The following is a 57,671-nucleotide window of genomic DNA, read 5'->3' as shown; positions in this document are numbered from 1 at the left end:
GGTCCGTGCTGGAGCCGGCGTGGCGGGCGCTGCACCGACCGACGCGGTGCGGGCCACGGTCGCACGCAGGCCGAGCGGCAGGGGCTCGTCGAGCAGCGGGGCGAGGGCGAGCCGGGCCCGGCGACGATCGCCGACGGCCGTGGTGCCGTTGCGGGTGTCGAAGGCGGCGGCGAGGGGTTCGGCTTCGGCGCGCACATGCGTGAGGAGTTCGGCGGCGGTCCAGGCGCGGCCCGGCGGGCCGGCGACGGCGGTGTCGTCATGTCCGGCGTCGACGAGCCGGGCGAGGAACACCTCCGTGCCGGTGAGGAAGTGCAGGTGGTCGAGCGGAGCGCCCTTCGCTTCGAAGAGTGGCCGGTTCTCCGCCAAGATCTCCAGGCCGCGGCCCTCGTTGCGGGAGTGGGCACAGAACTCCAGGTGGTAGCCGACCTCGGCCTGCATGCCGGTTGCGCCACGCACCTTGCGGTAGCCGGTGAGGTGGTGGGAGCGCGCCTCGTCGGCGCGTCCCGCGCGCAGCAGCGGGAGCAGCGCCCGCGCCTGGCTCATCTGGGGTTCCTCGCTGCATCCCTGCTCGCGGTCGAGGACCGGCTGCCAGACGGCGAGGGCGGCGGTGTCGTCGCCCTCTGCCAGGTGGTGCCAGGCGTGGTGCCGGGTCTCACAGGCCTCGCAGTCGCTGAACTCGGCGCGGGATCGGGTGGCCCAGAGGTCGTAGGCGTCCGCGACGCCGGTGCCGGTGTGGTGCGCGAGGTGGTAGCTCATGGCCGCCACGGGCTGCACGGCGTGGTCAGCGGCCTCATAGCGGCTGCGCATCTGGTCGATCCAGCCGCCGATCGATGCCAGGGGTATCTCGGGCACCTGGAGGAGCGAGGTGGTCACCCACTTGAAGCGCCAGAAGACCTGGTGGGCCTCGTAAGGGCTGAAGGACTCGGGGGTGGTGTCCCACAGCTTGAGGATGCGGGCGAAGACGACGGGCGACTTCCGGTGCTCGCCGGTGAACTCGTAGGCCGTCATGAGTTCCAGGAGCGCGGTGATGAGCACATCGGGCTGCTCGAAGGCCTCTGCGGTCTCGACGAGTTCTTCGGCGGCGACGGTGCGCGCCAGTCCGTGGGGGCGCTCGTGGTTCTCGCGGAGCGCCTCGACGACGGCCTCGGGGGTGTCCAGCATCTACATTTCCTTCCGGGGCTCGGATCCGGGGGCCGCCTCGCCGCCCTGGTGCATGGCGTGGGTGAGCAGGCCGATGAAGGCCCGGTTGAGCAGGGCGCTCTCGCTGGCGCGCAGGGGGCGTCGGCTGAGCAGCAGCGCCTGGCCGTAGAGGGCTTCGGCGGTGGTGACCGCGAGTCCGCGTTCGGCGATGGTGAGGGCCTGGCGGACCAGCGGGTTGAGGTGGTTCAGGACGAGCTGGGCGCGCGGGATCTCCTCGCGGAGGGAGCCGAGGATGTCGGCCCACAGGCCGTCGCTGTCGGCGGCGAGGCTCGACCGGGTGCGTTCGTGCCGGGCGTCGCGGTTGTCGAGCAGCAGGGCTGGGGCGGTGACGGGCTGGAAGTCGCGCAGGACGACGTCGCAGTCGTGGACGCCGATGGTCTCGCGGGCGATCGCGAGGAAGGCGGCGGCCCGCAGTTCGGCGCCGGGGTCGACGGCGTCGAGGTGGGCGGTGACGGTGGTCGGGTCGAGGTCGGTCACCGTGGTGCCGGGCCTGATCTCTGGCAGGCGGTGGACAAGGTCGCGGTCGTAGGTGTAGCCGCCGTTGACGACCCCGAGTCCGGCGGCCGAGGCGATCGGCGCGACCTGACGGAACTCCTCGACACTTCGGGTCACGAGGAGCGTGGGGTGAGTCCGCGCGAACTCCTCCAGGGTGACGTTCCCGTCGGTGGTCTCGAACGGCAGCCAGGGCAGCACGATACGCAGCAGTTCGTCGTCGTGGCGGGCGAGCGCCTTGACCGCGAGGTGGTGGGTGTCGATGAAGCGGTGCAGGAGAGCGGGGTCACGGGCCGCGAGTCCGGTGAGCCACTCGCGGATCCGGTCGCCGAGGGCGTCCCGTACGGCGGACAGTGTGCCGTCCTCGTACAGCGACTCGCGGGAGGCGGTCGGCCGCAGGCTGGTGGTGTCGACGACGCAGCGGACGAAGAACGCCCATTCGGGAAGCAGTTCGGGAGCCTGGTCGGTGAGGAGCATGCCCTTGAGGTGGACCCGGTGCCCGGCGCGCTGGGCCGGGCTGACCGCCGTCGGCAGGACGTAGGCGACACCGCGTAGTCCGGCGGCCGGCAGGTCCAGCTCGATCGTGTCGAGCGGGGCGAAGTCGAAAAGCTCGCGGCAGTACGCGGTGTACGCCTCGCGCTTGGCGAGCGGGGAGCGGTGCGTCTGCTCCCACGGCGGCGCCGCGTTGATCCGGTGGCTCTCGCCGCGCGGGTCGATGACGGTGACGGAGTGGCGCAGGAGTCCGCCGTAGTGCCGGGCGAGGGAGACGACCTGCTGGGGGCTGGTCCATTCGGCGTTGTCTGCACGCGGGACGAGCTTCACGGTCGTGCCGGGCTCCGGGAGCGTCGCGGACGGCAGGGTGCGGATGGTGTACCGGCCGTCGGAGTGGCCGCGCCATTCGACGGTGGGCGCGGCCGGGTCGGCGGCGGAGCGGCTCAGCACGGTGATCTCGTCGGCGACGACGAAGCAGGCGAGCAGGCCGATGCCGAACTGGCCGATGAACTCGCCGCGGGCCGCGTCGAGGCCCGCGCCGTCGAGAGCGCCGTCGGTGGTCCGCTTGGAGCTGCGTCCGATGGTGGCGAGGAACCGGTGCACGTCGGCCTCGGACAGGCCGATGCCGGTGTCCGTGATGGTCAGCGTCTCTCCGGTGCGCACGGTGATCGCGCCGGCGGCACCGGGCGTGAGGGCCTGCCGGGCGGTGATGGCGTCGACGGCGTTCTGCAGCAACTCGCGCAGATAGACGCGGGGGCTGGAGTAGAGGTGGTGGGAGAGCAGGTCGACCAGGCCGCGCAGATCCACTTGGAAGGTGTGGTCGGTCGGGGAGGTCTCGGAAGTCTGGGACTGGGACACCTGGGGCGGTCCTTCGGTGCGTGCCCGCCCGCTCCTGGGAGTGGGTGGGAGGTGGGTCGTGATCGGGCATGTCGGAGGGGCGGCTTGAGGGGCGGGGTGGGCGCGGAGTGCGTGGGTGCGGACTCGGGCCGTGCTCGGGACTGGACTCGGCCGTGCTCGGGACTGGACTCGGCCCGTGCTCGGGACTGGACTCGGCCCGTGCTCGGGACTGGACTCGGCCCGTGGATGGAGCCGGACGCGACCGGTGCGCCGGGCGGGAGCATCGTCCCCGAACGGCGTGCGTAGCGAGGGTCCGTGGACGGGCCCCGGGCTTCCGGACAACGGGCCGTGGGCGGGCGGAGATCCGCCGCACCCGGCCTCTGTACCGGTCCGTGCCAGTCCTGAGGTCCGTGCCGGTCCGGGTCCGGTCAGCCTCCGGCGTAGGCGCGGTACTCCTTGTACGCCTTCGCCGGGTCGGAGCCGTTGAGGTAGTTCCAGGGGAACTCGGTGACCCGCCCCTCCGTGGCCCGGAAGCACTCTCGCGCGGAGGCGACGTCGCCTGCCAGCGCGAACGCCATGGCGAAGGTGTTGTAGACCTGGAGCCAGCCGCGTCCCCGTACGAAGTCCGGGTGGCGGATCGAGTGGTCTGCGGCCTCGCCGAGCGAGGCGACCACCTCGGGGCGCCCGATGTAGCGGGAGTCGGGGCCGGAGTCGAGGGCGAGCCAGTGCTCCAGGTGCGCGACCGCGATCAGCTGACCGAGGAGCGTCCCCCCGGGCGCGGCGAACGCCGACGCACGGGCGAACGCGTGCATCTCCTCGTGGGAGCCGCCCCACTTCTCGCAGACCTGTTGCAACCGCTGCTGGTGCGCGCCCAGGTGGCGGGGGTCACGGCGCACGGCCGCCTCGAAGCGACGCCGTGCCACGTCCCGCTCGACCTGGAGTCCTCGGCCGGTGACCTGGAGGGCATACCAGGGCGAGGTCCAGCCGGGTCTGCGCTCGGCGACCTCGTAGAGCCAGGTCTCGGCCGTGGCCAGCCGGTCGTGGAAGAGCTGGAACTGCTCGCGGGACACGTGCGAGGCACGGGCGCCGGTCCTGGCCTCCCACGCCCAGCTGATGTGGCGGACGGCCGCCACGAGTCGCGGCAACGGGGCCTGGGGCTCCGCCGCCACGACGTCGGCGATCCACCGTTCCGCGCCGGCGACGTCACCGACGGCCCACAGGAGGCCCGTACGGTCCTCGCTCTCGGGCCGCGCGTCGAGCACGTCCCGTACGGTCGCCCAGTCCCCGGCCTCGGCTGCCTCGCGGACACGCCGAGCGTCCGGATCACCGGAGTCCTTGTCGACGCGCGCGACGGGCCTGCCCGTCCATCGTCCCAGCGTGTTCCCCAAGTCCCGGAGCAACGCCATTTCCCCACCCCTTGCTGTAGCGCACGGGTGGTTGATGATCGTCCCGCCCGTGGGTGTAGTGACTATCACGCGCGGCCGACAATCGCACACCTGTTTTGGCGCTCCGAGGGGTGTGCTGAAGCCGTCATTCCGGACGTCCGCGAGGCGCGCCCCAGCTCGGGCTGCCGCCCTGGTGGCAGGCGGCGGAAGCGCGGGCCGCGGGCGGAGCGCGGGCCGTGGGAGGAGGGGAGCCCGGGCAGCGTGACGCGCTCGCACACGGTCACCGTGCGCTCGCCGGCCGGGGAGGGCGGTCGGCCGATCCGCCGCTGACCTCACCTTTCCGTTGGCCGGAAGTATTGCGGAGAGTGACCGGGTCGGGAATGATCTCACGCCGTGACACTTTTCCTCGGAGCCTTGCTCGCAGTGCTTCTCGTGGGGCTCTACCGCATCCAGATCGGCCCCCGCCGCGCGACCACCTGGGTCGCGGATCACTTCGTCGCCACCGATCACGGCCTTCCTCCGCGCGAGGCACTCGACTCCCGACGCCCCGGCCCTTCCCCGGCGGCGCACCGTCAGCGGGAGCGGCAGGCCGTGGTCGACGCCGCCCGGCAGGGGAACTGGGAGACCCCAGCGCGGTACGTCGGCGAAGCGGGCGAGGACTGGGACGAGCGCTGGACCAGGCTCGCTCTCCTCCAGCACGTCGCCGAGGAGGACGATGCCTGGCTCGACGCCTGGCGTACCGCCGAGCCGGACGACTGCGACGCCGCGACCCTCAACGCGAGCCTGATGGTCCACCGCGCGTGGGCGATCCGGGGCAGCGGGTACGCCCACGAGGTCATGACCTCGGACATGGAGCGCTTCAAGGCACTGCTCCCGGCCGCCATCGAGGAAGCCCGGAAGGCAGCGCTGCTCGACCCCGCGAACCCGGGCCCATGGGTCGTCATGATCACCGCGTCTCGAGGTGCGCAGTACCCTCGGGCTGCGTTCAGGCCACTCTGGGACGGGCTCGTCGCCCGCGCGCCGCACCACTACGAGGGACACTGGCAGGCGCTCCAGTACTGGTGCGCCAAGTGGTTCGGCAGCGACCGGCGCATGCTGCGGTTCGCGCGCCAGGCGGTGCGCAAGGCTCCGTCCGGCAGCCCGCTCGCCGGGATCTACCTGCACGCGCTCGACGAACTCACCAACCGGTCCACCTTCGGCACCGCTCCCGTCACCCCGCTGTCCAGGAACACGCTCAAGCGGGTCGCCGCCTCGTTCGAACAGGTCCCACCGGACGACGAGCGTCTGCCGCTCCTGCGGCACCTGCTGGCCCACCACATGCTGAGGTCGATGCTGTACGCGGGCGCCCTGGAGCAGTTCCGCCAGATCGGACCGTGGTGCGGCGCCCCGCCCTGGCGGAAGGACGGCAACCCGGTGGTGGCCTTCGAGAACGCCCGCGGGACCGCCGCGAGACTCTCCCGCGCCCGCCCCGCCTCGGTCCCCCAGACCCACGGCATCGCCCGCTGACACGACCAGGGCGGAAAGGGTACGGCGCGATTGCCGGCCGGGGGGCTCTTCGATGGTGCTGCAGCTCACCGCCGTCGCGTCACTGCCGGCCCGCAACCCGGACTGTCGCAGACGTCCGAGTTCAGCGCATCGTAGTCAGCACCGGGTCAGCACGGGAGCCAGCACCGCGCCACCAAGACATGCCCCGCGCAAGGCAACCCGGACAGCCCCTCCCAGGCCTTCCCCAGGCCTTCAGCGGGGTCGGACCAGCAGGCCATGGAGGCCGGGTGCACACGAGCGGGCCGAACTATGGTGTCCCACCACATCCGCCCCCGACCTGCGACTTCCTACGGTGTGGCGACACCGGAACGTCCCCGTTCCTGCCTGGAAGTGGTGCACATGGCCGCCGCGACACCCTCCCCGACGCCACCCAACTCCCTCAGGCAGCGGCGAGATCGTCGAGTCCATCGTGCAGCGCCGGAACGAGCGGCAGCTGACCCGGGGCCTTCCCGGTCGCCGCCGACCGGGCCGGCGGCTGACGTCTCCCGCACCGGGTAGGGCGTCAGGGGCCCTCCAGATTCCTGATCAGCGCGGCCGTCGCGGCCCTGCTCTCCCTGCTGGTGTGCGACAAGGACACCAAGGGCGACCAGATGGCCGCCTTCCTGCGACCGCGGGCAGCGAAGGCCTCCGCGACGACTGTCACCGGAGGCCTCGTTGTACCCGGGCAGGCGCCACGCGCGGGAATCCCGCTCCCAGCCCATCGAGCTCGCCCGGGACGAGGACACCCTCATCCGCGGCGACACGGGCCCCGCCCGCGGACCCCGGCCGGAAGGCGGGACGGGACGTCGACGCAGGACTCCCGACGTGCCTCGTGTCCGACGTGTGGGCTATGAGGCACGGTGGGACAGTGAACTCCGACGGCGGTCGGCCCGGGCGCGGCCGGACCTCCCCGACGCCCGGAACCGAACAGGAGCCCTGGATTGCGCTTCTACGCCCAGACACCCGCCCGCCGAAACCGTCAGGTGCTCGTGGACCTGATCGCCGTAGCGCTGATCGCCACCGCCGTCTGGGCGGCCTTCGCCGTCCGCGAGACGATCATGCTGCTGGCCGAACCGGGACGCAAGGTCGAAAGTGCCGGCAACAGCCTCTCCGAAGAACTCGGCAACGCGGGAGACGCGGCATCGGACGTGCCCTTCATCGGCGACATCCTGAAGAAGCCGCTCCAGTCCGCGGCCGGCGCCGGCTCCGGCTTCGCCGACGCGGGAGTGTCGTTCCAGGAGACCGTCGGCCAGGTCGCCAACGTGATCACGACGGCCCTCATCCTCATCCCGGTGCTCTTCGTCCTGCTGCTGTGGCTCCCGCCCCGTCTGCTCTGGATCCGGCGCAGCAGCACCCTGCGCCGCCTCGCGGGGACTCCCGGAGGCGCAGACCTGCTCGCCCTGCGCGCCCTCACCGGCCCTCCGGGCGCACTCGCCGAACTCCCGGCCCCACCAGGAGGATGGGCCGACGCGTGGCGGCAGGGGGACCGGCAAGCCATCACCGACCTGAGCACGATCACCCTCAACCGCATCGGACTACGCCCTTGACACAGGGCTTGCACTCCTTCGGTGCACGGGAGGCGGAACGGGTTTTGACACGGGGTTCCAGTCAGTGTGGCGACACCGGAACATCCCCATACCTGCCTGGAAGTGGTGCACGTGGCCGCCGCGACACCCTCCTGACCAGCACGGAAAACTGAGACGCGGTGAGTGATCCCCTGCAGGGGGCGTCGGTCCGCGGGCGGCGCGCAAGGCCTCCGGCCGAGGCAACCACCCGGGCCGGCGGGCGCCGGGTGGCCGAAGCGTCCGTCATCGGCACTTCGGCCTCAGAAACCCCCGGATCCCGTCTCCTCCCCCCAGCCACGAACTTCACCGGAACCCGGCACCGTGCCCGTCAGCCGGACCTGGCCGCCCGCGTTCGTACGGACGGCCAGGATCGGTCCGCGTACGGTGGCCGAGACGGGTCCCCGAGCGGTGACAGCGGTCAGCGCGCGGCTGCCCGCGGCGAGGAAGTAGCGCGCCCCGGAGGGCGCCGTCCAGTATGTCCCCGCCAGCAGGTGCTGGCCGAAACGACTGCACGCCGCCGTGTCCGCGGGCGCCCTGCCCGGCACCCGTACCTGCGCCGGCCGGGTGCTCCTACCCGGCCCCTCCCAAGCCACCGCCACGCGGGCGCGCCCGTCCCAGCCTTCCGCGCGGATGCACGTCCAGGTGGCGCGTCCGGCCCGCTCCGGCAGGGGCTGCTGGGCGAACTCCCACCGGTTCACGGCCTGTACGCCGGTTCCCCGCAGGGCCGGCAGCGTGCAGGCCGAACGGGCCCAGGCGGCGAGCCCCGCGGCCGACGTCGCCTCGCGCGGCTGGCGCGCGGGGGCTCCCGTCCCCGGTGCCGGGGACCACGTCAGGTGCGCGGGGCCGAGCTCGCCGAGGTCCACCAGCAGGAAGGAGTGGTCCTCGACGATCCGGGTGGACGACCGCACGTGCAGCGCGGGAACGCTGCGGCAGTCGCCCATCGCCTCGGGTACGGGGTCGGTGACGCCGTGCTCCGAGACGGCCAGCTGACGGGACGGCACGTCGGGCCTCAGGAGGTCGCGCACCGCGCTCTCGTCGATCCAGGGGGCCAGCAGGAACCGCGCGCCACCCGGTGACCTGCTCACCGCCACGGCAGCGCCGGTGGTCACGTCCGCGTCGTCGACCCGGGCAAGTTCGAGGAGCACCACGCCCCGGCCCGCAATCGGCTCGGTGTACCGGACGAGCCGGCCGCCGTCGTGGAGGAGGACGACGGCCGAGTCGTCGACCCTTCCGGCGAAGAGCAGTCGGGCAGGGGCGGCGGGTGGCGTCGTCGGCGTCCCCGGCGTGACGGTCACCCTAACCCCGGCCTGGGCACCCGTGCCCCGCGCCCAGGCGCCGAGGGCACGGGACAGCAGGGCCATGTCGCCGGTCCGCCCTCCACGGGCGGGCCACGCGGTGAAGTCGACGCGCGCGGTGTCGGCCCACAGTTCCCCGGGGGTACGGACCAGGAGCCCTGGGTCGGAAGCGCGGGCGGAGGCGGCGGCGAGGGCTGTGGCGGGCGGCACGGCTGCCGCCTGCTCGGGCCGCGGGGCGAGCACGGCGGCCGTGGACCCGGCGAGCAGTGCGGCAACGGCGGCGAGGGTGATCAGGCGCGTACGGCGCCGGCGGCGCAGCAGGTCCGTCGGCCGCGCCTGCACGGTGCACGGGTCGAACTCAGCGCCGTGCAGCAGCAGTTCGGCGTCGTCACCGAGGTCGGCGCGGAGGCGGTCGGCGGCGCGGACGGCCTCGTCCGAGGCGGGGGCGCCCGCGGCGGCGAGAAGGAGGGCGGCGGGTCGCGCGCCCAGTCCTTCGAGTACACGCAGGGCGAAGGCGGCCCGCACCTCCGGGGTCACGGCGGCCAGTGCGTATTCCAGCGCGACTTCGTCGTCGGCACCGGCCCGCGGGAAGAGCCTCAGGCCGAGGACCGCGGGGAGCGGGTGCCACCCGAGGGACCACGGGGGGCGGGCCGCCGCGCGCAGGGCGGCGGACACGACGCGTTGCCGTAGCCAGGCGAGGACCGGGCCCGGCTCTCCGCGCTGCTGGTGAACCGTCGGGACGGGGGTCGGGCCCCAGCGCGAGAGAGGCGCCGCCGAGAAGGACTTCTGCACGAGCGCGTGCGCGGTGAGCACACGGCGGTGCCTGCCGAGGGAAGGGGGGAGAATCAGGTGTGCCAGCCGGACGAGCTGCGGGTAGTGCTCGACGAGGGCGGCCTCGGCGTCGTTGAGGGTGGGGCGGGTGGGCGCGGCGGAGGATATACCGCTGCCCGCAATGGGTGCGTGCGACTGCATGCCCGTGTCAACGACGGCTCCGCGGAGCGGTTACCTCGTACGGGTGCTCTGAAGGGTCCTCCGGGGTGGTGACCCCGCACCCGCATCGCGTCGGGCCTGATGGCCTGTGACGTCATCGCCAGGGCGATCGGACCCGAGGGGTGCGTGCCCTGAGCCTTCACACGAGCCCTCGACACACGAGTCCTCGACCGGTTCAGCGTGGGCGCCCTTTCGGCATGCCTCTCCTGGCCGATCGGCATGTTCGCCGTGGTGACCCTTGAGGTCTCCGTCGGTCACGCCGTGGTGCGAGCGCCCCGTTCGACCCGTTCTCAGAGCTGTCCGCTCCCGACCGTCGGAATGGGGCGGCCGGACTTCCGCGTCGCGCCGAGCCGCTCGGTCCCGTCGAGAAGTTGCCATGACGACGACCCGACAGCCGGACCCGTTACCTCTGGAGGAGCCTGTCGGCTTGCATCACTGATCGTGTACAGGCATTGGATTGCCGCGGCAGCCGCCTTGCTCTTCCTCCCTCTGACGCCTCCTTGGTGTGCAGGGCGGCTTCGGCGGCGAGATCCGCCAGCGGAAGCGCTGGTACTGCTGGCGCTGCGCTCCGGGGGCCGGCGCGAGGGGCGGGTGGGCGAGGTGCGGCGAGCCGGTCAGGGTGTGGAAGATCCAGCGCTGGGCGTGCGCGACGTCGGGGGCGTGGGTCGGGCGCAGGCGGCGCTGTAGATCGCTCCAGCAGCGGAGATCGATGAAGCGGGCTTGTCTGGTGAACAGGGCACGGCGGCGCGTGCAGCCGATGGGGGCGCCGTGCGTACCGCGTTCGGGCAGGGACGCGAAACCGGCTCCGCCGTCCAGGCCGTTTGAGCCGTGCTCTCAGAAGCCGTATCTCTACCGATCGCAGTGGGCATGAGTTCGAGTGTGACTGCCCGGCCGGGTGATCTCTCGGCGGTCTGGGTATCAAGCTCGGGGTATCAAGCCAAGGGTGATCGGCGAGCGAGGGGGCGGACTTCGAATGGGGGCAGCGGACGAGCAGGACCTTGAGGACGGGGAAGGCTGGCTGACGAAGGCCGAAGTCCGGGAGATGTGGCCGCAGATCAGGCCGAGCAGTATCAGGGCCGTGGCGCGGGCCAACAGCGTACGTACCTCGGCTGCGCCCTCCCCGGACCTGACCCGCGAACCGACGTACCACGCGGCCGACGTGCGCCACGTGGCCGAGCGGATCGCCCGGGGTGAGGCAGAGGTCGCGCCCTGGCAGCGCGCCGACTCCGACACTGCACGCGACGACGCCACACCCGGCCCACCGATTCGGCAGCCCGTCGATTGGGGGCCCGAGAACGTGCCGGGGCTGATCCTGCTGGCGATCATCGTGGGGTTGATCCTCTGGGGCCTGACCTCTCCCGACAACCACGGCACGGTAACGTACTTCGTGCGCTGAGTGCGCCAACCAGCGTTTGATCTACCGACCTTGGCTATCGCGAGTTCGGGTCTGCCGACTCGGTCGGGCGATCTCCTGGTCGTCAGGGCATGAAGAGCTGGGTCGCCGGGACCTCCGGGGCGGGCAGGCGGTCGCCGTCGCAGCCCTTGACGTCGCCGAAGCGGCCGGTCGTCATCCAGGCCTCTCTCGCCTCCCGGTCTGTCGCAGATGCCGGAGTTCTACGCTGCGTGGTCGGCACCAAGTCAGCACGGGAGGGGCGGCACGGGTGCTGACATGGGCTTTCAGTCAGCGCCAAGTCAGCACGGGAGTCAGCACCGCTCGACCAGAACGTGCCCGATCAGCGCAACCCGAACAGCCCCTCTCCCGTCCCTCTGGGGCCGTCGCCGGGGTCGCACCAGGAGGCCATGGAGGCCGGGCGCACGCGGCACGCCACCGAAACGTCCCCGTACCTGCCTGGAAGTGGTGCACATGGCCGCCGCAACACCCTCCCCGACGCCACCCGACTCCCTCAAGAAGATCGTCGCCGCCAGTCTCGTCGGGACCACCATCGAGTGGTACGACAACTCATCGGGACACGACTACGACCTGCGCTTCCTCCCCCATGGCCCCCTGAGGTCAGCACCGAACCAGCACGGGAAAATCTCGTGCCGGCCGGGGCCCAGCGAGAAACCAGCCAGCCCAGACCATGGGTCGTTCAACGAAGCAGGGGACGATCACTGACGGTAGCGCACGCGACCGCCCCCGATCGCTTGCTGCTGAGCCTGCCAGGCAGACAAACGGAACGCGTGACCACGGCAGGTCGCAGAGGATTAGGGCGGTTCACCGCTTCTCAGCGCAGGTCCCGCAGTTCGCGCAGCCCGTAGTTGGGCGGCAGCCATCCCCGCTTTCTGTCGACTGGCAGTTCGTCCCGGGCATCACCGAGGGACCATCCCTGCGGGCGCGGGGAGCAGCGGAACGGCCGGAGCCAGCCGGGGGTCGAGCGGGGGCCATCCCCGCGGGGACGGCGGGCGGGACGCACGCGGAGCATGGTGGAGTCCCCCTCGGTACCGGCGTCGCCTTCCTCCGTCCTCTTCCCTCGCCTCGGCCCAGCGGCCTCCTCGGCGCGAGCCGTCGCTCATCCCAGGGCCGCACCGGGTGCCGTGTGAAAGCGCGACGCGTCGGGCAGGGGGCGGCGGTCGTGGGGTTCCAGCATGTCCCGGCGCTCGAACCAGTCGACGAGGCGTGCACGGGCCTGGGCGTCGCGCTCCCGGACACGGCTGTCCACCCCCTCCGCGGGCGATACCTCGCGGAGCAGGACCCGGATCGGGGACGCGTCGTCCTCCGCGATGTGCATGGCCAGGACCGCGAAGGCCGTGCCCGGTGGGAACACCACCTCCGGTTCGTCGTCCGTACCGAGGAAGACGGCCGTACGACGGCCGGTGGTGGACCAGATCCCGAACTCGACCGCGCCCTCCAGCTCCGCGTCGCAGGCCGGTACGGCCGCCACGGCGGCGGGCTCGACGATGACGGCGCCGGGCACGTACCGGTCCAGCGGCACCGTCTCGGCGGGGGCAGCGAGCATGACGGCCCCGTAGTGACCCGGCAGCCTGCGCAGGCCCGAGCTGAGGCAGCGCAGCAGCGGCGTGAAGGGGCCCGGTGCCGCTGCCCGAGCCGCCTCGGCGAGTCCCGCCCGGGACACCGGGTCGGGGGTGTCGGCCTGGTACACCGCGATGGCGACCATGTCCGGCTTAAGGTCGTCCTGGGCCGTGGAGCGCAGCGACGGCAGCCGGGAGGCCAGAAGTTCCGTCCTGCCCGCGAGGACGTGGTACCGCTCACCGAGGAGGTCCCGGAGGGCCGCACGGTCCCCGGGGCCACTGGGCGCGGCAGGTGCCGGCGCCGGCCGGGCGGGCTGGGGCGGGACCGGGGCCGCTCGCACCGGGGCGTCGGGGCCGGGCGGTGCGACCGGAGCGGTGGCGGGTTCGGGCTGCTGGTCCCGCTCGGACGGCGGTGTCGTCTCCGGCACGTGCGGGTCCGGCGCATGCGGATCCGGCTCCGGGGTACCGGCACCCGGCCCGAGCACCACCCGAGGCGCGGCGGGTCCGGGACGCGGCTCGGGCCCGCCTTCCGGCGCGCCTTCGGGGTCCGGTCCGGCCTCCGGCGACGACAAGGCCTCGGGCGCGGGCCAGGTCGTCCGGGGATCCAGCCAGTTCAGGTCCAGCGCCGTGGCTCGGGACCTGCCTTCCGCCTCCTCGGCCTCGCTCCCGTGGACCAGCAGTCCGTGCGGCTCTGTCGCGCCCAGGCCCGGCAGCATCGCCGACACCCCGGAAAGCGCCGCCCAGACCTCGGGTCCGATGCGTACGCACCCGTCGCCCACGACCAGGACGGGGCGCACGGGGTCGGGTCGCAGCGTCCGGGGGCGGAGGTCAGGTGCGGGTCCTGCCGGGCGCAGCCAGAGCCCCGCCGGTACGGACTCCAGTAGCCAGTCCTCCAGGTCCGTGCTCCGGTGCACGGCAGGGGCCGGTGTGTCCTGTCCGGGCAGTCGCAGCCACGCGGACGGGACCACGCGACGGTGCTCGGGCGAGGCGGCGAGTTCGAGCACCAGGGGCTGCCAGGTGGGTGCGGCCCGCTCGTCGAGGAGCGTGGTGGCGTGGTCGTCGGCCGTGCGTACGGGGAGGCCGATGGCCACGCGTACCGTGCGGCCGAGATGTTCCGCGAGGGCCACGGCCATGGCGATCAGGTCGGACGGAGCGGCCCACGGTGCGGCCAGCAGCAGGTCCGCCGCGTCCTTCGCCGCCTCCGGTACGCGGTCGAGGAGTTCGGCGGTGGGAAGCGACGGCCGCCGAGGTGAACCGACGCCCAGGAGGAAGGTGTCCGGGTGGACGCCGATCAGCTGCTCGGCCGCTTCGGGCAGGTCCCCCAGCCAGAACCCGCCCCGCACGGAACGGCTCTCGTCCTCCGCCGGTGCCGCGCCTATCACCGGTACCGCCCCTTCCACCGGCGCCGAACCGAACCCGTGCGCACCGGCCCGGGACTCCGCCACCATGGGGACCGGGGGCGCGGGCGGCGGGAGCGGATCCTCCGCCCGATCGGGATGCTCGTCCCGGTCGGGTTCCTCAATCCGGTCAGGGTGCTCTTCCTGGTCAGGTTCCTCAATCCCGTCGCGACGCTCTTCCTGGTCGGGATCCTCACTCGGGTCGGGGTTCCCGCCGTGGCCGAGGCCCTCGCCCTGGCCGGGGCCGGGCTCCGCGCGCTCGCTCTGCCCCGGAGCCTCGTCCCCAGCCGCCGGCGGCCAGTCGGCCGCCAGTCGGCGCGGCTGTTCCCCCGGCTCCGTGCTCCACCAGCTTCCCGGCTCCGCGATCCGCAGCGTGCCGTCCGGTTCGATGCTGACCACGCCGTCCGGGGCGATCACCGTGAAGTCCGCCGTCGCCGCGACAGCCTCGACCGGACGGCTGCCGTCGGGGCCCGTTGCGGCGAGGCCCGAGGCCGCCAGCACCAGGCTTGTCGCTCCGCGCTCCACGGCGAGGGCCACCAGGTCCGGAAGGCTCCGGCGGAGCACCGGGGCCGCGTCCGGTGCCGCGGCCAGGATCAGGAGCGCGCCGGGCAGTGGGGGAAGACCGCCGAGGGCTGCCGTCAGGGCCGGTGCCATCTCCTCGGACGTGATCACGAGGTGGGGGCCGACGGGACGCACCCTCGATCCGGTGGCGGGGGCGGACGTGGTCATCCGGAGTGTCCGTTCTGCGGGGTCGGGCCGTCGGGGGCGAGCAGCGGCGTTTGGAGCTGCACCGTGCGACGGCGGGTGATGTGCAGTGCGCGTCCGGTGGGCAGCACCTTGGGCTTCGTACCGCCGAAGAGGTAGCCCTCGGTGGGCGGGCAGGACAGCAGGACGGCCGGGGTGTTGACGTCCTGGAGCTTGCGCAGGAGCTGGTCGGACAGGCCTCGTCCGGCTCCGTTGGCGGAACGGGCGACGATGATGTGCAGGCCGATCTCCGCGCCCTGGGCGAGGTGGTCGAGGACGGCGGCGAACGGATGGGCCGACAGGGAGCCGTGGACCAGGTCGTAGTCGTCGACGAGTACGAAGAGTTCCGGGCCGCTCCACCAGTCGCGCAGCCGCAGCCGGTCCGGGGTGATGTCGGCGGACGGAACGCGGTTGGCGATCGCCTTGGCGGCGCCGGTGATCATCTGGCGCAGTGGGTCGGCCGAGACGGCGTAGCCGAGCCGGTACTCCTCGGGCACGGTCTCGTACATCTCGCGGCGGAAGTCGACCAGCATCAGGCGGCCCTGGTCGGGTGTGTAGGCGCGCATGATCTGGGTGGCGATGTGCTTGAGGAGATTCGTCTTGCCGGTCTCGCTGTCGCCGACGACGATCAGGTGCGGGTCCTGGGAGAAGTCGTGCCACAGCGGCAGGACGTCGTGTTCCTCCAGGCCGAGCGGGATCCGCAGGGAGCCGTGGGGTGCGGGGAGTTCCGCGGCGTCGAGGACGGACGGGAGCATGCGGACCTCGGGGGCGCGCGGCCCGGTCCAGTGGTCGGCCACGACGTCGACGAGGTCGGCGACGCCCTCGCTGAGGTCATGGGCGGTGCCGAGGCCGTCCATACGGGGCAGTGCGCACAGGAAGTGCGCCTGGTCGGCGGTGAGTCCGCGGCCGGGGATCTTGGGCACCTTGCCCGCCGCCCGCATGTTGACGACCGAGTCCACGGCGTCTCCCAGGCGCAGTTCGAACCGGGTCTGGAGCTGGTCGCGCAGGGCGCCGGTGATCTCGCCCCAGCGGGTGGTGCCGACGAGCAGGTGAACCCCGTAGTTGAGGCCCCGCTGCGAGATGAGGGTCAGCGGCTGGACCAGGTCCATGAACTCCTGGCGCAGCGTGTTCCAGCCGTCGATGACGAGGAACACGTCTCCGTGGGGGTCGTCGGGAAGCTCTCCGGCCGCCTTCTTGCGGCGGAAGGTGGCGATGGAGTCGATGCCGAGTTCGGCGAAGTACTTCTCGCGGCGGGTGATGACCGCGTTGACCTCGGCGATCGTACGGGTGACGCGGTCCGGGTCGTGGCGGCCGGTGACCCCGCCGACGTGGGGCAGGCCGCGCAGGCCCGACAGGGTTCCGCCACCGAAGTCCAGGCAGTAGAACTGCACTTCGGCGGGGGTGTGGGTGAGCGCGAGTGCCGTCATCATGGTGCGGATCAGGGTGGACTTGCCGGACTGCGGGGCTCCGGCGATGCCGATGTGTCCGTCGGCTCCGGCCAGGTCGGCCATGAGCAGGTCGCGGACCTGCTGGAAGGGCCGGTCGACGACGCCGACGGGAACCTTGAGGGTGCCGCTGGCCTCACCCTCGACGGTGAAGCCGCGCTCCGGGTGCGGTCCGATCGGGGGCAGCAGTTCGTCCAGTGTCGGCGGGACGTCCAGCGGCGGCAGCCACACCTGGTAGGCGGGGGGACCGACGTCGGTCAGTCGTTCGGCGGCGATGTCGAGGAGCGTGCCGGTCTCCTCGGCCTCGGGCTCCTCCTCCGTGTCGGGGGTGGAGGGCAGCACGCGGGGGGCCACGTAGTCGGTGCCGAAGGCCACGACCTGGCCCTCGATGACCGCGCGCTGGGCGGCCGGCCGGCGTTTGGGCTGGTAGGCCCCGGAGACGTAGGCGGCCTTGAAGCGGGTGAGGGTGGAGATGTCGCTGCGCAGATAGCCGTTGCCGGGCTGGGAGGGCAGCTGGTAGGCGTCGGGGACGCCCAGGACGCCCCGGGACTCCATGGCGGAGAAGGTGCGCAGGCCGATCCGGTACGACAGATGGGATTCCAGCTGGTGCACGCGTCCTTCGTCGAGGCGCTGGGAGGCGAGCAGCAGGTGGACGCCGAGGGAGCGGCCGAGTCGGCCGATCATGACGAAGAGGTCCATGAAGTCGCGGTGTGCGGCGAGCAGTTCGGAGAACTCGTCGACGACGACGAACAGCGTGGGCAGCGGGTCCAGCGGAGTGCCTGCGGCGCGGGCGGTCTCGTACTCCAGAAGGGAGGCGTAGTTGCCCGCCGCGCGGAGCAGTTCCTGGCGGCGGATCATCTCGCCGTGCAGCGCGTCGCGCATGCGGTCGACCAGGTCGGCCTCGTCGGCGAGGTTCGTGATGACGGCGGAGGTGTGGGGCAGACGGTCCAGGCCGAGGAAGGTGGCGCCGCCCTTGAAGTCGACGAGGACGAAGTTGAGGATCTCCGAGGAGTGGGTCAGGGCCAGGGCGAGGACGAGGGTGCGCAGGAGCTCCGACTTGCCGGAGCCGGTGGCGCCGATGAGCATGCCGTGCGGGCCCATGCCTCCCTGGGCGGACTCCTTGATGTCCAGGTCGATGGGTGTGCCGTCGGGGCCGAGGCCGAGCGGGACGCGCAGTTTGTTGGACTGGTTGCGCTGCGACCACTGCTGCTTGACGTCGAAGCGGTGCAGGTCGTGGATGCCGAGCAGGCTGGTCAGGTCGAAGTCGGTGGCCAGTGGCTCGCCCTGGTCGACGCTGTCGCCCAGCCGGTACGGGGCCATGGCCGCGGCCAGGCGGGTGGCCGCGGTGGGGGTCAGGCCGTCCGGGACTCCGAGCGTGGTGACCTGGTCCTTCCGATTGCGGTCGGCGCCGACCATCTCCAGGGTTCTGTCGGTGCCGTCGGGGGTCCCGGTGATCCGCAGGCGGAGGACGAGTCTGCTGTGCTTCCACTCCAGCGCGGAGCCGACGTCGAGGACGGTGGCGTTGCGGTAGCCGCCGAGCGCGGCCCGGTGGGGGGCGGTGAAGGTGGCCCCGTCGAGCACGATGACCGTGTAGGGCTCGTCACGGCTCGGGGTGGCGTCGGGCTCGTAGGGCGGCCGGGCGCCGAACTCCTCGCCGAGCAGCTGCTCCAGTTCGCCGATGGTTCCGGCGACGAGCCGGAGCGGCCCCGCGCCGTCGGTCTCCCCAGGGTGCAGGGCGTGCGGCAGCCACTTGGTCCACTCCCAGTGGGCACGCCGGTCGGGCGCGGCGACCACGGCGACGCGCAGTTCGTCGGGCGCGTGGAACGTGGCCAACTGGGCGAGCACGGCGCGGGCGAGGGCGCGGGGCCGGTCGTCGGTGCAGGCCGTCGCGCCGCCGTCGGGTGTCCCGCCTTCGGTCGTCCCGTTGCCGGGGCCGGCTTCGTCGGCGCCCCGGATCAGGACGTGGGCGAAGCCGCGCAGGTGGATGGCGACGGGCTGCTCGGCGATGGCGCCGTACGCGTGGATGAAGCGGCGCAGGGCGTGGGCGCTGAGCGGTTCGAGGTCGTCGACCGGCTTGGTGGCGAGCGGGGCGAGGCGCACCGCGAGACGCTGGGAGCCGCGCGCGATCCGTACGTCGCTGAAGTCCGGGTGTGAGGAGCGTCGTTCCCACAGCCGCGAGGTGCGTACCAGGGAGGGCAGCTCGGACGGGTCGGGGTGCCGCCATGCCAGGGCCTCCTGCTGGCGGAGGACCTCCTTGCGCACCTGGCGCCGCATCTGCGACAGGTAGCGCAGGTAGTCGCGGCGTTCGCCGGTGAGCTCCTGCTTGCGGTCGGCGTTGCCGCGCATGATCTGGGTGACGACCATGCCGATCGCGGACACGGCCATGGTGCCCATGGCGATGTACGTCATGAGGCCGCCGTTGGGCCGTAGGAAGATGAACACCATGGAGAGCGAGGACAGCGCCATAGGCACCATCGTGATGATGTTGCCCATGCCGTTCTGCTTCTCCGGGAGGCCCGGCGGCTCCTGGAGCTGGATCTCGCCGTCCGGCATCTCGGGGCCCGGCCGCCTCGGCGGGCGGTTGACTTGCACCACGCTCAACGAACAACGCTCCTTACACCTGGCGGCCGACTGTGTGCCGATTCCTCGTCAGTCGGGAACGGGCGGAAGGTGCCCGATGGTTCAACCCCGTGGCCCGCGCCCCGGATGAACCTCCACGGGCGGGGTACGCGTTGATCTCTCCGTCGGAACAGGGGCGGACGAACGGTGGGAGAGCGTGCGCGACTACGGACGACCGCCGGGCCGGGTGCCGGTGACGTCGGCGGGGTGGGCGAGGCGGTGCGTGCACGCCCTTCGTGGCGGTGTCTGCGGGAGAGCGGTGTACGAGGACGAGGCCGAGGACGCGACGGCGGACGAGGTGCGGGCGCTGCTGCGCGACTGGCTGCCGGACACCCGCCCTGAGGACCCGGACCCGCTCGCCGGGACCGCGACCGGGCTGGACGTGCCGGAGGCCACCGCGTCCGAGTTGACGCGGGTTCTGGCTCGGCTGCTCGGCCCGGTGTCCCCCGCCGTCCCGGCACCGCGGGAGACGCTGCTGATCGCCCGCGCGCTCGTGGTCGACGAGCATCCGTCGGCGGGCGCCTGGAGCGAGGGCGAACGGCGGGCCGTGACCCGTCTGGTCGCCGTGCTCCTCGTACGGCACGGCGAGGAGGGCGTCGAGTCGTTCGTACGGGCGCTGCGGGGGGACGACTGATCCGTTCGCCGTCGCCCGTACGAACGACTCGACGCCACGCCGGCCCCAGTCGCCAGGCCCGCCCTCTGTAGCCACACCGCCCCTCGTCGCCTGGCCTGCCCTCGTCGCGACGGCCGGCCCCGCAGCCCCTCCCCCGCCGTCGTGCCGGGGCCTGTGCCGGCCATCCGGTTCGCCGTGGTTGAACCCGGCACCGGGGCGCGTCCGTTCCACTGCCCGCCGAGGGCGTTCCGGCCTCGGCGGGACAGCAGGAAGGACACGCGGGCAGTGAGCGGTAGCGCGGTGGCGGGGCTGTGCCGGTTGAGGTTCCATGGGCCGCACAAGGTCGTCGAACTCTCCGTACCGGCCGACGTCCCCCTGGCAGACCTGTTGCCGACGATCATCGGCTACTCCGGGGACGGCCTCGACGAGGAGGCCGTCGAGGCGGGCGGCTGGGTGCTCCAGCGGCTCGGCGAGGAGCCCCTGGACGAGGAGCGGACGGCCGAGGCCCTGGGCCTGCGGGACGGCGAGCGTCTCTATCTGCGGCTGCGCCGCGAGTCCCTGCCGGAGGTCCATTTCGACGACATCATCGACGGTGTGGCGGCCGGGCTCGACCGGCGGGGCGACACGTGGCACCCCGCCCTCACCCATCACCTGACTCTCGGCCTGGCGCTGCTCGCGCTGGCGGGCGGCCTGGTCCTCCTGGCCCTCTCCGGGGACATCGGGCCACTGCGGGGGGTCTCGGCGGCGGTGACCGGAGTGCTCCTGCTCCTGGGCGCGGGGAGCGCCGCGCGGGCGGTCGGGGACGCGGGGGCCGGTACGGCGCTCGGCGCCGCGGCCGTTCCCTATGTGGCACTGGCCGGGGCGCTGCTGCCGTCCGGGGACAGCGACCTGACGGCCGCCCGGCTGCTCGCGGGCGGTTCGGCCGCCGCGAGCGCCTCGGTCCTCGCGCTCGCCGCCGTGGCCTGTTCGGCGCCTCTCTTCCTCGGGCTGCTCATCACCGCGGTGGCCACGGCGGTGGCGGGAGCGCTCGCCCTCGCGGGACTCACGGCCCCGCAGACGGCGGGGGCGCTGGCGGTGCTGGTGGTGGCGCTCGGGACGTTCCTGCCCGGGTTCGCCTTCCGGCTCTCGGGGCTGAGGCTGCCCGCGTTGCCGCGCACCGCCGAGGAGCTCCAGGAGGACATCGAGCCCTACCCGGCGCAGGACGTCGTGGACCGCAGTGCCGTGGCCGACGGCTATCTGACCGCCTTCCACGTAGTGATGGGCGCCCTGTGCGCCGCCTGTCTCACCCTGATGGCCCCCGCGCCCGGCTGGGCTCCCGTGGCTCTGAGCTGCGCGCTGTCGCTGCTGCTGATCCTGCACGCCCGTGAGCTGGGCTCCCGGTGGCAGCGGCTGGCCCTGGTCCTGCCCGGCGCGTACGGGCTCGCGCTGCTCACGACCGGGTGGGCTCTCTCGCTGGGCCCCACCGGTCGTCTGTACCTGCTGGCGGGGCTGACGGCGACCGCCGCGGCCCTCGCGATCGTCTCGTGGACGGTGCCGGGGCGGCGGATGCTGCCGTACTGGGGTCGGGCCGCCGACCTGCTGCACAGCCTGCTCGCGCTGAGCATGCTGCCGCTGGCCCTGACCGAGGCCGGGGTCTTCGCCTGGGTGCGCGGGCTCACCGGCTGAATTCCGCGACCCGGCCCCCGGGCCGGGACTCCGGCGCGGGGCCGGTGACCTCACCTCGTATCTCGCACCCCACCACACCTTTCCTCCGAGGAGTTCACATGCAGTCCAGGCGCGACCAGGTGCAGGCCCACCTGTTCGTGATGAGCAGGCTCGGGGCCGGGATGCTGCGGGGCGAGCCCGACTCCCTGGACCTTCCCACCCGGCGCACCGCTCGCGGGGTGCGCACCGGGCTGTTCATCGCTGTCCTGATAGCCCTGGTGATGGGCTTGTACGGGGCGATCAAACCGGGCGGTTCGACGGGCTGGGCCAAGCCGGGGACCCTGGTGGTGGTCAAGGAGACGGGCGCCCGGTACCTGTTCGTCGGCGGGGAGCTGCGGCCGGTGCTCAACCAGGCCAGCGCCCGGCTGGTGGCCGGGGAGAAGATGACCGTCACCCAGGTCGGCCTGAACTCGCTCAAGTCGGCGCCGCGCGGCGGACCGGTGGGCATCGTGGGCGCGCCGGACGGGCTGCCGGCCGCGTCCGCGCTGTCCCACGGCGACTGGCTGGTGTGCGGACTGGTGGTCGCCACGGCGTCGGGCAGGCCCGGAGCTGTGGTCTCGCTGGCCGTCGGCTCCGCCGGCCCGGGCCAGGCACTGGGTCCCGAGCAGGGACTGCTGGTGATCGCCACGGACGGCACTCGCCATGTGCTGTGGCAGGGGAAGCGGCTGCGGCTGGGCAAGGACGCGGGTACGGCGCTCGGCTACGGCACGGCCACGCCGTTCCCGGTGGCACTGTCCTACCTCAACTCCCTTCCCTCCGGGCCCGATCTGGCCGCGCCGGACCTCGCGGGCCGGGGCACGCCCGGTCCCGACCTGGCCGGGCGGCCGACCCGGGTCGGCCAGCTGTTCACGGGCCCGGCCGGTGAGCCGTACGTCCTGACCCGGAAGGGCCTGGCGCCGCTCGGCCGCACCCAGTTCGAGCTGCTGCGCGGTGACCCGCGCACCCAGAAGGAGGCGTACGCGGCGGCTCCGCCGCTCGCCGTCGTGGTGGGCGCCGCGGACCTGGCCGCCCACCCGGCGCCGGCCGGGATCCTGCCGGACACGGGACTTCCGACGACGCCGCCGGAGCTGGTGGCGCCGGGGACGGGTCAGGGCGTGTGCACGGCGGTACGGCCTTCGGCGGCGGGCGGGCCCCGCACCCTGGTGACCGTGGCCGACGCGTCGGCGGTCGCGGGACGGCCGGTGACGCCCCAGCCGGGTGTGACGGCGTCGTGCGGCGCGGCCGACCGGATCTCGGTACGGCCGGGGGGCGGCGCGCTGGTGCGGGCGCTGTCCGGGGCGGGCACGGCCGGGGCGACGTACCTGGTCGCGGACAACGGCGTGAAGTACCCGCTGCCGACACAGGAGGCGGCGAAGGTCCTCGGCTACGCGGGCGCGACGCCGGTGGGCGTGCCCTCGACGCTGCTGACCATGCTGCCCTCGGGCCTGGACCTCGACCCGGCGGCGCTCATGACGGCGGGGGTGGTCGACGCGCCCGCCGACCAGCCGGCCCCTCTGTGCCCCGGGAGCGTTTCGGGGAGCTGAGCACGGTGTCCGCGCCGCCGCCCGGGGCCGGTGCGATGGACCGGTGAACCCCCCACCGTGAACGGCCCGTTCCCCCTGCCGGGAAGCCCACCGACCGTACGACCAAGGAGATCAGGTGTCCGACGTTCCCAATGACAACCTCAAGATTTCATCAGCGGTACTGACCCAGACCCTCAACGAACTGGAGGCGCACCTCCAGACGATGGAGCGGGCCTACACGCAGTCCGAGGACATCGCGAACCAGGTCGCGCAGAGCATGCGGTCCGCGGCGGGCACCAAGTTCATCGCGAAGATCGAGAACTGGCAGCGCGGCTACCGCACGGTGATGGCCGAGTACAAGGACCTCCTGGACGCGGTCGGCACCACCAGCAAGGTCATGACGGACACCGCCGGTGAGGCGGACGCCAACATGGACCTGTGGAGCGGCGACGTCTACGACGTCCTCAGCAAGTGATCGCGTACGCCCTCTCCGTCTCTCCCTCCTCCCCTCTTACCTAAGGAACGCGCATGAGCGAAATGGACATGGACATCAAGCACGGCGCGCTCGAGGAAGCGAACGCCCAGATGAAGCAGGTCGCCGCGACCATGAGCTCGGCCGTGGAGACCGTCGTCCAGCGGCTCGACGCCATCCGGTCGGAGTTCACCGGTGAGGCGGCCAAGGAGTTCGCGGAGTTCAAGCAGGTCGTGAACTCCCTGGACTCCAACCTGTCGCAGCAGTTCAACAAGGGCGCGGACCTGCTGGCCGACGCCCACGGCATCATCCGGGGCGGGGACCGCAAGAGCGCGTTCCTGTTCCAGCGCTGAACCCGCGCCCCGCACCGGGACCCGGCACGCCGTCACCGTCGGCGTGCCGGGTTCCGGCCTTCCGGGGCCGGGGTGAACCTCCACGTGCGGGGGCTCCGTTCTCCGTGCCGGACAGTACGCGGCCCGGAACAGGAATGGAGAGGCCCCATGGCGGACGACAACGAGGGTGACGAGAGCGTCACTTCGATCACCGAAGACGTTCTGCTGGAGAAGGCGACGAAGTTCGAGGAACTGCTCCTGGAACTCACCTCGGACACGGTCCTGCTGGCGCTCCCCGACTGGTCGGCGGGAAAGCCCAACGGTGACTTCGGCCAGATCCTGCCGGGCAACCCCAAGCAGTTGAACAGCGCCGCCCGTGTGCAGGCGGGATTCGCCGCCGTGTGCACGCAGCTGGAGGGCGCTCTCGACAAACTCCAGGGCGTCACCAAGAGCGGCAGCATCAACCTGCGGAGCGTCAAGGAGATCCTCGGCGACGCGGCGGGCGACGCCGTCGACGTCACCGAGATGTGGGAGATCCTCGGCATGATCCAGCGGGACGCCCAACAGTCCAGCGGGTCCACCCCCTCTCCCGAGAAGTAGACCGTCACCCACCCGACAGGAGTTCGACGCGACCATGGCGGAAAAGAAGTGGACCTGGGAGGAAGGCCTCAAGGTCTTCATGGACACGACCGGGGCCTTGACGACCCGGGAGACGGTGGCCGGGCCGGGCTCGATGGACTGGTCCGACTTCGGCACCTTCCGCATCGAGAAGAACGTCGCCTTCAGCAAGGACTACAGCAAGATCTTCGACTTCTACTGGACGTTCGACACCAGCTACGGCGGCCAGTCGGCACGGTTCGTGGTCGGCTTCAGCGCCAACTGGAAGGGCTACTTCGACGACGTCAAGTCCCCGTACAACCTGTTCCTGAACGAGCCCTACAAAGCGCTGCTGCCCCTGGTGAACGGGACCTCGTCCGCGAAGACGGACATCGTCAACTCCTTCTCGTTCGGCAACGCGAAGGACCAGCTGGACGGGGTGGTCACGTGGCTCGACGAATGGCTCCCGCTCATCAAGGGCTGGGGGAACGACATGGACTCCGAGGGGAGCGAATGGCGGGGCAGCGCGGCCGGCGCGTTCAAGAAGTTCGTCGACGTGATCCACATGGAGATGAACAAGGTCAAGCTGGACATCAAGACCCCGCAGGACATCTCGAAGTTGCTGGGTGAGTCCAAGACGCAGCTCGAGACGTCCTCCTGGGGGATGTACAGGGCATTCGAAGCGTGGAGGGCCAAGAAGGTGCCCCCCGATTCGGAGACCGGGTACTCGGCCATGAACGGGGTGGCGCTGCTCCGGGCGGAGTTCAACCGTCTCATGACGGGCTCGACACTCACCGTCACCTGGCGGACGACGGGCACTCCGAGCTACGGGAACGGCTACACGTCCACGACCACTCCGGACTTCGGCCAGATCCTCGACGGCTTCAAGAACGACGTCAGTTCCCCCGACTGGGTCAGGACGGTCGAACGGAACGCGAAGAACGAGTGGCTCAAGACGATCGCCGACCTCGACACCGCCGCGTCGACCCACGTCCTCGCCCTGGACAACAGCTACCTGAAGCTCGCGGCCGCCCTGGAGGAAGGCGTCTACCAGCCGAGCTTCACCCTGCCGGGCGGGGGCGGTCCCACCGGGCCCGGCGGCGCCGGCGGCGGCGGGGGCCCGGGCACCGAGGACCTGCCGGGCGGCGGAAGCGGCGGTCCGGGCGGGATCGGGGGCGGCGGGGGCGGCAGCGGCCTTCCCGATCTGAAGGGCGGCAAGGGAGGAGGCTCCGGCAACCCCGGTGACAAGAAGCCGACGGGCCTGCCCGACGGCCCCAGGATCCCGCCGGTCTCCGTGCCCACCACCACGCCCGGTTCGCCGGGAGGGGGGCCGGGTACGGGTACGGGCGGCGGTGGCAAGGTCCCGCTGCTCGACAAGAACGGCAAGCCCGTCATGGGCAGCGACGGCAATCCCGTCCTGGTACCTCCGGGCTCCCGCATCGGCAAGGACGGCAAGGTCTACGACGCCAACGGCAAGCCGGTCCTCGGTACGGGCGGCAAGCAGATCGTCGCGCCCCCCGGCGGCAAGGTGGGCACGCCGCCCGTCAAGGACGAGACCCAGACGGGCGGACTCCCGGGCTCCAACTACGACCGCATCCGGCTTCCCGAAGGCGCGAAAGTCCTCGCGGACGGCACCGTGGTCGACGCCAAGGGCAAGCAGCTGCTCGACTCCAACGGCAACCCCTACGCCCTCCCCAAGGGAGCCACCCTCAAGGACGGCATCGTCGTCGACGCGAACGGCAACCCGATCAGCCGCATGCACCAGCTGCTCACCAACGCCGAACACGCCGTCGACTCGCCCCCCGTACGGAAGATCACCACCGGCGGTGGCGGCTCGGGCGGAGACAACAAGCTGATCCTCGACGGATACGGCTCGCGCGGCGGCGGCAACAGGTTCACCCTCGACGGCGGCGGTTCGGGCGGCAGCGGCGACGGTCCCCGGCTGAAGGGCGGCTCCTCGGTCGTCACCGGCACCGGGGGGCTTGGCGAGCGGGCCGCGCGCATGCTCGGCATCCCTCCGGAAGGTCCGCCGCTCACCGCCACCGCGACCCCCGACGGCCGGCAGTCGGGCGGCGGCACCGGAAGCGGAGGGACAGGAGGTGGCGGCACCGGAAGCGGCGGCGCACAGATGCCGCAGTCCCCGATGATGCCCCCGATGAGTCCCGGCGCCGGAGCGGGCGCGGGCGGACCCAACCAGGGCAACGACCGGCAGCGCACCACCTGGCTGACCGAGGACGAGGAGACCTGGGGCACCGACACCGGCTCCGTCAGCGGAGTCATCGGACGCTGACGTCCACCCGTCACCGACACCACCCATCCCAGCAGCACGAAAGGCGGACCATGGCCATCGACTTCGACGGCATCCTCAAGGACGCGATGTCGGCCCTGCACGATCAGCGGGACAGGATGCTCGCGGCCAAGCGCGAACTGGACGCGGCGACCGCGTCCGTCACCTCCAAGGACCGCATGGTGTCGGTCACGGTCGGCCCCCAGGGCCAGGTGGTCTCGATGACCTTCCACACCAAGGCCTACCAGTCGATGGCACCGGCCGAACTGGGCGCGGCCCTGACCGCCGTTCTCAACGAGGCGCGGGCCAAGATGGGCAGCCACGTCATCGAGCACATCAAGGGCTTCCAGGACTTCGGCGGACACCTGCGCAGCGTGACCGGCCTCGCCGGCACGCCCGACGACATGGACGAACTCCTCAAGCCGCTGCGGGCGATGGCCCCGTCCTTCGGCCTGGAGGAGGCCCAGGAGGAGGCGAAGGCGGCCCGGCAGCAGGAGTTCGCCGCCGAGGAGGAGGCAGCCGCCCGCCGCGCCTCCGAACAGGCCGCCAAGCAGGAGGAGTTCGTCACGCAGGCCGAGAGCCGTATCCCCACCGGGAAGCAGGAGGAGTTCAGTGGCTGACGACCTGAGGGTACTGAGCGACCTCAAGAGCAAGTTCGCCCACTACGACGACTACCAGCGCTGTCTCACCGACCTCGGCAAGGCGATCCTGGAGATCAACCGGATCAACAAGGAGTCCGCGGGCAAGGACGAGATCGGCACGACGTACCACGATCAGGTCGACAAGCCCACCGAGAACCTCACCGAGACGCTCTCCTACGTCACCAAGCGGCTGGGCACGGTCGTCGAAGCCGGCAACGACACCTCCGACATCATGGACAGGTCGGACGAGGAGGCCGGGTCCCAGGCGGACGCCTTCTGAGCCCGGGCCGCCGAGCGCCGTCCACCCGGCGCCACGTGCGGGGGACGTCCTCCCTCTGAACCGCGCGGACGGCTGCCCCCGTTCCACCGGGCACAGCCGTCCGCACGATCAGAGGACCCTCACGCCATGGCCATCAACCCGCCGGAAGGGATCGCCGACTTCCTCGCCTTCGTGTCGGGCATGGAATGGCCCGAGGCCGACGAGGACCTCATGCGGCGGGTGTCGGAGCACTACGGTGCCATCGCGACGGACCTGGAGACCCTGTCCGGGTACGTCACGGAGCTCATCCCGATCGTCAAGAACGACTTCGACGGCGAGGCGGCCGACTCCTTCCTCGTGGCCATGAACGACCTCACGGGCGCGACCGCCGGCGCGAACCAGCTGACGCAGACGGCGGAGCTGTCGCGCCAGCTGTCCGAGGTGGCGCTGAAGGTCGCCAACCAGGTCGAGTACACGAAGATCATGGCGATCCTCCAGCTCGTGCAGCTGCTGGCCGAGATCCTGTTCGCCACGCTCTTCTCGGCCTTCACCTTCGGCGCGGTGTGGGGCCCGGTGTCGGCGATGTTCGCCGCGACCAGGGAGGGCCTCCACCATCTCTTCCGGTGGCTGCTCCAGACCATCATCAGCCAGACGTTCATCGGCATCACCGGCGGCATCTTCCAGGACACGGTGATCCAGCTCTACCAGCTCAACGCGGGCCACACCACGAGCTGGAACACGGAGTCGCTCATCGACTCCATCAAGCAGGGCGCCCTGACCGGTCTGGTCGGCGGCCCGCTGGAGGTCGTCTTCCACTACGGCGGCAAGATGCTCGGCAGGCTCCTGGGCGGCAGGACCCCGGGCTCGATCATCAGCAAGCGGATCGACGACGTGCTGAACAAGGCCGACAACAAGCTCGGAGACGTCCCGAAGAACAAGAAGCCCGACGTCCCGCAGGGCTCGGCCGGCCCCAAGTCGAAGCTGAACGACGTCGCGTCGAAGACCGACAAGGAACTGCCGCCGACTCCGGTCAACAAGGCGAAGAACGACGCGACGCCTCCCCCGGTCCCTCCGAAGACGCCCACCGAAGGCAGCGTGCCCGCGCCCGCCGCCCGCCCGAAGCCGGACACCGCCGCCCCTGCTCCGGTCACGACCAAGCCGGACACCCCGGGCGGCGCCACGGCCAAGGACAAGCCGAACGCGCCGGTCACGGGTGCCAAGGACGCCCCGGCCCCGGGTGCGAAGGACACGCCCGCCCCGGGCACCAAGGACGCTCCCGCACCGGGCAGGACGGAGTCGGGCGCCGGTGCGACGGCGCCGGGGGCGGGCAAGTCCGCCGCCGGGGACGCACCGACGACGGGCGCGCCCGCCAAGTCCTCCGATGCCCCGGGGACGGGTGGGGCCGCGGGCCACGGCGCGAACCCGCTGGACGAACTGCTGGCCACCAAGGAGGCGCGCTCGGCGTTCGCGAAGGACGTCGGCGAACTCCTCGGCGGTGTCAACCGCCAGTTGGAGACCGGTTTCATGCGGTTCGGCGAGGGGACCATCGCGGAGGCCTTCGCCGACAAGATGGGCGACATCTTCGCCAAGCACCTCAAGCACGAGGGCGCGGACGAGGTGGCGGAGGCCGCGGCGAAGCAGGCGGCGAGGGAAGCGGGCAAGGAGTTCGGCGACGTCCTGGCCCACCAGTGGGTCCGCCTCGGCGCGGACCATGCCGACCTCCCCGAGCTCCTGACCAAGGCGATGGGCGACCTGGGCAACCTGGCGCCGCTCAGGAACCTCGCCGACGCGATGCCGGACCTCTTCGCCCGCTCCGAACACAGCAACGCCCTCGCGCGCATCTTCAAGCAGGAGAACCCCCTGCAGGGCAGCCCGATGTACCAGCTGGGCGGGGCCGTCGCGTCCCTCCTCAGCGAGGGCACGCACGAGATGCTGAGCGAGGGCTTCTACAACCTCATCTTCGGAGACGGCACGTTCAAGATCACGGCGGGTCCGTTCGCCTCCGGCGTGGCCATGGGCGCGCTGAGCCACGGCCTGAACCGGATGTTCGAGCCGGTCATGGTCAAGTACCAGAACTGGGTCCTCAGCCACCAGTACGCTGAGAACCCGAACGACAGCAAGTACTTCGGGCTGCTGCACCCCATCAACATCGCCTCGTTCGTGGCCAACATGACGGGCAACCCGGCACCGTGGCCGGTGCCCCGCCCCACATCGGACACGACGGACCCGAGCTTCACGCGCGACATGAAGGACATGGTGAAGTGGGTCTTCTCCAACCCCTTCACCGGCACACCCTTCTTCTCCGACACGCCCGGTGGCCCGGACGTCACGGTCCAGAGCGACGGCGGCAGCGCCTTCACGCCGCTCGACGTGGACCTGGGGCCGTCGTTCGCCGACGACATCGCCAAGGACCCGCTGTTCCAGGTCGAATCCGACGGCGACACGTCCACGGACGGCGGCGGGGACAAGGACTCCGACACGAAGGACGACGGGCCCGGCGCCGCCCGTCCGACCACCTCGTCGGACCTCTCCTCCCTGCTGGGCGACGACACGGAGAACCGGGGCCCGAACCGGACGGAGGAGGACCGGCTCACGTCGCGCACCGTGACCCAGAGCGGGGGCGACCAGTTCGCCGCCCCCGTACCGAAGGCCACCGAGCAGTCGGCGGAGGCGCCCGCCGGCACGGCGTCCGGCGTCAAGCCCCACCCGCTCCAGGCCGAAGCGGACCGGGCCGCCGCCGAAGGACTCGGCTACCTCCTCGTCGACGTCGACGACACCGACACACCCTCCGGCGACGCCCCCGCGCACCGGACGGACCCCGACGACGAAAGCCCCAAGGCCCCCGCCGGCGACAACGACGACCCCAAGATCCCGACGGACTTGGGCGACGACGGCCCGGAAGCCCCGGTCGACGGCGACGGCCACAGCCTCACTCCGTCCGGCGGTCCGGTACGGGACATCCCCTCGGGCATCGCCGTCGGCGCCCTCAGCCCCGCCCAGAACAATGCCCTCCAGGCGATCCCCAAGCAGCCCGGTGTCTTCGTCGTCGGCATGCACACCGACCCCGACACCCCCCACGACCCCGCGACCGTCCTCAAGGCCCTCACCGACGCCCACGACGACGGCCGGCTCGACGGCATCACCCGGATCCAGTTCACCGCCTGCAACCTCGCCTCCCCCGTCCACGAAGCCACCGTCAAGACGGTCATGAGCGGCCTGTGGAAGCACCGCGCCGCGAACAAGGACGTCTCCGAGGGGGACTCCGCCTCCGACGGCAGGACCGCTCCCGACCCGCTCACGGCCCGCGCCGCCGACGCCCCCGTCTGGTACGTCCCCACCACGAGCGGGGACACGACGGCCGTTCACCTGCTCACCGCCCAGCACATCGGACTCACCCCGGACGGGAAGATCGCCGTCGTCGACGAGGGGTCCTGGCACGAGTACGGCGACGGCGGCGCACCGGACCACGCCCCCGCCCGCACGACCCCCGACACCGCCGAACTCCCCGACGAGATGGTCCGCTTCCGCTTCCGTACGCCCGCGGTCGACGCGGAGCACCCCGACGCCGTCAAGTTCGGTGCGTCCTCTCCGCCGCGCGTGGACAACGGCGAAGGCTCCAGCTCCCACGCGGGTTCCGGTTCCGGCGACGCGCCGAACCACGAGCCGACGGCCGGCGACGCGCTCGCCTCCGCCCCGGACGCCCGCATCGAGGACCTGGTCCTGATCCGCTACAGGGAGGAGTCGGAGGCGTACGAAAGGCGCCTCGCCGAGTACCTGCTCAGGCTGCCCCCCGTACAGGACGTCGCACAGCTCCTGGCGCGGACGGTGCTGGAGAAGCTCCGTGACACGCCGTTCTACTCCCGGCTGGGCAACAACAGTGTCGGCACGCCCGGCGCCGTGGGCCTGGATCGACGGGAATGGGAGCGGGTCGGGGAGAGCGGCAACATTCGGGAGCGCATGACGCTGTTCTTCAACTCCCTCTCGTCGAAGGCTCTCACGGACAGGCTGGGCGTCCCTCCCGGCTACCCGCCGTCCATCCAGGCGGAGCGCGGGCAGCGGGTCCCCAATCCCGACCTCTCGCAACTGTCCGACCTGAGAAAGCAGCTCGGAAAGCTGGACCACGCGGGACAGCGGAACTCGCCGGAGTACGCCAAGGCCAACGCGAGGTGGCAGGCGCTGGACTCGGTCCTGCGACCCTTCAGGGCGGAGCAGGTCAAGCCCGAACTGAGCACCACCGAACGGAACATGGCCGTCGACAGCAAGGGGAAGATGCGCTGGATCCCCGGCGGAAGCAGTTTCACGATCTCGATGGACCAGCCGTTCCAGCGCGGTGCCGAGCAGGCAGGCCGGCTGGTCAGGTCGGGCACCTCGGGCTCGGCCTACTACTTCCACCGGTACGCCCAGGTGATGGCGGACCGGTGGGGCATCCAGGTCGACCACAGGGCGCTGCGGCTCGCGATCATCGCCACGTTCGTCGGCCAGGGCCACCACTCCCTGCCCGAGGTACTGGCGGGCTCGGCCGCCTTCACCGAGAACCACGGTGACCAGTACCCCCTGCGGAGGGACATCCAGGCCCTGCGCATCCCGGTCCGCGAGCCCGCTCCGGACTGGGACCACTACCGTTCCCTCGTCCCCCTGCCCGAATCGCAGCTGCGCCGCGACGTCGCGCGCAACGGCCTGTTCCCCCACGAGATCGCCGAGGAGTACCGGCGCCGGCTGATCCTGGCCCGCCGGACCGGGGGCATCGCGGACGACCTCGGCGCCATGGACCTGGACGGCGGGTCGTCGGCCATGGACCTGGACGGCGGAACGTCCGCGTCGGACCCGAACCCGACCAGGGGCTCCAAGCGGTCCCGCCCCGGCGGCGACGACCGGGACCCCAAGCGCGAACGCCAGGGCGGCAGCCCCGGTGTCCCCGAGGACTCCCCGAACTCGCGGCCGGGGCAGCTCCGGCCCGAGCACGTGTCCCCGGCGGACCGGCCGGTCACTGCGGACCGGTGGTCGGCGTGGACGTGGACCCCGGGCCGCGACGACGTCCCGCCGCCCGCCCGGGTCCGTACCGAGCGCTTCGACCCGGCGGCGGACCCTGACGTCACCGGCCCTTTCCCCGGCACGGCGGACCGACGGAACGAGGACGGTACGCTCGCGGGCCGGCGCACTCTGATCAGCGCCGACGTCCAGCGCTTCCACGTTCCCGACGCGGCAGGCACCCCGGGCGGAACGGTCCGCCTGGTCCAGCTCACCCTTCCCGTGGCCGTCGACGACTCGTACACCGCCGCCGACACCGCCGCCCTCCAGGACCGGCTCCAGGGCCTCCTCGACGCTCATGTGAACCTGGGCTTCCAGCTTCCCCGCACCCGGGACCAGCTCCACATCGAGGTACGCCTCACCCCCGAGCCCCTCCCTCGGGGCGGCGAGGGAGGCGACGACCGGATCAGGGTGAGCCGCGACGCCGGACGCGGCGACAGATCCGATCAGCTCCATTTCCGGCTGCACGCCGACGACGCCGATCCGGACGCCGAGAGCCGCGACGACGCCACGCTCCTGCACGAACTGCTCCACTACGCGGGTCTTCCCGACCGCTACCACGACGCCGAGACACTGTTCCGCCACACACCTGAGCAGGCCGACGCGTCCGGCGTCATGGCCACCACAGTCTTGCCCGACGGCACCCTGCCCCACCGATACCTCGAAGCCATCGAGGACGTCACCGGCTCCGGCCCCGTACTCCACGACAACAACGGCCCCGGCACCTGGATCACACACCCCAGCCCGGTACGGGACATCCCCTCGGGCATCGCCGTCGGCGCCCTCAGCCCCGCCCAGAACAATGCCCTCCAGGCGATCCCCAAGCAGCCCGGTGTCTTCGTCGTCGGCATGCACACCGACCCCGACACCCCCCACGACCCCGCGACCGTCCTCAAGGCCCTCACCGACGCCCACGACGACGGCCGGCTCGACGGCATCACCCGGATCCAGTTCACCGCCTGCAACCTCGCCTCCCCCGTCCACGAAGCCACCGTCAAGACGGTCATGAGCGGCCTGTGGAAGCACCGCGCCAACGATGTGCCGCCGCCCGGCCCCGTCAAGGCCCTCGCCGCCGACGCCCCCGTCTGGTACGTCCCCGGCGGGCGTCTCGTCACCGCCGCGGACGTCTCCGTCACCTCCGACGGCAGGCTCTCCGTCCGGCGCGACGACGCCGCCTGGCACGAGTACGCCGACACGGGCGCCCCCGACCACACCCCCGATGTCACCGCCCCCCGCTCCGACGACCTGCCCGACCTGCCCGACCGGCTCGGCCCGGTCGACGGGGGGGTCGTGAAGTTCGGTCCCGGAGGGGCGGCTCCGGGGCCTCTGTCCCGGCACCTCACCCGGGAACACTGGGGACTCCTGCTGACCGATCCTTCCGGGGTCGACCTGCTCGCGGAGGTCGCGGACGGTGCGCGGGACGCCGACGGCGCGTGGAGGACGCTCGACGCGGACGCGTACCGGAGGCTGCTGACCCTGACCCTGGCGCCGGACCACACCCGCCCGTCCGCCGACGACGTGGCGGAAGCCTTCACCGCCTATGCGGAGGAGGCCGAGGCCGCCGCCTCCGTCGGCGACGGCTGGGGCGGCCTGGAGGCCGTCGCCAACCTGGTCAGGGCGCTCCACGTCGACGCGTCGGACCGCTCGCTCGGGCAGGACGTCGAGATCCTGGTCCAGCGTGTCCTCCTCGACCAGGGCTTCCCCCCGGTGCGGTTGTCACCCGAGGCCCGCACCACCGCCTTCTGGCGGGACTCCACGCCCCTCGTCCTCTCGGCCGAGCTGGCCCTCGGCATGTCCGGCCTCGCCCAGGCCGCGACCCGCCCCTCGCCCCTTCCGGGTACGGCCTCGGCCACTCCTTCTCCGGCACCGCTGCCGCCCGAGAACGCTCTGCGGGACCTGCTGCGGGAACCCGACGAGGCCAGGACGGCTCTGCTCCGTGACCTCCTGAACGGGGCACACACCAAGGAAGGCGTCTGGCGCACGCTGGACACCGACGCGTATCTCGCTCTGCGCGCCGGGATCGAGGGTGGAGAACAGAATGCGCTCGCGGAGGACGTGCGGGGCGCGCTCGACGGTGTCTTCGCCAAGCACCGGCAGGACCTGGCCGGGGTGACCGGGCTCGTGGGGCAGCTCAAGGTCGTCGCCGACACGGTTCTGACGCTCCATCAGGTCACGGGTGTCTCGGCGTCCCCGAGCGGCGCGCTCACCGCCGACGCCGAATTCGTGGTCCCGCGCATGCTCCTGGACCTCGGTGTCACCCCGGTGAAGCTGCCGGCGAAGTACCACACGGAGGCCACCTGGAAGAAGCCCAAGATGCCCGCCATGAAGGCCACGAGGCTTCAGACCTTCGCGATCGACGTGGCCAGGGCCGTCGTGTCGTCGCACCGGTGGCCCTCCACGCCCACGCCCACGCCCACGTCCACGTCCACGTCCACCTCCACGGACAGCGGGAGCCCGGCCGGCGGCCCGAGCGCGGCCACGGGGCGGCCCGCCGGGGACGGCGCCCGGCCGGCCGGTGACCACACGTCCACGCCCGTCGGCGGACCCGCCCTCGCGCAAGCCCGCGAGACGGGGGACGGACAACCGGCGCGCGGCCGGGACGACGACGCGGCCGGTCCGGAGGACTGGCGGGCGGCTCTGAACGCCCTCGGCGCGCGTACGCCCGAGGACACCACCGCCCATCTGGTGCTGAACGACGCCCCGGTCCGGCTGGTGGGCCGCTCCGACAGCACTTTGCGCACCGACGGCAAGCCGTACACGACGCTCACCAAGGACCTCCCTCAGGACGCGACCCACTGGCTGACGGTACGGATCCCCGCGGGGCGCGCCGTCGACTCGGGTGACGGGCGGCTGCTGCTCGGCAAGGACGACCTGGCCGCGGTGACCGTCATCGGTCCCGACAGCGAACTGACCACGATCCAGAAGTTCCAGCGGAGCTTGCGCGAGCCCGGCGCCGCACCGGACACACGGCCGCTGCCGCTGTCCGTCCTGACGCCCGTCGGACAGGTGTTGCACGCCCATCCCGGTATGGACGGCGACCATCCGATGGTGCGGGCCGCCCGGCGCGTCATGTACGCCGAGGCGTCCCGGGAGGCCGAACTGCGGCTGGGCACGGCGCTCGCCGCGCGGGAGGACGTCCAGCGGGAGGTGCGGCAGCTGGTCCGGCAGATCTGGAACAGGATCGAGAAGGAGCCCGTCGCCAGGACCCGTACCGGTGAAGAGGTCGACCGCATCGCGCTGCTGGGGTCCCCGGAGGCGTCGGCGAGCGGCTCCGTGGGCAACGATCCCGGCACGCTCAAGGCCGTCGTCACCGACGGGAACGTGCGTGAGCAGATGCACCTGCTCGGTAATGTCGTGCACAGCAACGCGGTGTACGGCAACGTCACCAAGCCCCTCCTGAAGTTCACGAAGCCCAAGCCGCCGATCCTCAGCGGCGACTGGGCGAACCAGCAGCGGGCCGCCGCGCTCATCGAAGACCTCGAGGCCCTGCCGAAGTCCCCGGCGCGTGACGAGCGCATCGCCGAGATCGAACGCGGGCTGCGGACCGGTCTGCGTCCGGACGAGGTGAATCCGCCTCTGAGCGATCGCGAGCGCAGGCACGCGCTGCGGGACGACCAGCTGCTGTGGGAGCCCGGTGAGCGGCGCACCGGGATCAAGATGATCGCCGAGAGTCAGGTGACCGCGGACAGCACCGGCGGGCTGATGAGCGCGGGTACGTCCAACACGACGTACTTCACGCTCGCCCTCGTCCACGCGATGAGCAAGCAGTGGAAGATCCCGGTCGACTACCAGCTGGTGCGCCTCGCGCTGCTGGTCGACATGCTGCCCGTCGGCCACCACACCTTTCACGAGATCATGCGGGCCGCCGACGCGTTCGAGCGGGACGTGCTGGCGAGGGAACCCGGCCACACCCCCGGCACCCTGGAGTACGGCGACGACTGGGGCAGGTTCCGGTCTCTTCCGCCGCTGACCGAGAGCGAGCTGCGCGCCGCCATGCCCGGCGGAAGGTTCCCGGACGAGGTCGCGCTGGGTCTCGAGCCCGGTGAGACGACACCGGTGGTCTCGCCGGACCCGGCCCATGTCCCGATCACCGTCGCCCCCCGCGACGCGCGGGCGCCTCGCGGGGACGAGTGGTCCGTTCTGCTGGACCGTCTTCCCGGCGACAGGAACCGGCTGGAGCCGCTGCTCAGGGAACTCCTGGGCGGGACGCCGGGCGAGACCCGTGACTGGCGGCGTGTCCACGCCGATTCCTATCAGGAGCTGCGGAGCCGTCTCATCGGGGACGTCGAGCCGGACGCCCAGACCGGCGTACGCGACGAAGTCACCTCGATCATGGAGCGGCTGATCCCGCAGCCGGAGGACACCACCGCGGTGGACCCCGAGGAGCCGGCGCACCCCGGCGGGGCCGACCCGCACGCGGAACTCGACGGCATCTTCGATCAGTACTACTCCGCCATGGCGGCGGCCGGCACGGACCGCACCCGTCTGGCGGCCGTCGCGGATGTCATCGGGGAACTCCAGACGTACCAGGCGCGGCATGAGCCGGGCGCGACGGTCCCTCCGCCGCCGGACTCCGTGGTGCCGGCCGACACCCTCGTCCTGGTGCAGCACCTGCTGGTCGCCCAGGGGTACACCCCGGCCCTGCTGGGAGAGGAGAGCGGCACGGCGGGGTTCTGGCAGCGGCCCGCGGACCAGGTGGCGGCCGACCTGATCGCCGGCATGGGCGAGTTCGCCCGGTCACAGCCCGTACGCACCATCCCCGCCGGCATCGCCGTCGGCCCCCTCAGCCCCGGCCAGAGCAGAGCCCTCAGCTCCGTGCCGCGGCAGCCCGGACGTTTCGTCGTGGGCTGGCACACCGACCCCGCGAGCCCGCCCGACACGGACGCCGTTCTCAGGACACTCGTCGACGCCCACGACAGCGGCGGGCTGGACGGCGTCACCGAGATCCGTTTCACCGCGTGCAACCTCGCCGGGTCCGTCGACGAGGCCACGGTCAGGACCGTGATGAGCGGTCTGTGGAAGCACCGCGCCAACGGCGCGACACCTCCCGGCCACCTCAAGGCCGTGGCCTCCGGCGCACCGGTCTGGTTCGTGCCCGGCGCACGTCCGGACACCTCCGCCGGCGCTTCGACCGGCTCCGACGCCCACCCGCGTCCCGGGCGTCTCATCACCGCCGAGGTCGTCGGCGAGGGCGACAGTCTCAGGGTCGCTCCGGTGGCCGTCGGCTGGCACGAGTACAGCGACGGCGGTGCCCCCGACCACACCCCGCGGCGCACCGAGGGATCTCCCGACGTCTTCCTCGGCGACATCGATCTCAACCGCCCGGGCACGGAGCGGTTCGGCACCGGCGAGCGGGTGGCGGTCCCTCTGTCCGCGGTGCTGGACAGAGACGAGTGGGGAGCTCTGCTGCCCGGAGTCGATCTCACGGACGACCTGGGGGAGGTGCTCGCGGAGCAGCTCGACTGGCGCGGCGACCCCGACGAGCGGCCGCGCCTCGACGCCGACGGCTATCTGGCCCTGCGTGTCCGGGTGGGCGATTCCAGGCTGCTCGAACCGGGGAACGAGACGGACGACCTACGGAGGGACATCTCCGAGGCCCTGGACCACTACTACGCCGAGGTATCCCGGGCCTCGACCGATGCGAAGCGACTCGAAACGGTCGCCGAGCTGATCAGGAGCCTCCGGACCCTCGAGCACCCCGACGCGGAGCCCGACGCGGGAACCACGACCGACATACGGATCCTGGCCCAGCGATTCCTGCTGGAACAGGGCTACTCTCCGGCGCTGTTGGCGGAGAGGAACATCACCCCGGACTTCTGGGGGGCCAACGAGCCTCACCAGCTGGCGGCCGAACTGGCTCTGGGCATGGCGTCCTTCGTCCGCACCCGGACCCCGCACGGCCGACGTCCCGACCTGTCCCCCGCCCCTGTGGCACAGATCGTCGAGGTGGATTCCGCGCGGGCCCGTGCGGCCTCCCCGGACGCCGGGGTCCACGAGCGGGGCACGAGGCTGCTCGGCGACCTCCTGTCGTCGGCGTCGAGCGACCGGCCGCCACTCGACGCCGACGCCTATCTGACGCTGCGCGCGGAAGTCGAGGGGCGCGAGCTGCCCCCGGAGTACGCGGGCTCCCTGCGCGACACGATCAGCACCGTGCTGGCGGCGTACGCGAAGACGGTGACCAGGGTCAAACCCCCGCTCACGGATCAGGCACGTCTCAAGGCCGTCGGCGAGGTCATCACGAAGCTGCAGAAGCTCGACGAACCGCACCCCGCGACGGCGGACGGAAAGATCACGACGAACGTCCGGATTCTGGCCCAGCGCCTCCTGCTCGACCAGGGATACCGCCCGACGCGGCTGACCGCCGATCAGCACACGGCGGACTACTGGCTCAGTGCGCGCCCGTCCCGGATCACCGACGACCTCGTCCTGGGCATGGCCGAGGCCACCCGTGCGATCTCCCAGCCGACCCCCTCGGCCGGCCCGGAGACGACGGCCGCCGGTGACGGCGGGGCGAACACGCCGCCACTCGGCACGGACGTACCGGTGCGCACAGACGTACCGGCGAACGAGGACACCCACCTCACGCGCGATGTCGCCGCCGACCTCCACGCGGAGGTGGTTCAGGTGCTCGGCACGGTCACGGACGAGCCGGACGCCCCGCTCGACCGGCGGTCGGAACTGGACGCCCTCGGCACGCGTACGGACACCGAGACCGAGGCCTATCTGCGGCTCCCCGTCACCCCGGACCTCATCCTCCGGCGCTCCGACGCGTTCCTGCGTACCGGCGACCGGCCCCACGCCACGCTGACCACGACCCCGCCGGACACGGGCGAGGGGACGCTCCTGCGCGTGACCGTGCCCGCCGCGACAGCCGTCCGCACGGCCGACGGCCGCCTGCTCGTCGACAAGGACGACCTGGCCCGGAGCACCATCACCGCGGTCTCCGTCCCGAACGACGCCGCCGACGGATGGCGCCCCCTCACCTCGGGCACCGATCTGCCGGGGCGCCCGCTGTCGGCCCTCACCCGGCTCGGTCGGGCATCGCACGCCACCCCGCACGAAGGAGTCGACGACCCCCTGGTGCGGCTGGCCACGCGCATCGCGTACACGGACGCCTCCCTGGCGGCGGAACGACCGCTCGGCCATCTCCTCGCCCAGCTCCCCACGGTCCACGGCGAGGTGAAGAAGCTGGTACGGGCCGTCTGGGACGGCATCGAGGCCACGGTCGCGAAGGACAGGAAGTTCTCCGGTGCCGAGGAGAAGGCGAAGGAGACGGAACGGCTCCGATCCCTGCTCGGCAGCGCCGCGGCGACAGGCAGCGGGTCCGTGGGCGACGACCTCGCCACCCTGCGGGAGGTCGTCGAGCACGGCAACATCCGCGAGCAGATGCATCTGCTCGGGGCGGCCGTGCATGCGGTCCTGCCCCAGCTCGGCTTCGCCAAGACCACGCCGATGGTCCTCAGTCAGGAGCACACGCACCAGCGGACACCCGACGTCAACCGGCTCGCGCCGACCGACCTCCGGCCGGATGACGTGGTGCCCCCGCTCAGCCCCCGCGAGCTCCGCCACGCCGTGGACAAGGACGGCCGGCTGACCTGGACCCCCGGGGAGAACCACCGCTCGATCAAGATGCAGAGCATGGGCCAGGTGGAAGCGCAGAGCACCGGTGGCCTCCTGAACGCCGGTACGTCCAATACGGCGTACTTCACGCTCGCGGCGGTCCACTCCCTGAGCGGGCGATGGGGTGTCCCGGTCGACTACCCGCTGCTGCGCCTGGCCCTGCTGGCCGACATGCTGCCGGTCCGCCACCACTCGTTCCACGAAGTCATGCGGGCGGCGGAGGAGTTCGGGCGGAAGGTGCTGCTGAAGGACACCCGGCTCGGTTTCACCGAGAACCCCCTCGACTACGCCGACAACTGGAGCAGGTACCACGCGCTGGCTCCCCTGGAGGAGAAGCACCTCCGCAAGGTCATGCCGGGCGGAAGGTTCCCCGACGAGGTGGCGCTCGGTCTGGAGCCCGGCGAACGAGCGCCGGGTTCAGCACCCCACGTCCAGGGTCCCGGCCCGCGCAGGCTGCGGCTCTCGGACGTCCTGCCCGAGAACTCCTGGTCCTCGCTCCTGGGCGACGGCACCGCTCCCGACCCCGACGGACGGGTCACCGCCCTGTTCCGTGAGGTCCTGGACCTGCGACCGAACGGCAACCGGGACTGGCGCGTCCTACACGCCGACTCCTACCTCGAACTGCGGCGCCGCGTCGCATACGGAGTCGAGCCGCGCCCCGAGCCGGAGGGAACCCGGCCGTGGCTGGCGGACGACGACCCGGAAGCGCCCCCCGCACGGCCCGACATCGACGCGATCTTCGACGGCTACTACGCCGCGGTGGCACAGGCCGGAGACACCCCCGCCCCGGGCCGACAGCGGCTGACCGCCCTCGCCGAGGCCGTCACGAAGCTCCAGCGGCTCGACGCCGTGGAGCCTCCGGAGACCGCGCTCACCGCGGACGTGCGAATCGTGGCCCACCGCTTCCTGCTCGACCAGGGCCACTCACCCGACCTGCTGCCCGCGGACGCGTACACCCCGGAGTTCTGGCGCGGGTCCGTGGCCCGGATCACCGAGGTGCTGGTCGCGGGCACGGCACGCCCCATCCCCGCCGGAGTGGCTGTGGGCGCCATGACACCGGCCCGGAACAAGTCCCTCGACGACCTGCCGCCCCGCCCGGGGGTCTTCGTCGTCGGCATGCACATCGGCGCGGACGGGCCGCCCCCCGCCGACCTCGTCCTCAAGGCACTGACCGACGCCCACGACAGCGGCAGGCTGGACGGCGTCACCGAGATCCAGTTCACCGGCTGCGACCTGGCCACACCCCTCCACGAAACCACCGTCCGAACGGTCATGAGCGGCCTGTGGGCGCACCGCTCCCAGGGGGGCACGAATCGCGACCCCCTCACCGCGCTGGCGGCCGACGCCCCGGTCTGGTCCGTGCCGGGCTCCCCTCTCTTCACGGCCCGTCACGTCGGGATCACCGCCGACGGCAGGATCACCGTGCTCGGCGACCCCCCGGCGCGCTGGCACCGCTACACCGACACCGGCACGTCCGACCACACCCCGGACAAGACGGTCACCGACCGGGACGGAGCTCCCGCCGACGCGGTCCGTGACGCCGGCACCGACCTGCCCGACCACCCCGGAGCGGTGCGGTTCGGCGACGAGGACGAGGCGTCACTGACCGTGGTGTTCGGGCCCGGTGGGGAACCCTCCACACCGCGGCAGGTGACCGTACGGTTCCCGGAGAAGGGAAAGAGCCTCAGCGAGGACCAGCGAGCGGAGCTCGACGCGTTCGCGCGTGACCTGCGGCCCGAGCTGGAGCGCCGGCGGCGGGACGGCGAGCCGAAGCTCGAGGTCACCGTCACCGCGGGGGGCAACAACCGCTTCCCCGGGCAGGCGAAGCAGGCTGCCGACGCGCGCGTCACTGCCCTCGTCGCCGCGCTGTCCGACAGCCTCGAAAGGATGGCACCGGAGTCGGATCGGACGCTGATCGACCACATCACGTTCGACCGTCGGCCGCAGGGCCTCTCGCTTCTCGACAGCCTCACGCCGACCGGTCCTTCGACGGCGGAGTCCCGGCGCGAGAGCACCGTCTCCGGCGGCGTACGGACGCTGACCCCCTACACCGAGGAGGCCCGGGCGTTGCTCCGGCAGCTGCCCGACGCGGGAATCGACCTCACGCAGCTGTCCCTGGCCATCGGCCATGCCAGGGGTGACGAGTCCCTGCGCGGCCTGGCAGGTGACCCCGACGGCGCTGTGGCGAAGTCGATCGCCGAGATCCACCGGACGATCAGGCCCTACCGGCACCCGGTACAGACGGGCGCCTCGATCTCGCCCGAACTGCTGACGCGGCTCCGCGAGCCGGCGGACGACCGGACGACGTACTCCCTGGACGAGCTGGTGTCCGCCACCCCCGTCTGGTCGACCCGGCAAGGACACGAGGCCGGCGCGGCCGACAACGCGATCGTCGAGGTCCACCCCTCGGTCACCTGGTCCGTGCCCCAGGCGCTCGGCGAGAACCGGGTCGTGTTCACCCCCGGCTCGCACTACGAGGTGACGTCGGTGACGCGTGCGACCGGCGGCCGGTCCCTGGTGAAGCTGCGCGAGGTGGATCCGCGGGCTCCCGAGGGCTCCGAACGGGGCCCGTCCCGACGGACCGCCCCCGGCGGCCCGGTCATCGGTGTCCCCGGCATGAGCTACCCGGGGCCGAGCCGTCCCACCGGTGACGGTCTCACCTGGAAGAACAAGCGCTACGGGTACGCGACGAAGGAGTACGTCCACCGCGGCGAGGCGGAGGTCGAGGTGGTCGACGGAACGCCGTACGTGCGCTTCTACACCGCCGTGGTCGAGGAGGTCCCCCTCACCATCACTCCCGGTGTTCCCGGCCGGGCCACCTCGGCCGACAACCGCAAGGACGTCCAGCAGGACCCGCGGACGGGGCAGGTGCTGCTCTGCACCGGCTCGGGCGACGCCACCATGTGGACGAGCATCGGAACTCCCGCACGCTCCGTCGCCTGGCTCATGAAGTACCAGGCGGAGCACGGCGACGCCAAGAAGCCGCTCATCCGTTCCTACCTCGTTCCCCAGGACGTCTACCACCGCATCTCCGAGGGCGCCCGGCACCTCGACACTCCGGATGTCGCCAGTGAGAAACCGTCGCTCAACGTCGACCACTCGGGCGACCGCAACCAGTTCGGAATCCGCGGAGACGACCTGACGCTGCTCCGCGAGAGCATCCGTCCGAACTCCCTCATCACCTACTTCGCCGCCACGAAGGACCATCTGAGCGAGGACGCCGACGACCCCGGCCACACGTTCCCGAAGCACGGTGAACACCTCCATGTGAACGAGCTCCGGGACCGGATCGGCATGCCGGACTCCGAGGCCCCCGACCTGAACACCGAGTACAACCCGTGGATCTCGGGGGCCTCGCACCAGAACAACGAGACCACTCTCGGCTGGATATCCCGGAAGCTGCGCCAGCACCACGTCACGTGGAAGCAGTACCTCCAGGAGCCCGTCGACCGCGTCCAGGAACCCCTCCTGGAGGACCCGATCCCGTACGCCGCCAGGGAGAAGGAGCTCTGGAAGTTCCTCAAGGATCACCTGCGGTTCCTCGACGACACCGACACCCCGAGCACCGACTGGCCGGACCGGTACAACAGGTCCGTCGACCGCCTCATGCACGGGACGGTGGCCACCTGGGCCACCCACGCGGCGCTCGCTCATGAACTCGCCCGCCAGGACAAGGAGGTCTCCGCCGACTTCCACGTCCCCCGGGAGCCCGCGCGGCAGGACTTCGCCGCCCTGCGCGAGTCACGGGCCGCCGAGATCGCCCTGCAGATCGAGACCGGTGAGCGACTGACCCGACTCAGGGAGGACGGAGCGCCGGTGTTCCGGATGCTCGACCTCCTCGGCGAGACGTTCCCCGGACTCGACGACCGCTACGGCATGATCTGCGCGGCGAGTGAGGAGTACACCTTCTACGAGCACGCGCAGATGGTGGCCGGCCAGTACATCAGACTCGTCGACGCCACCGGCGACGAGGGCACCCGCCTGATTCCGGTGGACGCCGTCGTCAAGGCCATCCTCTTCCACGACATCGAGAAGCTGAACTCGAAGGCGATGTACGGCGCCGGAAAGGACGCGCACGACAACGAGCCGGAGCACCGCGGCGCCGTCGATCTCATGAGGCGCTACCGGAACCTGTGGGGCGACATGACCCGGGATCAGGTCAGCTTCGCCTTCCGGGCCTCACTCCTGCTCGTCGACTCCGACCCGATGGGCTTCTACTTCCGGGGGAAGGAGAGCGCCGACAACACCTTCCAGTGGATCGCCGAGGCCGCCCTCCGGCTCACGGATACGCCCATGGAGACGACGGAGGGCACACGGCGTCGTCTCGTGGACCTCGACAGCGAGCGGCTGAAGACCATCCGCAGGCTCTTCCACGAGTTTCACCAGTACTACCAGGCGGACCTCTCCTCGTACACGAGCTACAGCCGTTACCGCGACCGCCGGGGAGAGAACGCCTGGCATTCCGGAAAGGCCACGTTCGACAAGTACTTCGAGGCCCCCGCGGCCGGACCTCTCAGCACCGGAGACCCCACGTCGGGAACCGGCCCCGAGCTGGCTGAGGCCGAGGTGCCCGTCGCCGGGACGGACAAGGACTTCCCGCGTTATCGCAGATTCGCGCTCGTCGACAGGACCGAGGGACCGGAAAGGTTCGCCTACGAGACGCAGTACCGCAATCTGGCCGCGATGTTCGCCGACGACGACACCGTGAAGGGGCACTTCGAACGGATCGGAGCGGCGCGCCTCCGCGCCGCGGCCGGCAAGCTGGGCGACACGGCCAACGCACGGCCGGAGACACCGCCTGCCTCATCGGTCCATTCCGAGGACGACGACGACTACGGCTTCGGCTTCGGGCTCCCGGGCGAGGGCGAGGACCAGTTCGTCTCCTTCGGGAGCGGCGAAACCCCGGCCCCCGCACCCGCTTCCGCTCCCACCACGCTGCGTGACTCCGCCGACCGGGTCGACGAGCTCGTCCTGGCCATCACCCGCTCCCACCAGGACAACGGCACCCACCACTTCATCGACCCCGACACCGCCCCGGGCGAGGCGGAGCGGCTTCGCGACGCCGTCGGGCGGTTCCCCCGTGACGAGCGGTTCTTCTCGCTGGCCGGTCACATCACCGGGACCGACGGCGCGCCCACCTGGCGCGGGCAGCGGGTCACCGCCCGGGAGCTGGCCACCGTGCTGTCCCGGCTCGCCGACACGGGAGTGTGGGACACCGCCAAGCCCCTGCAGTTCGCCGCCTGCGGTCTGGGCGGGGGCCTGGAGCGGTCGTACGCCGCCGACACGCTGCGCGCGCTCCGGGAGCTGCGGCCCGGTCTGTCGCTCACCGCGTACGCACCCCGGTCCACGCTGTGGTTCGTGCCGTCGGTGACGGGTCCGTTCGGCACCGACACCACCGGCCCCGGCCACACGGCCGTGGCCCAGAAGGTCGTCTGGGGTGCCGACGGCACGCCCCGGCTCGTCCCCGACCACTGGGTCGAACTGTCCCTCCCGGTGGGCGAGGGCGCCGGGGTCGAGGCCACGGTGCTCGGCGCGCACATGCCGCCCGACGGTGAACTTCCCGCCGACGCGCTGCCGTTGACGACATCGGCACCTCAGGGCTACCTCACCGCCGAGCGCGAGGGATCCGGGGACCTCTCCGAAGCCGTCCCCTTCGGGACCGGCGACAACGGCGAGGGCACCTCGTCGCAGCAGCCCGTCACCCCACCCGTACCACCCGCGTCGGACGCCTCCGCTCCCCCGCCCCCGCAGGTGCCGTGGTACGTCGCCCACAAGGCGCTCGGTGACGGGCGGGTCACGTCCGTGCTCGGCTCGGAACGCGTGGCCGAGGACCGGAAGGTCGCCAGGACCGAGCTGGAGCACGCCGGTGTGGACGCCCGGACGGCCGTCAAGGTCGTGGGGCGTCTGGCCACGGTGCTCTCCAGCGGCGACACCCGCACCTGGGACGCGTTCCTGCGCGACGGGCTGGTCTTCCGCGCCAACGGCAGGGTCGTGGTGGTGACCGCCTGGCCGGCCGGCCTCGCGCACCACGCGACGCAGGCGCGGGACGAGTCGGCCCCGTACGCCTCGCGCAACCAGGCCGTCACCAACCGCGCGGTGACCTCCGGCGGCAACGCCTCGGTCGCCGCCGGGGTGGACGCCGTGCTGAAGCTGGCGGGCGTGGGGGACCTGACCGGGGTGGCCCCTTCCGTCAAGGTGCAGGCAGGCACCACGTACGCCACGGCCCGTACCTCCACGACGGACACTCAGGGCGCCGGCCGGACCGTGGTCAAGGAGACGCACGAGTTCGACGGCGACGTGCGCGTCCAGGTGCGCGTCCTCGACAAGGACCCGGGGCGCGAACGCACCGTGGAGCTCGGCACCTCGACGCGGCTCCGGATCGCCTTCCCCCAGGGGGTGGCGCCCTCGGGCGACGGCGCCACCTGGAAGGTCACGGATTCCGGCGCGCTCAAGTCGGTGCTCTCCACGGTCAACGCGGTCGCGCCGGGACAGCTCCTCGCCGATCTCGCCTCGACCCTGCACAGGGCCGGGTTCGCCCCGGACGTCACCGCGGCGTTCGTCTCCGAGGTCACCCGGGAGTTCTTCAACGAGAAGGCGTTCAAGGACGGCAACCAGTGGTGGAGCACCGGGAGTCTGTCCTCCAGGGTGTTCACGGCGGGCGGTTTCACGCGGAAGTCGCTCGCGGGGCACTTCCTGGTGGGCGCCGAACTGACCGGACTCCAGCACATGGGCGAGACCGGCGGCCCCCTGCGGGTGCGGGAGGACTTCTCCGACGCGTTCGGCGTGAAGTCGAGCAGCAAGTTCGGCGACAAGACGGGCCTCACCGCGGGCGCGGCAGCGCCGTCGACCGTCAGCAGGTACGTGCTCGTTCCCAGCGTGGAACTGGCCGTCAACGCGGCGCGTTCGCACAACTTCGACGTGGGCGGTGCGGACAAGAGCAAGGCGAAGCTCAAGCACGCCGAGGAGGCCCAGGCCGAGTACCGCGCGGTGGCGCGGTTCCACGTGGAGTTCGTGTCGTCGTCGAAGCGGCCGCCCCTGTCGTTCGACTCGACGCTGGAGATGGCCGTGGGCGTCCCCGCCTCGCGAGCCGCCGACTTCGAAGCGCGGCTGCTCGGTCCGGACCGGGAGCGGTTCACGCCGGAGCCGCCGCGCCGGGGCGACACCGCGCCCCGGCCCTCCGCACGCGTCCGGACCGTGGGCACGGCCGTGCGCGAGCTGCTGCGGTTGGCCCGCCAGGAGCCCGCGGCGAACAAGGACGTCGGTGCGGCCCGGCCGTTCCCGAGCGGCGGGCTGCCGGATGCGGCGGGACTGCTGAAGATCGCCCGGAGGCATCCGATCGAGATCGCCACCCCGGACGGCACCCTCCCCGCCGGAGCCCCGTGGACGAGCCTGCGCGACCGTCCAGGCGTGTCGGTCGTCCCCGAGCGGCAGGCCTACGCGCTCGTGGACACGGCCCTCGACGGGCCCGCCTTCCGCTACCACGTGGACGCGGCAGGGCAGGTCACCGCGGCCCAGCGCCTCGGCACCTCCACCTTCACCGAGCTGTTCGGCCCGCTGGAGCGAGGAGAGGGCGGCGTCGCGCAGCTCACCGCGCTGAGCGCCGCCCGGCCCTGGCTCGGGTTCTCGGTGCACGACGGCTCGGAGGCCCCGCCGCACCTCGTCGGAGCCTCCCGCCCGGACGACGTACGGCTGGTCGTCCACCGGGACGCCGACGGAACGCTCGATGTCCGGGGCATCCTGCGCCACCCGGTCGAACAGGCCGTGCGCAACCTCGCCGCCGACGGCGGAGCCGCGGCACGGCCGACGCGGGTGTACGCCGACGTCGCCGCCGAGCTGGAGGACTTCGCCGCGCTCCGCGGCCCGGTGGAGGTACGGATCGACACGCGGTACGCACACGCCGACGAACTGGCCCACCGCATCGAAGGGAGCCCCCACCTGCGCATCCGTCAGGGCGACGACCCTCGCCGGCCGGTCGCGTACCTGATGGAGGTGACCGAGAGCGGCGCCCTGCTCGGGCCCTTCCGCCAGCGGGACTTCGGAATCGATCCCGTGGAGCCGCCGGCCCTCGCCTCGCGCACCGGACTCGGACCCGGCGTGGTCGGTGAACTCCCCGGCGCGCAGAAGGTGCTGGAGGCCGCACGGGGCTGGCTCGACACCCATCTGGAGCGGACCGGCCTGAAGCGGAGGCTGAGCGAGGACGAGTACGCGCAGTTCCACCGGGAACTCACGGCTGCCTTCGGCACGCCCGGCATGCGGGCCCGCTTCGCCAAGCTCCTCGGCTCCGGCGTCCCGGTCGTCCTGAAGGCGGGCGGCCAGGAGATCCGCCTGCACCTGCGCACCGAACTGCGCGACCTGCGGGGCACGGTCGGGGAAAGCGGCCTGTCGTTGACCCGTTCGGCGACGCACACCGCCAACCAGGCCGTCGGCGTCGGCGACCAGGTGTCCTTCTCGGTCACCGGCGGCGGGACGCTGCGGATCGGCACCGGGGAGAAGTCCCGGATCGAGGTGCCCGGAGTCAAGATGGGCGGCGGCGCCACGCTGTCGAACGTCAAGGACTCCGTGACCGCCACCGTCAAGGCGTCCCGCGAGCAGGAGACCACCGGGGAGCACACCGCGTTCACCTACGCGGCCGTCCACCATCTGACCGCCACGGTCCACGACGGCAGGGGCGACCTGGTCTCCGGCTCGTCGCTGCGCGTCGAGGGAGACGACGTGGCCGCCGTGGTGCGTGTCGCCGACGAGCACCTGTCGGACACCACGACCACCCATCGTGCCTCCACGGGCACCGTGACGGTGTTCCCGCAGGCCGACGCCCCGGGCTGGATCGACGACTCCGCCGTCCCGGAGTTCACCCTCCCGCGGGGCGGTCTCGGCGGCGTTCATCCCGAGTTCCTCGGCACCCGCCGGCTCACCGCGTCCGCGAGCGAACTCGTCGCCGAGCACGGTGGCGGAACCCCGCCGAAGGCCCGGGACGACGAGTTCGGACGGCACTCCGGAGACACGGTGGGCACCCTGCGCCGGGGCCTGACGCCGGAGATCGAGGACGCGCTCACCCCGAACTTCCTCCAGTCCCGGTTCGAGCGGCTGACCGGCCCCGACGGCGCGGTGTTCCCCCTGCCGCCGGACGCCGACGGCCGCGCGCAGGCGCTCGTGGTCCGGCTGAGGCTCGGAACACCGGTGCACGAAGGGACCGGTACGGGCACCAGCCTGGCGTACGGCGCGGAGACCGGCACCAAGTCCGCCACGGCCGACACCGGTTCGTACAACGTAGGCGTCGGGCTCGGTCTCGGCGGCTACGCCTCACTCGACGGCGCGACGGTCGTCGCGAGCGGGTCGGTGGACGCCACCCGGACGCGCACGGACGTACGGACCGTCTCCACGGCGAGCACCGCGACCTCGACGCTGACGTACAAGGGCACGACCCACCGCTACCGCGCCGACGCCTACTACGAGATCAGCCACCACACCTGGAAGCCCGACGGGCGCCTCTCGACCGGCCCGTCGTCCCATTCCGCGCGGACGCTGCTCGTGAAGGTGGACGGCGGCGTGGAGCTGACGGTGCCCGACCACCGGGCCCGTGCCCTGGACATGACCGTCCCCGGACCGCCGCGGACCGCCGAGACCCCCCAGACCCGCTCGTACGTCAACGCCGATCTGGCCAAGGCCGTCTCGCACGTCGAGAAGCTCGACGCGGACGCCGTACTGCCCGAGGTCAAGAGGCTGCTCAGGACACTGAAGGGGCTCCCGGACGGCCTGGACGACGGTATTCCCACGGACTTCTCGCGCGGTCTGGCCTCGGTGTTCTCCCCGGAGTCGCTGCGCGCCGGCTTCACCGCGCTCAACACGACGTCGGTGCGTCAGCTCGTCAAGCTCCGGCAGCTCGGAGGCGGCACGCGGCTGATCGGCGTCCGGGTCACGGCCACGGTCGGGGACCCGGTCTACGTGGGGCCCCGGGACCAGGTCACGTTGGCCGTGGCCGACACCGCCACACGGTCGACGGCGTCCGCGTCCGGAGCGTCGGACAAGGCGGGCGGGCAGGTCACCGTCACCGTCAAGGGGACGGACGCGACGGGGCTGGCGCGCGGCGGGATCAAGGCCGGCGGCGGGGCGGACACGTCCGTCGGCCGTACGGTGACCGACACCGTCTCGGAGCGTGACCAGCACAGTCTGGAAGTCACGGGTACCGCTCAGGAGTTCCGCCACCCGGTCACGTACACCGTGGACGTCTTCGACTCCTCCGAGCCGCACCAGACGGTACGGATGGCGGGGGCCGCCCTCAACGCCCCGGCGCAGTGGGTCGACCGGGCCACGGACGGCCGTGCCGGGCGGTGGTTCGCCGCGCAGTGGGGCGGCCAGTGGGAGAAGCTGTTCCCCTCGGGGCACGCGCCGACGGCAACCGGCACGCTCCTCGGCGGCGAGGCCCGGCTGCTGGTGCCCGATCACCTGACGCGGCCGGGTCCGGGCCTCCCCGCCGAAGCCGTGCAGGTGTCCGGCCACGTCCGCCCGAACGGCCCCACGGCCGTGCCCCGGCAGGTCGAGGACCTCAACGGGGACCTGGCCCCCGCGCTGCAGGCCCTCTCCCTGCCCGGTCTTGACCGGGTTCTCCGGTGGCTGCCCGCCGCCGCGTCCCTGCCGCACCGGGTCGCGGAGGGTGACACCGGCGCACCCGCTCGCAGGGACCTTGCCCCGGCGACCCTGGAGGGTCTGCGGACCGACGTGCTGACGACCGAACAGAACCTGCGCGCCAACGTCAGGCGGCTGCTCGACGGCGGCTATACGGTGCCGGTCGCGGGCGGCGAGGAGATCACCGTGCGCATGGTCGTCCACCGGACCCGGCACCTCGCCTCCGGGGAGTTCGACTCGAACGTCGAGACGGGGGTGCGGGAGCGGGAGACGGAGCGGGAACGGGAGAGGACCACCCTCGGCTGGTCCGGCTCGCTCACTCCCGACGGCCGGGTGCACAGCACGGACACCGGTACGCCGGAGGGCCCGGGTGTCTCCCACGTCACGACGAACCTGGGCGTGCCCCTGGGCGTCGGAGGCGAGCGCGGGCACAGCTTCAGCACCACCCGCGGCGAGACGGTCGACGAGCGCGACAAGAAGAAGGGGACCCAGCACTACTACGAGGCCGACGTCACCTGGATCCTCACCGGCAGCCGGAGGACCACGGTCGAGGTCGTGGTCGACGGCGGCCTGATCGGACTGCTGCACGACGACGCGGTGGACGGAATGCTGCGGAAGCACGCGGATCTGTTCGGGCAGAAGCCGGGGCCGGTGGCGCAGATGGAAGGAGCGGGCCAGGGCGCCTCCGAGGGCCGGACCGCGGACCGGAGGCGGAGCGTGGAGGAGGACCGGAAGCAGGAGCAGGACGCGGCAAAGGACCAGGCTCCGCCGAAGGAGCAGGCTCGGGGCGACGATCAGGCCGGGCCGATCCCCGAAGTGAAGACCGGGCAGGAGCGGGAGATCCGGCCGAAGGTGGTCGGGCCGCCCGTCATCATCGTCACCCCGCCCATCGACGCCCCGGCACCGCCCGGCACCGCTCCGGCGGCGCCGGCGCCCGGTAGTCTGGCTCCGTCGGCGACGCCCCGGGGACCCGTCCCGACGATCACCGTCACCCCGCCCAGCGGCGCTGACGCCGAGAGCACCCCGGGCGCCGTCCCGGCCCCCTCGGATCCGGCCCGCCTGGCTCCGCCGGCCACACCCCCCGGGCCCGTTCCCGCCGTGACCGTCACCCCGCCCGCCGACCCGGCCGCCCTGCCGGCTCCCCCGGCCTCACCGCCCGCCCCCGCCTACCGGCTCACCGACTACGAGACGGCGGGGACGACGTCGCACACCCGCCGCGTCGGCGAGACGCGCGTGGTGGCGTTCGCGGACGGGGAGGACCCGATCGCGTTCGCTCTGAACGGCCCGTCCAGGGACGCCGCGTCCTTCCCGGCGTTCCGGCCAGTCCGCCCGGTCGAGGCGGTGGAGCGGCCCGCCCTCCGGGTGTCCGCCGACCACCGGCTGGCGGTGCCGGACCACGACGGTGTCCGCGCGTTCTACGCGACCGCGGACGTCGTCGAGGAGGCACGGGCCCGTCTGGCCCCCGCCGCCGCGGTACGGCTGGACGTCGACCCGGAGGCGTACGTCCGCTTCACCCGGGACGGTGTGGAGCACACCCTGCTGCGGGTCACGGTGCGGGGCGCCGGCGCCTCCGGCTCCGCGCCCCTGGTGCTCGCGGGTGACCCCGAGGGACCTCACATCGCGCTCCGGGACGACGCGCGGCCCGCCCGGCGGGACGCCGACATGCGACGCGCCGTGGACGCCAACCTGGTCCACTACGGTCCGGCGCTGGAACGGATCGCCGAAGAGTCGGAGCGGTCCGATCCCGGGCTCTCGGACCCCCGGACGGTGCTGGCGCGTGCTCTGGCCGATCTGCACCGCGTACGGGACGGGGGCGATCCCGCCGCCCTGGCGCGGGCCGAGGCCGAGGCGGCGCGGGCGTTCGCGGCCGCGGCGGGGGACGCGTACGGGTCCCCGGGGGACGACTGGCACGTACGCCTCGGTCAGGGGCACGCCGCCGTCACGCTGCCGACCGTGGACTGGTCGTTCTGAGCCGGCCGCGCCCGGTCTGAACCGTGCCCGGCGTTCCGTACGTTCTCCCGGGAGCGTACGGCCGCCGGGCCGCCCCGATCCAAGGACAGGACCTCGCCATGACCGACCCGGAGTTCCGACTCGCCTCCGTCTTCGACCACGCGGGACCGGAGACGGGCCCGGGGTTCGGCCTCGACCACCCGGTGGTCGAGGACCCGGACCTGCGCGCCTTGCTGGTGGAGCGGCTGAACGCCGGCACGCCCGTCCTGATGACGCCGGTCCTCATGGACGACGTGCTGGACCCCTCCCGGGTGGCGGAGGTGCCGCTGAACTTCCGCACGGACGGGCGGTGGGTATGGACCGACACCGTCACGTACTACCTGGAGCAGTACGCGCTCGCTCCCGAGGCCGAGCTGCTCGCGCACCTCGACAGGCCCGGCTACACCGCCCCGGGCCCCCTCGGCCAGGACGTCGTCGAGCGCGCCGCCGCCTTCGTGCTGACCCCCGCGCCGGAAGGGACGGAAGTCCACCCGCTGAGTTGACCGGTCCGGTGAACCACGGGACACCGCCGGTCCGTTCGTACGTGTCGCGGGGGGTCCGCGACGACCGAGGGGAATCACGGTGGACAACAACGAAGCACGGGCCGGGGGCACCGCCGCGCAGGCCGCGTCGGCGATCAGCCTGCCGACGGTCGCCTGGCAGGCGGCGGACGACGATCCGGACGGGGCCGGCGAGGCGCCCGAGCCGCGTACCGGCGCCGCGCGGGCAGCGAACGGATCCGGACCGGGGACGGACCCGGCCGGCGCCGGGTCGGAGCAGGTCGCCGACCCGGAGACGAGCGCCGGAACCGCGGCCGCGCCGGTCGGCACCGTCGCTGCGGCCGGCCCCGACACCCCGGGGACCACAGCCCCCGAGGGCGAGGCCGAGACCGCCGGGGAGGGCGCGCCGGACGGCGAACGGGAGGGCGAACGACAGGCCGCCCCCGACGCGGACAGCCTCGCCGCGGCCGCCACCGTCGCGCCGGTCCCCCGCGCCGTCTCCCGCCCCGGCAAGCGGCTCTCCAAGCCGATGATCGCGGCGGCGGCCACCTCGGGCGTGGTCCTGATGGGCGTACCCCTGCTGTTCTCTCAGCTCGGCGGCGGCTCCGGCCCGAATCCCGTGCCCCCTCGCCCCACCGGGTACAACCAGGCCGGCGGAGGCTCCGACGGCTACGTGCCGGGGGTCGACGCCCCGGAGAAGGGTTCCGCCCTGCCGGGAACCGGCGCCCCGGGGGCGGCCCCCGGCTCGCGGGACGGCGGTCCGGGCCCCGCGAACAACCCCCTGGCCAAGTCCGCCGCCGGTCTCGGCGCGGGAGCCGGGGTGGGCAGCCTCGGCGGCGGCCCCGGGCCGACGGCCACGAAGAGCCCTGGCACCGGCACCGGCTCAGGCGGCTCCCGGCCCACCACCGGTCCGACCTCCGGCGGGTCCAGGTCCACCTCCGACCCGACGCCCACCACCCGGCCCGGCCCGACTCCCACCGAGACCCGGGGGACCGTGACCGCGCCGCAGCAGACGCCGGCTCCCCCGGCGAAGGCGCAGTACTCGGCCGTGGCGGGCCCGGGCTGCGCGGGCTCGGGCGCCACCTTCACGTACAGCGGCTGGTACACGGACGGCAAGGAGGGCTGGCAGCGGTACGGCACCGGCGGCTACGGCAGCTCCGGCTGCAACGGCGACTTCTACTCCCTGCCGATGTCCGGACACCAGGGCAGCGACGCCGGGAACGCGCTGCGCTGGACGTTCCGTACCGGCGACGTCACCTCCGGCACCTGCCAGGTCTCGGTGCACATTCCCAACAACAGCGACATCAAGGCGGTGGGCGGCAAGCCGTCGTACTACACCGTGCACGCCGGTGCGACGGGCAACGACCCGATCCTCAAGTCCTTCACCGTCGACCAGGCCTCCCGGCGGGGGCAGTGGATCAGCGCCGGCGGCGTCAACGTCACCCGTGGCCTGCTGACGGTGAAGCTCCACGACCGGGGTCTCGACTGGTCGGGTTCGACGCGGACCTACGCCCATCACGCGGGCGACGCCGCCCGTGTCCAGTGCACCGCCTCCTGAAGCGGTCCGGCCCACCGAGGCCACCGGCCCACCACGAAGGGAACAACCACGCATGTCGCGCCATGTGCTGACCGTGAGCGCCGAGGCGCAGACCGACCGGCCGTCCGGCTCCGGCGGCCAGTTCCGCACGATCGGCGCTGCCTTGGAGGCGGCGCGCAACGGCGCGGTGATCTCGGTGCGGCCGGGGCGGTACGAGGAGAACCTGGTCATCACCAAGATGGTGACCATCACCGCCGAGGACCGGCGCGGAAGCGTGCGGATCGTGCCGCCCCGGGGGACGGTGGTCCAGGTGGTGGCCGAAGCGGTGCAGCTGACGGGGCTGGTGCTGCAGGGGCTGGACGACGAGCTGCCCGCGGTGGACGTGCCGCGCGGTCAGGCGGCGCTCCAGGACTGCGAGGTGGTGGGCAACGCCTGGGCCGCCGTACTCACCCGCCAGCAGGGTTCGCTGGCGATGCGCGGCTGCCGGGTGACCAACCCCGGTGGCGCGGGAATCGTGGAGACGTCCACCGGCACCAGTGTGATCGACGACTGCGTCGTGGAGCATCTGGGCACCTCGGCGGTGGTCATCGGCGAGCGGGCCAATCCGACGTTCCGCAACTGCGTGCTGCGTGACGCCCGGGGCAACGGGGTGTGCGCCAACGGCGAGGGCCGGGGGGTGATCGAGGACTGCGAGATCTCGGCCACCGACAAGCCGGCCATCGCCCTGGAGCAGAACAGCTCCACCCAGGTGCTGCGGACCTCGGTACGGGACTGCCTGCTGGGCGTGTTCATCAGCTCCAAGGAGCGGGTGGTCCTCGAGGAGTGCTCGGTGACCGGCACCAAGGTGCACGGCATCGCCCTCGCCGAGGGCACCGACCCGGTGCTGCGCCGCTGCCGCACCTCCCGCACCAAGGGCAACGGCATCCATGTCACGGGCCGTTCGCGCGGCACCTTCGAGGAGTGCGAGGTCACCGGGGCCGAGGGCAGTGGCATCTGGGTGGAGGAGAGCTCGGGGCCTTCGTTCAAGCGCTGCTCGGTGCGGGACGCGAGGGACGCCGGGGTCGTGCTCACCGGGGACAGCGCGCCGGACTTCGACCGGCTGGAGGTGTGCGGCGGCGCGGGGGCGGGAGTGCGCGTCCTGGAAGGGGCCAACCCGATGCTGCGGCGCGTGACCGTGTCGGACGTCGCCGGACCCGGCGTGGAGGTGACCCGCGACGGGCGTGGCCGGCTGGAGGGTTCGGAGGTCTCCGCGACCGGACAGGCCGGGGTGCGGATCGCCGACGGGGGCAACGCCTACGTCGGCAACACCGTGGTGCGGGAGACCGGTGGGGTCGGCGTGTCGGTCGGCGCGGGCGGGGTGGCCACGCTGCGGGACTGCAACGTCGCCGAATCGCCGCAGGAGGGCGTACTCGTCGAGGACGGCGGGGAGCTGACCGCGACCCGCACCCGCGCACGGTCCTGCCGGCGCTACGGCTTCCGGGTCGCGGCGGGCGGCCGGGCCACGCTCAGCCGGTGCGAGGCGGTGGACAACACGGCCGACGGCATCCGAGTCGACTCGACGGAGGCGGTGCGGGTGCACGACTGCACGGTCTCCGGCAACCGGGGTTCGGGGCTGCGCCAGCTCAAGCCGTCGGTCCGGGTCGCGGTGGAGAACCTGACGAGCGTGGAGAACGACCTGCCGGACTCGTACGGGGAGATCACCGCCTCGGCCGCCGGTCAGGGGAGCGAGTCGGGGACGCGCGGGGACACGGACGGCGAGGGCGCGGAGGACGGTCCTCCCGGCGGGGCCTCGGGCCCGATGCCGTCCGCCGCGCCGCGCAGGCCGGACGGGCCGCTGGAGGCCTTGCAGGCGCTGGTGGGCCTGGACGGGGTGAAGGAGCAGGTCTCCACCCTGGTCAACCTCAACAAGCTGGCCAGACGACGGGAGCTGGCGGGCATGCCCGCGCTGCCGATGAGCCGCCATCTGATCTTCGCGGGCCCACCGGGCACTGGCAAGACGACCGTGGCCCGGCTCTACGGCTCGATCCTCGCCGAGCTGGACGTCCTGCCGTCGGGTCATCTCGTCGAGGTGGCCCGCGCGGACCTGGTGGCGTCGATCATCGGCGGTACGGCGATCAAGACGACGGAGGTCTTCCAGCGGGCGCTCGGCGGCGTGCTCTTCATCGACGAGGCGTACACGCTGTCGCAGGGCACCGGGGGCAGCGGGCCGGACTTCGGCAAGGAGGCCATCGACACGCTGGTCAAGCTGATGGAGGACCACCGCGACGAGGTCGTGGTCATCGTCGCGGGGTACTCCGAGGAGATGCGGGGCTTCCTCGACTCCAACCCCGGGCTCGCCTCGCGCTTCAGCCGCACGGTGGAGTTCGAGAACTACTCGGACGACGAGCTGACGACGATCGTGGCGATGGCCGCGGCCTCGCACGGCTACCAGCTCGCCGACGGCACCCGTGAGGCGCTGGCGCGGCACTTCGAGGGCGTGGCCAAGGGCGCCGACTTCGGCAACGGCCGGGCCGCGCGCAAGGTCTTCGAGGAGATGGTGGACCGGCAGGCCTCACGGCTGGCCACGCTGCCGGAGATCGGCAATGCCGACCTGGCGCTGCTCACGCCCGAGGACGTGGGGGTGACGGTGGCCGCCGGGGAGCCCGCGGAACGCCGGACGGAGCTGCTCGACGAGCTGCGCGCGATGATCGGACTGCCCGCCGCCAAGGAGCAGGTCGAGGACCTGGTCAACCTGATCAAGCAGGTCAACCGGCGCAAGGAGGCAGGGCTTCCGACCGCCACGATCAGCCATCACCTGGTGTTCTCGGGACCGCCCGGAACCGGTAAGACGACGGTGGCACGTCTGTACGGCCGGTTGCTCGCCGAACTCGGGGTGCTGCCGGGCGGCCAGCTGATCGAGACGGCGCGGGCGGACCTGGTGGGACGGTTCGTGGGGCACACCGCCCAGTTGACGAAGGAGGCCTTCGACCGGGCGCGCGGGGGCGTCCTGTTCATCGACGAGGCGTACACCCT

General features: G+C 72.4%; 22 protein-coding genes (2 of these 22 only partly in view). 16 read left to right on the top strand and 6 right to left on the bottom strand.

Annotated features, from left to right (window positions below):
* The 3 genes from ACIA8N_RS32780 to ACIA8N_RS32770 all read right to left on the bottom strand — a co-directional run.
* Window positions 1–1,161, bottom strand: the 5' portion of a protein-coding gene (locus ACIA8N_RS32780) for a hypothetical protein (RefSeq protein WP_365781174.1). Its footprint begins 1,872 nt before the window's first position; 1,161 of the gene's 3,033 nt are visible here — the first part of the coding sequence; its start codon is at window positions 1,159–1,161; the stop codon falls past the left edge of the window.
* Window positions 1,162–3,042, bottom strand: a complete 1,881-nt coding sequence (locus ACIA8N_RS32775; RefSeq protein WP_365781173.1) for an HSP90 family protein — start codon at window positions 3,040–3,042, stop codon at window positions 1,162–1,164.
* A 407-nt stretch (window positions 3,043–3,449) separates the two neighbouring features.
* Window positions 3,450–4,409, bottom strand: a complete 960-nt coding sequence (locus tag ACIA8N_RS32770; RefSeq protein WP_365781172.1) for a hypothetical protein — start codon at window positions 4,407–4,409, stop codon at window positions 3,450–3,452.
* 420 nt (window positions 4,410–4,829) lie between these two features.
* Between ACIA8N_RS32770 and ACIA8N_RS32765 the strand changes: the two genes are divergently transcribed.
* Window positions 4,830–5,912 (top strand): hypothetical protein, encoded by a 1,083-nt coding sequence (locus ACIA8N_RS32765; RefSeq protein WP_365781217.1) that lies wholly within the window; start codon window positions 4,830–4,832, stop codon window positions 5,910–5,912.
* 959 nt (window positions 5,913–6,871) lie between these two features.
* Window positions 6,872–7,477 carry a hypothetical protein gene (locus ACIA8N_RS32760; RefSeq protein WP_365781171.1) on the top strand — a complete coding sequence of 202 codons (606 nt, stop codon included), beginning with the start codon at window positions 6,872–6,874 and terminating at the stop codon, window positions 7,475–7,477.
* A gap of 278 nt (window positions 7,478–7,755) precedes the next feature.
* Here ACIA8N_RS32760 and ACIA8N_RS32755 read toward each other — a convergent pair whose 3' ends face one another.
* Window positions 7,756–9,762: a hypothetical protein gene (locus ACIA8N_RS32755; protein ID WP_365781170.1), complete on the bottom strand. Its 2,007-nt coding sequence runs from the start codon at window positions 9,760–9,762 to the stop codon at window positions 7,756–7,758.
* Window positions 9,763–10,723: 961 nt separating this feature from the next.
* Between ACIA8N_RS32755 and ACIA8N_RS32750 the strand changes: the two genes are divergently transcribed.
* Window positions 10,724–11,176: a hypothetical protein gene (locus ACIA8N_RS32750; protein ID WP_365781169.1), complete on the top strand. Its 453-nt coding sequence runs from the start codon at window positions 10,724–10,726 to the stop codon at window positions 11,174–11,176.
* A 1,114-nt stretch (window positions 11,177–12,290) separates the two neighbouring features.
* On the opposite strand, the gene ACIA8N_RS32745 is transcribed toward ACIA8N_RS32750, so the two are convergent.
* Together ACIA8N_RS32745 and eccCa are read right to left on the bottom strand one after the other, a co-directional pair.
* Window positions 12,291–14,876 carry a hypothetical protein gene (locus ACIA8N_RS32745; protein WP_365781168.1) on the bottom strand — a complete coding sequence of 862 codons (2,586 nt, stop codon included), beginning with the start codon at window positions 14,874–14,876 and terminating at the stop codon, window positions 12,291–12,293.
* Window positions 14,873–18,937 carry a type VII secretion protein EccCa gene (gene eccCa, locus ACIA8N_RS32740; RefSeq protein WP_399416856.1) on the bottom strand — a complete coding sequence of 1,355 codons (4,065 nt, stop codon included), beginning with the start codon at window positions 18,935–18,937 and terminating at the stop codon, window positions 14,873–14,875. Before eccCa ends, ACIA8N_RS32745 begins: the two co-directional genes overlap by 4 nt.
* Before the next feature lie 277 nt (window positions 18,938–19,214).
* On the opposite strand from eccCa, the gene ACIA8N_RS32735 reads away from it, so the two are divergent.
* The 13 genes from ACIA8N_RS32735 to ACIA8N_RS32675 form a co-directional block, all read left to right on the top strand.
* Window positions 19,215–19,589, top strand: coding sequence for a hypothetical protein (locus ACIA8N_RS32735; protein ID WP_365781167.1), 375 nt, complete (start codon window positions 19,215–19,217; stop codon window positions 19,587–19,589).
* 264 nt (window positions 19,590–19,853) lie between these two features.
* Window positions 19,854–21,233: a type VII secretion integral membrane protein EccD gene (eccD, locus tag ACIA8N_RS32730; RefSeq protein ID WP_365781166.1), complete on the top strand. Its 1,380-nt coding sequence runs from the start codon at window positions 19,854–19,856 to the stop codon at window positions 21,231–21,233.
* 98 nt (window positions 21,234–21,331) lie between these two features.
* Window positions 21,332–22,795: a type VII secretion protein EccB gene (gene eccB, locus ACIA8N_RS32725; protein ID WP_365781165.1), complete on the top strand. Its 1,464-nt coding sequence runs from the start codon at window positions 21,332–21,334 to the stop codon at window positions 22,793–22,795.
* 115 nt (window positions 22,796–22,910) lie between these two features.
* Complete coding sequence (locus ACIA8N_RS32720) at window positions 22,911–23,249, top strand: hypothetical protein (RefSeq protein WP_365781164.1); 339 nt, start codon at window positions 22,911–22,913, stop codon at window positions 23,247–23,249.
* 53 nt (window positions 23,250–23,302) lie between these two features.
* Window positions 23,303–23,599 (top strand): WXG100 family type VII secretion target, encoded by a 297-nt coding sequence (locus tag ACIA8N_RS32715; RefSeq protein WP_159043144.1) that lies wholly within the window; start codon window positions 23,303–23,305, stop codon window positions 23,597–23,599.
* Between the two features lie 147 nt (window positions 23,600–23,746).
* A complete protein-coding gene (locus ACIA8N_RS32710) occupies window positions 23,747–24,178 on the top strand; it encodes a hypothetical protein (protein ID WP_327165027.1) in 432 nt (143 codons plus the stop codon).
* A gap of 34 nt (window positions 24,179–24,212) precedes the next feature.
* The gene (locus tag ACIA8N_RS32705; RefSeq protein WP_365781163.1) at window positions 24,213–26,465 is read left to right on the top strand and encodes a hypothetical protein; all 2,253 of its coding nucleotides are present in this window, start codon (window positions 24,213–24,215) and stop codon (window positions 26,463–26,465) included.
* A gap of 50 nt (window positions 26,466–26,515) precedes the next feature.
* Complete coding sequence (locus ACIA8N_RS32700; RefSeq protein ID WP_365781162.1) at window positions 26,516–27,082, top strand: YbaB/EbfC family nucleoid-associated protein; 567 nt, start codon at window positions 26,516–26,518, stop codon at window positions 27,080–27,082.
* Window positions 27,075–27,383, top strand: coding sequence for a hypothetical protein (locus ACIA8N_RS32695; RefSeq protein WP_365781161.1), 309 nt, complete (start codon window positions 27,075–27,077; stop codon window positions 27,381–27,383). The genes ACIA8N_RS32700 and ACIA8N_RS32695 overlap by 8 nt, the downstream gene beginning before the upstream one ends.
* Window positions 27,384–27,509: 126 nt before the next feature.
* A complete protein-coding gene (locus ACIA8N_RS32690) occupies window positions 27,510–52,604 on the top strand; it encodes a hypothetical protein (RefSeq protein WP_365781160.1) in 25,095 nt (8,364 codons plus the stop codon).
* Between the two features lie 98 nt (window positions 52,605–52,702).
* A complete protein-coding gene (locus tag ACIA8N_RS32685) occupies window positions 52,703–53,125 on the top strand; it encodes a hypothetical protein (RefSeq protein ID WP_327165022.1) in 423 nt (140 codons plus the stop codon).
* Between the two features lie 79 nt (window positions 53,126–53,204).
* Complete coding sequence (locus ACIA8N_RS32680; protein WP_365781159.1) at window positions 53,205–54,680, top strand: hypothetical protein; 1,476 nt, start codon at window positions 53,205–53,207, stop codon at window positions 54,678–54,680.
* A 52-nt stretch (window positions 54,681–54,732) separates the two neighbouring features.
* Window positions 54,733–57,671 carry the 5' portion of a right-handed parallel beta-helix repeat-containing protein gene (locus ACIA8N_RS32675; RefSeq protein WP_365781158.1) on the top strand. It continues 466 nt past the right edge of the window, so 2,939 of the gene's 3,405 nt are visible here — the first part of the coding sequence; the start codon lies at window positions 54,733–54,735; its stop codon lies beyond the right edge, outside the window.

It is taken from the genome of Streptomyces sp. NPDC051822, assembly GCF_044452745.1.
Taxonomy (GTDB): Bacteria; Actinomycetota; Actinomycetes; order Streptomycetales; family Streptomycetaceae; genus Streptomyces.
Note: the sequence above shows the minus strand (reverse complement) of the source record. Positions and strands in the feature narration are given on the sequence as shown.

Excerpts from the sequence above, each read along its gene's own strand:
- ACIA8N_RS32755 (WP_365781170.1), bottom strand. The coding sequence starts at position 9,762 with ATGCAGTCGCACGCACCCATTGCGGGCAGCGGTATATCCTCCGCCGCG.
- ACIA8N_RS32745 (WP_365781168.1), bottom strand. The coding sequence starts at position 14,876 with ATGACCACGTCCGCCCCCGCCACCGGATCGAGGGTGCGTCCCGTCGGC.
- eccB (WP_365781165.1), top strand. The coding sequence starts at position 21,332 with ATGCAGTCCAGGCGCGACCAGGTGCAGGCCCACCTGTTCGTGATGAGC.
- ACIA8N_RS32715 (WP_159043144.1), top strand. The coding sequence starts at position 23,303 with ATGAGCGAAATGGACATGGACATCAAGCACGGCGCGCTCGAGGAAGCG.
- ACIA8N_RS32710 (WP_327165027.1), top strand. The coding sequence starts at position 23,747 with ATGGCGGACGACAACGAGGGTGACGAGAGCGTCACTTCGATCACCGAA.
- ACIA8N_RS32705 (WP_365781163.1), top strand. The coding sequence starts at position 24,213 with ATGGCGGAAAAGAAGTGGACCTGGGAGGAAGGCCTCAAGGTCTTCATG.
- ACIA8N_RS32700 (WP_365781162.1), top strand. The coding sequence starts at position 26,516 with ATGGCCATCGACTTCGACGGCATCCTCAAGGACGCGATGTCGGCCCTG.
- ACIA8N_RS32690 (WP_365781160.1), top strand. The coding sequence starts at position 27,510 with ATGGCCATCAACCCGCCGGAAGGGATCGCCGACTTCCTCGCCTTCGTG.
- ACIA8N_RS32685 (WP_327165022.1), top strand. The coding sequence starts at position 52,703 with ATGACCGACCCGGAGTTCCGACTCGCCTCCGTCTTCGACCACGCGGGA.